Consider the following 57,671-nt stretch of genomic DNA (forward strand, 5'->3'; position numbering starts at 1 on the left):
AAGACCGCAGACCGCTTCCAGAAGACCGCGGACGACAGACGGCAGACGACTTCCAGAAGACCGCAGACCGCTTCCAGAGGACCGCGGACGACAGACGGCAGACGACTTCCAGAAGACCGCAGACCGCTTCCAGAGGACCGCGGACGACAGACGGCAGACGACTTCCAGAAGACCGCAGACCGCTTCCAGAGGACCGCGGTCCTCGGTCGGCGGTAACATCAGTACCTAAAGGATATCTCAAAATGGGCTGATAGTATTTGTCAAATAGCAAATCAAGCAGACAATTTTCGCCATCCACTGGTTTCCGAGAAAGGAAAATATCGCCATCAGCGAAAGGACCGAGCAGTTACGCGCTAAAATCAACCACAGATTACACCGATTTAGGTTTTCGATCTGTGAAATCAGCGAAATCTGTGGTTAAAAGGGGTTGGCCTCGGTAGTTACCGATAAAGTCAGCATTTGGAAATCCCGATGAGACGGCTATTTTTCTTTGTTGATGTCCTTCATGAAACCCCAAGTGAAGGCCAGGGTCATAAGCAACAGCAAGGGAGCCAAAATCGTCAGGATGAAGTCCTCGGTAAAGATACCGAACAGGGGCTTGCCTGCTTTTAAGAAAGCCAGAGCCATGCCACCGATGCTGATTAACAGACCACCGACGCTAACCATGCCAAATCCCTTGGGTGCGGTCTTTGTGACCAGACAAAGGTAGAGTGGCAGCCCAATGATGACCAGGCCGGCTATGCCATGAAAGAGGGGAACGGCGATGGACTTAAGGGGCATATCTGCAATGCTGGTGACAGCGATGGCCAACAAGCCCAGCAGGGCGAACCAAGTATAGGCCTTCTGATATTTCGGCATGAACTGAGTGATTAAGCCCATTGAGATACCCAAAGGAATCAACGTTGCTATAGTCAATACATAGGGCGAAGCCAGGACGCCCCAGCCGCCGAAAATGAGCAGCAGGCCAGAAACCAACAAGACGACAAAGGCCATCATGTAATAGATATCGTAGAGGCCTTTTTCCTTGCTATAGCGCGTATAAAAACGCCAAGCAATGTAAGCGGCTGTCAGGCCAGTGAGTAGTAGGATGATCTTGTCAAAAATGGTCATGATGTGTTCTCCTCCTCCTGGAGTGAATGAAAAGAAACTGAAGCTACTTGTATGTCAACCGAACACTACCCTATGATATTACAAGACTTCGTCTCAGTAGACTATGATACAGATCATAAATGGTTGTCCAAAAACGTTTCCATACAATGTGTCATGCATCATGCGTTATGCATCTTGCCAGGTTGTAATCAGCTTTTGCGTGCTGGGCAGCAGGATGATGATGAGCATGATTGTGCTCATCATGGGTCCAGGCAGGAACATGGAAAAACGGTTCGCCGTCTGCATATGATGGATTGCCATTGGATAGCCGGCGATCATCGATAACGACGCAGCAAAGATACCGAGTGGCACCGCCCAGGATTTTCGTTTGACTACAGCGAAGCTAAATATCGCCCAGGCTGCTGCGCTCCACCAATTCAGTTGTTGTGCTATGACAAAGTAGCCATTCCAGAAACCTTCCGTAGTCTGGTATCTGGAAATGGGGGCCACACCGTTGATGAAGGTCAGCACATAAGCTAATCCGGCCACAAACAAAAGGGCAATGATTTTTCTGTTGACGCCGCCAACGAGAAGCATCCCAAGCCATAGTATCGCGGCCAAAAAGAAGACGATGCCTGTGACAGGCGTCAAACCGCCATCAGCAGCGGGAATCATCGGAAAGAATCCAGCCAGCAGTAGAACGGTACCTGCTACCACTCCCCAAAACCATGCCCACGGCTGTTTTTTCAGGAAGCCATACAGCACAGATACGCAAAGCGCGCCGGCGGATACTCCCAGCCAACCGAGCAAGGCATACACAAATCGCACCGTATTGCCCTCATCCGGCCGCCCAACCGCAACATGACTGTCTATTACCGGATTGTAGGTCAGGGCGAGGAGATAGAATGTCAGCAGCCCGGCCACGATGCCGATGATCGCCAGAATGGCTCCAAGTACATTGTTGTTTTTCATGATGCTCTCCTCGAAACCTGCTCGCGGCGAATGAAAACGACGAACGAATCCTACGCATCCGCTTCAGTAAGCAGGTGTTTTTTGAAATAGGGTGTCAAGGTGAAGACCAGCACGCCGATAGCAAGAAGCGAGCCGTAAAGATAATCAAGCGTACTCGTGCGAATGAATTGTGTAGGGGCGTCTATTGCCAGAATGGCTATGGCTCCGATTACTGCCAACCACCAGCCAGCGCGCCTGCCGACCGCCAGCAATGGAATCGAAGCGAAGAGCAGGATCGTAGCGACCCAATTGACTTCTCCGACCCAATTGAACAGCCACCATGAAAAATCTTCGTACAGCGGGTGTCCGGGGCGGGTCCACATTTGACGCTGAGCACCGATGCCGATGGTGAAAGCGTGGGTAGACAACATGCCGATGAGGGTCAATGCGGCGAATCGCGTCCATTTCTGTATCTTCTCTCCCTTACGCAGGAAAATGAAACTCCAGTAACCTGTCAACCCGATGGCAGAGATGATCAGCGGCAGCGGGAACCCGGGCACGAAGCTGATATAGGGCAGAAACATGAACATACCGCCGATTGAGGGCAAGGCGAAAAGAGCCATTGCCAGAGGATAGGTCCATTCTTCTCCTCTTTTTATCGCAGGGGAGATAACGATCAAAGCAATGCCGGCCACAAAAATGAGTGCTCGCCAGATCGGGTAAAAGAAGTCGAATAGTTGTAGTCCGCTGGAAAAAGTTGGATGTGTTTTAACATGCTCAATCAAATGTATGAGTACTCTTTCCAGAGAAGTCTGCACGATAAACGGGATGACCGAAATCATGAGCAGCCCAATCACGATGGCAATGATGGCCATAATCATACGGTTTTTTTGCGGGGTTTCTCTCATTTTGCACCTCCTGGATAGCAGGAAAATTGAGACAGGATCAATACAAGGCAGTGATATTGTCAGTCTATCGCTAAACTCTCTAAAATGCTTTGCTTTAAGGCAAATTGAGTACCAAAATTCTTAGTGACCGTCAACAAATTATCTCACGTTTGTGTCATTGCGACGCTACGCATTGTCTGCTAGCTCACGCACCGCCTGCTAGCTCTCACCTCTCGGTGGCCTTACCTAGCTAGCTCACGCACCGTCTGCTGACGTCTCGCACCGCTTGCTAGCGTCACGGTACGCCTGCTAGCTCTCGCATCGGCTGCTGCCGTGGCGTGCTAGGCCGCACCGCCTGCTGGCGTCGCAGTGACAGGCCCTCTGATGCTGTCGGCGAATTCGCTACCTGGTCTCAATACGATGTCTTGCCTGCAAGTCCAGCGCTGTTCGTCACCTGCCCCTGCTACCTGCCGCCATAGCACACCTGGCGGTTTGAGGCGAAGCTTCGCAAAATCCCTTGTCCAAAAGCGAATCGGAGAGTATACTGACGAAGCCAAAGGATGGTCCATGATGTCTCTATCACAACTACTTCGCCACAACCCAGTTTTTTCACATCTGAGCGAGGGCCGCAGATTGATCCTTTTTACAATGAAACCGGGAGAGATATTTTGGGGAATGGCATTCTTCCAGGTGCAGACGCCGATGCCGGTTGCCTTGATTGCCAAACGGAAAAGTGAAATTCACCTGTGGTCACAGGAGAGCCTGATGCCGATCTTGTTCCAGAATGGGCGTGTATCCTGGGAGTTGGCTCGTTTGATGATCGAACGGATGAAACGAGCCAGCGACATGGTCGAGGAACTGGCCTTTCAGCCCGTCGCAGGCCGTCTGGCGGGTCTCATTCTCAGCCATTACGGCGAGGCCATTGGGGACTACACAAAACGAGATATGAGTCTCGACGAAATGGCTGCTCGCATCGGTTCGACACGCGAGATGGTCTGCAGGTTGCTGTACCGTTTTTCAGATGAAGGCGTGGTGCGGATCAACCGCACAGAGTTCATGATTTCCGACCGGGAGAAACTGGAAGGATTTGCCAGTAAAGTTAAAGGCTGATTGGGTCACAGTGAGAAGACCGGCGACACGGTGGCGTTTGATGATCGCCTCGGCGGCTGCCTGCAAAGGAGCCAAGAATGGCCACGACTTTTTTCGCGAGATGAGAACAATGGATGAGACCAAATTCTCAGAATTACTAAAACAAGCAGAACGTGAATACAGTCCTAGAAAACGACTTACAGCATTGATGATTGAGGGCATATTCTTCTTGGGCATTTTGCCAGTTGCCCTTGTCTATTTGTCTTTGCTGCTTGACTCGCGATTTGGTTTGCCACGGTTGGAATATGGAGTCATCAATGTGGCAATAGGTTGGTTCTTTATGGTAGTTGGATTTCTATTTGCGTGTTGGGCAATCTATGTTCAATTCACAACAGGTAAAGGAACTCCAGTCCCTGTAATGGCTACTCAGAAATTGATCATTCAGAAACCTTATAATTATTGTCGCAACCCAATGGCATTAGGGACAATCGTACTCTATTTGGGAATTGCTTTTCTCATTGGTTCAATTTCAGCGGTGGGTTTAGTTCTAATAGGAGCGATTCTTCTTCTCTCATATATCAAGGTTCTGGAAGAAAGAGAAATGGAGTTGCGGTTTGGGGAAGCTTATCAAGAATATCGAAAACGAACCTCTTTTATCATTCCGCGTTTGTGGCGAAGAAGATAAACAAGAGAGTTCAAAAAATACTGCGATAGAAATCAAAAGGTGTACTCTAACTGCGATTTCTATCGCAGAAATCATGCAATGAAGCTGAAAGCGGGCTGACCCCAGTTGATCGTGAAAGCGCCTGTACAGTTTCACCTTCTAAGAAATTGGAGGCGGGTGAGGAAATTCGGATGATACTGAAGCGCAAGACAGTCATCGCGATTTCGATGCTAATACTTTTGATTCTCCTCGCAATCGTGGTCTTCTGGAGGTGGCAACGAGCAGAGCCCAGGAAACCAGACCCCATTCCGCCAGGAGATTACACCTATTCGGTGGATTATGCAGAATACAGAATCGATCAATTGATGAAGCAGCACCATTTGCCCAGTGTGGCCGTGGCCTTGATCGACGACCAGGATACGGTCTGGCAGAAAGCATTTGGACTGGCGAACGTTGAGAAGGAGATACCAGCGACAGTCGATACGGTTTACAAACTCTGGTCCATCTCCAAAGTTTTCACCGCCATCGAAACGATGCGGCTGGTCGAAGAGGGTCTGGTTGACCTGGATGCCCCCATCACAGATACCATACCCGATTTTTCCATCCAGAGCCGCTTCCCGGATTCTGAGCCGATCACCATTCGCAGCATCCTGGCCCACCATTCCGGGCTTCCGCGCAATGAATGTCATTCGCTGATGTCCGGGCCTGCGGACTATGACGTTCTGGGGGAAATGGCCGAGTCGTTGAAAGATTGCCATATGGCGTTTCCGGTCGGCTACAGATACAAGTACATCAACATTGGGCCTGACGTGCTGGGCCATATCATTCAGGAGTTGAGGGGCGAGTACTACCCCCGCTATATGAAAGAGAATCTGTTGGCTCCCGTGGGAATGGAAAACAGCGCATTCCTGTCGACCGGCATCCCTGCAAAAAGGGATGTCGCCCTGGGCTACGAGTATTACAAAGGTGAATACTATCCTTACGAGCAAGGGGACATCACCCATCTTCCGTCGGGGAACCTGTACTCGACTCTTGAGGACATGAGCGCTTTCGCCAAATTCGTGTTTCGGGGTGGGGAAGCCAATGGAGAGCAGGTCATCGACCGGGAGACTCTCATGTTGATGTTCGAAGACCAGTTTTCGAGCCAGAGAGACCCTCAGCCCATGGGACTGGGCTGGAAGAGGGCCCCTGTTTTCGGTTCCGAACTGTTGGTCTGGCACGATGGCGGCCCTGGCGAGGGCATTGGTTCGTTGGTGGCCTTGCTTCCCGAGAGGAAACTGGGCGTCGTGTTATTTGCCAACGAGATCAGCTTCGAGGGGAGCATCTCGGTTTTCCTGGCAAACGAGATACTTGAACGGATGCTGGAAACCAAATACGGGGTTACCTCTCCTGAGGACGAAACTTCAGAGCCGGTTGACATTGACCGGTCTCTGCTTGATGATTACGAGGGTAGATATGTTGCTTTTGGGCAGGTTATGGATGTATTCTTGAGCGGAGACCGACTGAAAGGGAAGATCCAGGGGATGAAATTCGATCTGATTCCCGTGGGTCAAACTGAATTCCAGGTGAGTCATTGGTTGTTGAACCTTGGATTGGCGGACCTGCTGCAGCTCCCCATCGATCTGCGAGAACTGGAAATTGAATTCCTGGCAGGGGACGAAGCCGAGGAAGATGTGATGATCATCAATATGGGTGACATTAGTTACGAGATCTGCCCCAGGTATCCTGAATTTACAGATATTCCCGCCCTCTGGCAAGAGCTTGCCGGCGTGTATGAGCTGGTGGAGCGGCTGTCCTCAGGAAATGTCGGAAGTGAGATTATCGGGAGGGACGAGATAGTGATAGAAGATGGTGTCCTCAGGATGCCTGGCGTTATCGGCCCGCTCAAGCCCATCAGCGAGACCGAGATTATCATCCTGGGCGGGCCATTCGCCGGGGAGACCATGGTTTATGAGCCAGGCACGGGCTATATCTATCATCAATGGGTTGTCTACAAACCGATCGAAGCAGACTTGAACAGAGAATAGTCAACATGATCAATCAAAAAAGGATCAGCGAGAATCTGCGCCGAAGGTCTGCGTAATCAGCGTTCCTCTGGCTTGTCCAGGTTAAGGGAGCCATCAACAAACAGTCCGCCCGCGAGAAATCGATCCGCCACGGATGCCCCAGCACCCTGCACCTGTGGCGGGCGCGGCGGCCCCTGGCTGCGGCCTTGAAGGATTACCAAGGGAGCAGTTTTGTGGTATAAAGTTGTCCGCATTAGTGGAGGTGAAGCTGAGGCGTTGAACGAGGAATTACGGGCAGCAGTGAGTGAGGGCTGCTCGGGACCCTATTGGGTTGCCGGCTTAGGGAGGTGGAGGACTGATATGATGCATCAGGAATATGGACGGACAGGAACCGAAAAACAGGTCGGCGAATCAGCGGCGCACGCCCGATGGTCTGTAGCGGACGTCGGAGCGCGGCGGATGTTTTTGTTGCTGGTGGTGATCGCGAGCCTGGCTCTGTTGATTGGTTGCGCGGGCGGAGCGGTACCAGAGGCTCCAGCCGTACCATCGCCAACTGCCACGGCCCTCTCGCCGACCGTTACGCCTGCGCCAACGCTGAGCGAAGTTCCAGGCTCCGGGTTGGTTTCACCCCTGGCAACTCCGGTTCCGACCGTTGTGCAGGGAGATCCCGAGGTGAGAAGCGACTCTATGACAAGAGACTTGTGGGTGCCTGTGGTTGGCGATGCCATGGGGGTCGACGGCGTCGATCTGGAGATACTCAGCATTGAGCCAGCTTCCTGGCCCAATTCGTGCCTGGGATTAGGCCAGGCCGGGGAGATGTGCCTGGATGTCATCACGCCCGGGTACAGGATAATCGTGGGCGTAGATGGGCAGGAAGTGGAGGTTCGCAGCGACGAGCAGGGTACCGTGGTCCGTGTCGCGGCGGAGAAACCTGATCGGGAGCGGAAAGTTGCCATTCTGTGGAATCGTGAAGGTGGCATCGCTGGCTTCTGTGATACACTTACCATCGACCTGGGTTACGGCTATGTAGCTGAGCGCTGCAAGGGAGAACCCAAGTCGGTAACAGGCAATCTGAGTGGAGAGGAGGCGCAACAGGTCTCCAATTGGATCAGCGACCTGGCCCCCTTCGCCGATCGGGCTGGCGACAAGGCCAAGGCCGATGCCATGTTCGTGAACCTGGTGGTCAATGGTTTCGGCACGGTCGAAGCCAGTCCCGAGGTGAAACAGGCTATCCAGCAGTTTTGTGCCGATGTTTATACCAGTGCCTGGCAGTAGGGGGAATGTCAGTATGCCGGAATGCCGGAATGTCGGAATGTCAGAGTCACCGTGACACCGCAGCTCCCTGCTCTCCATGTCCTTCGCGCTCTTCGCGCTTCGTAAGCTTCGCGTACCTCTGTGCCTTCGTGGTCAAAACCATCGCCGTGTCGCCGCGTCGCCCATCGCCGCGTCTCCATGTCCCCCCATCTCCGTGTCGCCGCGTCTTCCGCATCCCCGCGTCTCCGTGTCTCCCCTCGCCGTGTCCCCCCTTGCTGCCACCTTCCGATCCTTGACGCCTGGTCCCGGTCGAGTATAATTGTGCCAGTACAATTATACAGTCGCGTCAGGTACCGGAAGGAGAGCGAGCCATCGACGAATTGGTGCAGGGTTTGCAGGAGGCCTTTCGCCTGATACTGACCCTCGACCGCGATATTCTGGAGATCGTATCCCTTTCCCTGCAGGTGTCGGGAACGGCGTTGCTCATCAGTACGCTCATCGGGATTCCCCTGGGTGCCGCTATGGGTCTGACCCAATTCATGGGCAGGCGACTGATGATTGTGTTCCTCTACACAGGGATGGGTTTTCCGCCGGTCGTGATCGGCCTGTTCGTCTATTTGATGTTGTCCCGAAGTGGCCCGCTTGGCCAGCTGAACTCACCCCTGGTTCCAGCCCTCTTTACACCGGCCGCCATGGTCAGCGCTCAAGCCGTCTTAGCGGTTCCGCTGGTGGCAGGATTTACCATGGTTGCTGTGATGGGCGTTGATCCCAAGCTCCGACAGCAACTGCAGGCGCTTGGTGCGACCCGTTTCCAATCTGCCCTTACACTGCTGTCTGAAGCCAAAGTTGGCGTGGTAGTGGCTGTGATCGCCGGCTTCGGAGCGATTATTTCAGAAGTGGGTGCGGTGATGATGGTTGGCGGAAACATCGAAAACAACACGCGCGTGCTAACTACGGCGATCGTGTTGGAGACGCGCAAGGGCGCCTTCGACGTGGCGATTGCCCTGGGCGTGATCCTTCTGGGGATGGCATTTGTCACCAATGCAGCTGTCCTTCTTCTGCAAGGCAGGACAATCGATTCATGAAAAACCTGATTTTCCAACTCAGGGATGTGGGCAAGGATTACGACGGGCTGCCGGTATTACAGGTTGGCGAGCTTGATGTGGTTGAGGGGGAGGTCCTGGCCGTTGTAGGCCCAAGTGGCGCCGGCAAGAGCACCTTGCTGCGCATGTTGAATTTCCTGGAGACGCCCAGCCGCGGCTGCATCCACTTTCGCGGCAGCGACTATGGACCCAACCGTAAAGCGCCTATCCAGGTCAGGCGTTCGATAACCACGGTGTTTCAAGACTCCATACTTCTGCGGCGAAGCGTCAAGGCCAATGTTTGCTATGGGTTGCGCCTGCGAGGGAATCGCAATGGAACCCAGATGGTTGATGCTGCCTTGACCCAGGTGGGCCTGGCCGATTATCAGACACGATCGGCCAAAACCCTGTCTGGTGGCGAGGCTCAGCGAGTTGCCCTGGCGAGGGCCATGGTCTTGCAGCCCCAGGTGATGCTGCTCGACGAGCCGACAGCCAACCTCGATCCGCACAATGTTGGCCTGATCGAAAACATTGTAAAGGATATTAATCGGGAATCGGGTACGACCATTGTGCTGGTCACGCATAATGTATTCCAGGCCAAACGGCTGGCCCATCGCGTGGTCTTCATGCTCAATGGCAATATCGTCGAGATCAACGAGACAAAGCGCTTTTTCGAAACCCCCGACGACCCGCGCACCGCGGCGTTCATCAAGGGGGAAATGGTGTTTTAGGCAGGGAGGTCTGGCAATATGTTTGCTCGCTTTCGCCTGGTAGCTGTTCTTTTGCTAATGGGTCTTCTCACGGGATGCTATCCACCGGCCGTCGTGGCGCCGGGGGACTCTGTTCAGCCCGAAACGGGTGGCAGGTTGATCCTGGCCACCACAACAAGCACCCAGGATTCCGGTCTGCTCGATGTTATTCTACCTGATTTTCGGCAACAGTATGGTGTCGAGGTGGATGTAATTGCCGTGGGCACTGGTCAGGCACTGAAGCAGGGAGAGGATGGCAACGCGGACGTGTTGTTGGTCCATGCGCGGGCCAGGGAGGATGCCTTCATGGATGCGGGACATGGCGCCCGGCGCGAGGATGTCATGTACAACGACTTCGTGATCGTCGGACCGGCGGAGGACCCGGCCGGCATCGCGGGCCTGCAAGACGCACCGGAGGCGTTCCGGCGTCTGGCGGCCAGTGCCTCGCCCTTTGTTTCCCGGGGTGACGATTCCGGGACTCATACCCGGGAAAAGGCACTATGGGCCGCGGCTGGAATCGAGCCAGCCGGCGATTGGTATCTTTCCGCCGGCCAGGGTATGGGTGCCGTCTTGACCATGGCTGATGAACTACAGGCCAATACACTTTCTGATCGAGCCACCTATCTGGCGCGGACCGAATCGGGAATCGACCTGGAGATCCTGGTCGAGGGGGATCCCCGGCTCTTCAATCCCTACGGCGTGATCACGATCAATCCGGACAAGGGCCCGCATATTCAGAATGAACTGGCGAATCAGTTCGTCGATTGGTTGATCTCAGTGCCTACCCAGGAGACGATCAGCCAGTTCGGTATGGAGGCCTTTGGCCAGCCCCTGTTCACGCCCGACTCGGAGCAGTGGAATGAGACTGAAGGGGCAAGCTAGCCAATTCTGATGGACAAGACGCCGCTCTACCAGCAGATTGCGGAGTCCCTGCGCGAGGAGATCCTGCGCGGAAGACTGAAACCTGGTGACCGGGTGCCTGCCATTCGGGAGATGGCGACGCGCTGGCATTGTACGCCTGGCACCGTGCAAAAGGCCTATGCGGAACTGGTTCGGCAGGGGATGTTGGCCAGCCGCGCGGGGCAGGGTACCCGTGTCACCGGCATGGCTCCGGCAGGCAGCCAAGATGGTGCAACACTGCGCAGGGCCCGCCTGAGTCATCGCGTCGATGGTTATCTGCTGGAGCTGATGAGCGCCGGTTATTCACCGGCCGAGGTGGAGCAGGCTCTATTTGCTGCCCTGGACCGCTGGCGCCCGGCGGCGAAGGTGGTTTCGTCGACTCCGCCAGAAATACTGCGCTTTTCGGGTAGTCATGACCCTGCTGTATCGTTGGTTGCCGGCCGTTTTGACGAGATATCTCCAGGTTATTCACTGACTGTAGATTTCGTCGGCAGCCTGGGGGGGTTGATCGCCCTTGCCCGCGGGGATGCGGATATGGCCGGGTGCCATCTATGGGACGAGCCAAGTGATAGCTACAACATTCCGTTTGTCCGCCATCTGCTGCCTGCACAAGAGGTCATCCTGCTTACCGTTGCCCAGAGAAGGCTGGGGTTAATTGTGGCCACGGGGAATCCGCTAAGCGTTGCCGGGTTGCAGGACCTGGCCGGCCGCGGTCTTCAGGTCGTTAATCGCCAGCAAGGTGCGGGTACCCGGGTCTGGTTCGACGCCAGACTCAGGCAACTTGAAATCGACTGCGGGGCTGTTATCGGTTATGGCAATGAAGCATTGACTCACTCTGAGGTTGCCAATACCATCGCAGGGGGAGAGGCAGATGTTGGCCTGGGTATCGAGACGGCGGCACTTGCATATGGGCTGGGTTTCGTTCCCCTTGCCCGGGAGCGCTATGAATTGGCGATCTCGCCGCTGGTATGGTCAGCGACCCCGGTGCAAGAGCTGGCGAAGTGGTTGGCCAGCGACGAAGCCCACGATGCCATCCTTTCGCTTGGTGGCTATGATGTCAGCCAAACCGGCATTGTGCGTCGGGTGCCGCCTGATGACCGCGGACTGCCGACGGCGGACTGCTGACCACCGACCGCCGACCGCGGACCGCCGACCGAAGACCGCGGACCGCCGTCTTCTGGAAGCTGACCGCCGACCGAAGACCGCTGACCACCGACCGAAGACCGCGGACCGCCGTCTTCTGGAAGCTGACCGCCGACCGCCGACCGCCGTCTTCTGAAAGCTGACCGCCGACCGCCGACCGCTGACCACCGACCGCCGACCGCTGACCACCGACCGAAGACCGCGGACCGCCGTCTTCTGGAAGTCGTCTGCGGTCTGTCGTCTGCCGTCTTCTGAAAGCTGACCGCCGACCACCGACCGCCGTCTTCTGAAAGCCGTCCGTCGTCCTCTTGTCAGCTTCGCTGGTTCAACTTGTCCGCGATTCTGTAGCAGTTTCGACCTTGCGACGGTAGAGCCAGTTACCCCAGAAAAGTGCTCCGATCAGGAACAGGGGTCCTGAAATGATCAGGTAGGTGGTCCAGTCGAACTTTCCCCAGGCCAGCACCAGGTAGAAGATAGCCAATCCAACAAAGAAGACACCCCCCAGCCATTCCCAGCGCCAGGCGAGGGCAAGGGCAAAAAGGACCAGTCCGGTCGGGACGAGGTGCATCAGCAGGGCAACGATCGTCTCGCCGAAGGAATAGCCCTCGGCGAAAACGTCCAGGGCGAACAGGCTTATGAAGGCAGCGAAGAGCATGGCCAGGCCCCGCGGCGCCCAATAGAGAACAGATTGCCACCGTTTGCTCAGGGGTTTCATTTCTGCGGGCCCTCCTTAATCAGCAGTTTGACCCACCCCCCGGCCCCCTCCCAAACTGGGAGGGGGAGAGGTTCAAGCTCCGCTCCCCGGCTCGGGGCATCGGTCAGCACATGTTAGCGGCCAAACTGTTTCCCGGTGTTCAAGAATCTGGCTCGTCAGGTGCGAAAGTCCTCCAGGAGTTGGGAAGCCAGCGAGAGACTAACTTGTCTGTAACGAGCTGCTTCACGGGGATCGTTGCGTCGCAAAATCTGAATGGGCATATATTTCTGTATTTCGTATAGCAAGTAGATCTGTCGGCGGATCAGCGCCGAGGGCGATTGGTCTCGCTGCTGACCGTAACCTTGCCAGAAGGCCGGCTCGCTGATCCCGCAATAGTCGAGCACGGCAAATTCGATCTCGATGTCACCCCAGAGCGCCCGGTCAAAATCCACCAGCCCGGTCACATTGCCTCGATCGTCAATCAAGATATTCTGGCGCCACACGTCCATATGCAACAGCCGGGGCGCCACAGGGTGCTGGAAGTGTTCGGCGAGTCGATCAAACAGTTTGCGCATGGAGGCAGCTTCTTCGAGCGTGTAGGCACCACAGGCGACAACATCATCGATCAGCAGATTCCACATCACCCGAAAGGCCTCAAACCAACTCTGCCGGGCGGACATTGGTTCATGAGATCCCAGATAGCCATAGTCGTGGCGTCCCAGTTGCGCATCGGCCGTCAGCCGATGTAATTGACGCAGATATTGGCCCACCTGGTGCAGCGAGCGATTCATCATCTCTCGGGATGCCGCTGCCTCGCTCAGCGGGAGCCCTGGCAGTGCCTTCATCAGCAGGTAGTCACGGTCGATAAGCGCGCGGGAAAAGTCATGGGCGACGATCTCAGCGACAGGGATTGTAGTTTTCGCGCCGATCAGGGCGTGCAGCGCCGGCTCCTGGCGCATCATCAATCGCTCGTAGAAGAGAAATCCGGCGTCGTCCGGCGGGGCAATGCGCAGCACGAAATGGCTGCCTTTGCTCTCTACCCAGAAGGATGCGTTGTGTTTGCCGGTGCGTACCGGGCTAAAACGCAACGAGTCTGAATCCACGTCCAAATGGGCAAGAACCAGGGTTTTCAACAGGGCTGGATCGGGCATAGACATAACCGGAAGCCTATTCAAGAAGGCCGCTCTTGAAGGCGCTGGTAGCTGCCACCACGGAAAGGATAAAAACGAAGAGCAGCGCCCACCGTTTTGGAAGAAAGGCCAATATCTGGCTGTACAAGCCCAGCAGGAGGAGGTAAAAGGCCGGATGAATGAGGATCAGCAGGTACCAGAACACAGATAGCACGGCCAGAGAGATGGTGGTCACAATGGCATCCTGCCGGGATTCGAGGACAGGTTTTGTCTCGACGATGCTGAGCCAATGCCAGATTGCGCTGGAGGCCACAAAGGTGATCAGCCAATAGCGCTCGGATAACGACAGGTGTTGCGATGTGAGCAGAGCCAGCATGGTGGCAACGACCAACGTTAGCTGATAGATTGCCGGCCACGCCCATCCACGACCATCCTGGATACCAGGCGGTTGTCGCTCAGGCGATACGCTGCTCTGGGTGTTTTCCTGCGGCATGGGCGAACCCCACTTGACGGCGAGCGGTTCAACGGAAACGGGCCGGTTAGGATTTGCATGGATTCTAATTGTCAATTGTTAATGGCAGAGGAAAATTGTGGCGCCGCAACGCTTCAATGAGCGTGTTCTCGACAACAGTTCGACTTCGCTCACAACAGGTTATTTGTCGGTGTTGATGCCGTGAGCGCCTACAAGGTTATACGAGAAAGAGGGTGGAATCAGAAAAAACACAACCGCAGCGCTGTCCTGCCCACTCCGGGGCACCTGACGGTGAGCGTAGCCGAAGGGTGGACGCAGATCAATCCAAGAGAGAGCAGAAAAGATCAGCGTGAATCTGCGCCGGAGGTTTGCGTAAATCAGCGTTCCTCCGCCCGGTCTTGAGGAAGGGGGGGAATGAACCGCAACGATCAACTGCGGCCTGCGGCCAGTTCAGCCATTACCTCTGCCGGTTGCAGGGCCGCGTTGTCCCGCAAAATCGGCTGCAGGTATTGACCGGTGTAGCTTCTGGGAGACTGGGCAACTTGCTCCGGGGTACCCTCGGCGACAACTTCGCCCCCTCTGTCGCCACCTTCGGGACCCAGATCGATAATCCAGTCCGCCGATTTAGTGACGTCCAGGTTGTGTTCGATGACCACCACCGTGTTGCCCTTGTCCACCAGACTGTGCAGCACGCCAAGCAATTTCTGGATGTCAGCGAAATGGAGGCCTGTGGTAGGCTCGTCGAGGATGTAAAAAGTGCTACCGGTGGCCCGCCGGCTGAGTTCTTTGCTCAACTTGACACGCTGAGCTTCGCCGCCGCTCAGGGTCGTCGCGGACTGGCCCAGTTTGATATAGCCCAACCCCACTTGCCAGAGGGTGCGAAGTTTGTTGCGGATGCTGGGGATGTTTTCGAAAAAGTGCAAAGCTTGCTCGACCGTCATGTCCAACACATCGGCGATGTTTTTTCCCTTGTAGGTGATTTCAAGCGCTTCACGATTGTAGCGGCGCCCGTGACAAATCTCGCAGGGTACGTAGACATCTGGCAGGAACTGCATTTCGATTCTGATGATACCATCGCCTCTGCAGGCCTCGCAGCGTCCCCCTTTGACATTGAAGCTGAAGCGACCGGGTTTGTAACCGCGCACCTTGCTTTCTGGCAGGCCGGCGAACAGGTCGCGGATGGGCGTGAACATGTTGGTGTAAGTTGCCGGGTTGGAGCGCGGGGTACGGCCGATAGGCGTCTGATCAATATCGACGATCTTATCGATGTGTTGCAGACCCAGAATCGCCTGATGTTTTCCAGGCTTGCTTTTTGCACGGTACATGTGCTGGGCGATTGCCTTATAGAGTATCTCGACTACCAGGCTTGATTTGCCCGAGCCGCTGACGCCGGTCACGCAGATCAGTTTGCCCAAGGGAAAGCGCACGTCGAGCCGTTTCAGGTTGTTTTCCGCGGCTCTTTTGACGATGATAAACTCGCCATTGCCCGCCCTCCGGGCATCGGGCACAGGGATCGTCAGATTGCCGTTGAGGTATTGTCCCGTCAGTGAATTGGGGCACTTCAGCAGCACGTCCAAAGGGCCAGAGCAGACGACCTCGCCGCCATGTTGTCCGGCGCCCGGACCCAGATCGATGATCCAGTTGGCTTCGCGCATGGTGTCCTCGTCGTGTTCGACGACCATGACCGTGTTGCCCAGATCACGCAGCCCCTTGAGTGTGCGCAACAGGCGTGCATTGTCCCGTTGATGCAATCCTATGCTGGGCTCGTCCAGGATATACATAACTCCCATCAGTTGGGAGCCAATCTGGGTAGCCAGGCGGATTCTCTGGGCCTCGCCACCGCTCAGGGTTGTTGCCTGGCGGTCCAGGGTCAGATAATCGAGCCCCACATCGTGGAGGAAACCAAGGCGAGCCCGCAATTCTTTAAGGATCTGGCGGGCAATCGTGTGTTCCCGCTGTGAGAAGGGGCTGCTCTGAAGGTCACTCAGGTCTCCGTTGAGGGAATCGGTGGCTTTCGACCGCTGCTCCTCCGTTTGCAGTCCGGCTATCCAGCGCAGGGCCTGAGAGACCGACATGCCCGTGACCTGCACGATGTTCTTGCCGGTGATGGTAACGGCGAGAGCCTCGGGCCGCAGGCGTTTTCCCTGGCAGGCAGGGCAGGAGCGGGCTGCCATGAATCGTTCCAGATCGGAACGCATGTAGTCGCTGGTGGTTTCCCGGTGGCGACGCTGCAGGTTTGAAATCACACCTTCGTAGACTGTCTCGTAGCTGCGCCGGTGACCGTGCTGGTTCACGTAGTTCAGCTCAATCTTGTCACCCCGTCCGCCGCCGTACAGGATAATCTCACGTTGACGCGCGCTCAGCTCACCGAAGCTTACCTGGTTGAAGGGGATGCCGTAGTGATTACAGGCGGCCTGAACCAACTGCTGATAGTAGCCATTGCTGCGTCCCTTCTGAACGCCCCAGCCGGGCGCCAAAATAGCGCCATCTTTCAGGCTACGGCTGCGATCAACTACCAGGTCAGGATCGAATTCCCTCTGGGTGCCAAGGCCGGTGCAGAGAGGGCATGCACCGTGGGGACTGTTAAAACTGAAGGTGCGGGGCTCGATCTCGGGCAGGCTGATGCCACACTTCACACAGGCGAAGTGCTCGCTGAAAAAGCGGTCGCTGGCTTTTTCCCGATCGGTCACATCGCTGACGAGCAGAATGCCCTCGCCCAGCCGCAAGGCGGTCTCTACCGAGTCGGCCAGTCGCTCTACATCAGTTCCGGCACCTTGGCCGATGTCGGATTCGGGTCGCACAACCAGACGATCGACGACGACCTCGATAGTGTGCATTTTGTAGCGATCGAGCTCGATATCCTCGTCCACTTCCCGTACCTCGCCGTTGACGCGCACGCGCACGAAACCGGCCTTACGTATTTCTTCAAAGACCCCTTTGTGTTCTCCCTTGCGGGCATCAACCAGCGGAGCGAGAATCAGCAGGCGGCTTCCTTCGGGCATCTGGAGAATGGAATCGACGATCTGCTCGACCGTCTGCTGGCTGATGGGTTCAGCGCAGTTTGGACAGTGAGGCAGGCCAACGCGGGCGTAGAGCAGGCGGAGATAATCGTAGATCTCAGTGACAGTTCCCACGGTGGAACGGGGATTACGACTGGAGCCCTTCTGGTCGATAGAAATGGCCGGGCTCAGTCCTTCGATCTGGTCGACATCGGGCTTTTCCATCAGGCCGAGGAACTGGCGCGCGTAGGCCGACAGAGACTCGACATAACGGCGCTGCCCTTCGGCATAGATGGTGTCGAAGGCCAGGCTGGATTTGCCGGAGCCGGACAGGCCGGTGATGACGACCAGTTGATCGCGGGGGATCTCGAGATCGATGTTTTTCAGGTTGTGCTCGCGAGCACCGCGGATTGTGAGAGTCTCTTGGGCCATAGTTTCGTGCAGCTACTCTTGAACGGTGTTGGTAATAGTAGCACAAATGTGCTGCTTTGGCAAGAATCAAGGGCCTGGTCGATTGGTTTGATCACGGTTTTCGATGGCCCATTTGGCAAGCCAAAACTATACTACAACCTGACGGCGGTGTCTGTTGTCCCTCTGCCAATTTCTGGATAACTGATGACAACCAACTAGTATACCATCGGCCCGTCGGGTTCACGAATCCGGGGGTGGCGGGGGGTCAGGATGTCAGAATATCAGAAGGTCGGGATGTCGAAGTATCGCTGTCTACGAATGGAACCAGGAATGCACGAATTGGGCGGGCATTCAGTTGGTGTTTCGGAACGAATCGGTTTGACCGCGAGTTGGCTTCATGTTATACTTGGGACGTGTACCGTTCAATACGAGGCAAACTTCCCTGGAAACCAGTTGACGGCAGGCGATCTGTTCCTCCGGCCGGGGCTGAGCGCGGTTATTCCGCTGGGAATACCGTTCGTCCAGGAGAGCAGGCACCTGAGGTGGTCGGTGAAGATCTTGGAGGCCGCCACGGGAATAGGCCGGCGGGACGCAAATTCGTGAATCCGCCCGGGATTCTATCCGGGCGTAAATGCCCTCTTTAATCTTCCCCTGACTTGGACATGCCAAAACCAAACTTTCGCTGGTGCCAGACCGGCCACAGCCGACGAGAGCCTTGCGTCATCCCCGCGCACATCAGCAGATGTACCGAGAGGTAGGCGGGGATCTATCGATTCGTTCCCGGCCATCGTCCAGGATTACCGGCGAGCATATCTGGTGGCGTCCGCGAATTGCCTGGCTCACACCTCTCGCTGGCCTTACCTAGCTAGCTCACGCACCGTCTGCTGACGTCTCGCACCGCTTGCTGCCTCCCGGTACGCCTGCTAGCTCACGCATCGTCTAGCTCACGCATCGTCTAGCTCACGCATCGTCTAGCTCACGCATCGTCTAGCTCACGCATCGTCTAGCTCACGCATCGTCTAGCTCACGCATCGTCTGCTGACGTGCTGACGTGCTGACGTGCTGACGTGGCGTGCTGGCCTGCGGCGGCGCGAATACACGAATGCCGCCGCCCCGCCACCATCTCATTCGTGGACGCCCCATGCCATCGCCGTCCGCACACCGCCGCGCCAACAGGGACCTGCCATCGCCGAGATCCTATTCGTGGACGGCCCGTCCCATCGCCAATTCAATCAGAACATGCCCGGGCCGGTCTCCTGACCCCTCCCCTAGCCCCTCCCCGAACCGGGGAGACGGGATGGCATCACTTTTCGGGCTTCCTCTCCCAACCTGGGAGGAGGCCGGGGGGTAGGTCAAACCTTGCCTATCCTGCCCGGGCCGGTCTTGCGCGCGTGCAGGCGCAAGCATTGATAATTGATCGTTGACCACTGACAATTGGCAATTAGCCGGCCGGCCACAGCTGGCGAGCGTGCCATTTCAACGGTTTGCGCATATAGAGCTGGCGTGAGCGGATGACACCGGTCATGATTCGGGTGGTTTCTCCGGTGAATAAGTAGCCATGATGCAGGAAAAAAGCCTGGGCTGCCCGGTTCTGGGCAAGCACCGATAATACGACTGCCTCCGTCGGTGTGGCCTGCGAAAGCCAGGCTTCCAGAATGCGCAAGGCCCAGCTTGCCAGGCCCTGCCCGCGATAGGGCAAAGATACCAGAATCAACCCCAGTCTGGCGTCCAAAGGACCCGGGTCGGCGAAACGCAGGTCCACCACCCCGATCAGAGTGTCCTCCAAAGTGATGCCCAGCATGTGCCGGGCGTCATCGCAGGCTGCTTGGGCAAGATCCCCTTCAGCCTGCCCTTTTGGTGTTGCCTGGTGCGTCATGTTCTGGAAATAGTCCTGAGCAGCTTCGTAGACCGCCTGCAAATCAGGGGCCTGTGCCTGAATCAACGGGCGCAGCGTGATGGGTGGAGGGGAGTCGGCCTGTATAACTCCTGCTTCGGTAGTCATGCGCTTCATTTGGTTCTGAGCCGGGACAAATCTTTAGGTTCCGGGTTCGTCCGACCGCAGGTCACGCTGTTAGCGTGACGTGCTGGGGTTATCCGGCTGGCAGCCGGCTCGGGACGTTAGAGGGCCTCGATTTGGGCTCGCAGGTGGTTGAGCTCGGCGCCGATCGAGGCCATTTCCTCGTTGACATCCACCAGCTTTTCCCGCTCACTGCGGACAAAGCGGGTATAGGGTTGGATGGCCTCGTTGATGAGCTGGACTGATCGGCTTAACTCCTGCTCGAACTGGGTTGTCAGGGCTTCGTGCAGTTGGGTTTGCAGATCCAGAACCTTGACGCGTAGCTCCTCGCGGGCTTTGCGGCGCCGGTTGGGAAGGATATATAATCCGACCGCGGCCAGGGTGCCGGCAGCCAGGAGACCGGTCACGTCGGCCACCAGGGTGTGCAAGGCGGCCACCAGAATGGCGCCCAGTCCCAGGGCGCTCACCTCGATAATGGCGGTCTGAGCCACTGCCAGTTGAACCGAATCGGCCAGCTTGGCTGCTTCCGTTTTTTTGTCGTAGCTGGCCACCGCGCTCTGGGCCGCCCGGCCGACGGAATCCAACAACTCCCGCCGGTTCAACTCGAAATTGCCTCCGACCTGGCCGATTACTTTCTCCTTGTGCAACTCAGCCCGCCGGTTGAGGTATTCCATCACATCCTGCCACTGGCGGTATTCCCGTTCCACCATCCAGTCGATCAGCTCGCTGACCTGATTATCGATATCCTGTACCGTGTCTGCGACTACCTCCCGCTCGAAATCCTCTCGCACCTGGGCGGCGTTGAGCAGGCTGAAGATGCGACTGAAGCGAAGGGTGTCATCGAAGAATTTGACTCCCCGATCCGACATCTGGAAGAGGGTGCTGTCGATGGCGCTCAACCGGTGGCGGAAATCACGGTGCATATCCTCCTGGTAGGCGCGAAGATTGGCTTCAACCGTATCAATGGTGTCGAAATCTTCGGCCAGCACATCCAGACGAGCCTCAGTGACCTCCGAATACTCGTCGTGCAGGTGTTGGGCGATTCCCAATGGGTTGAGCAGTTTGAGCCGCAGCCTTTCCGTTTCGTCCAGCGTATCGAGAATAAAGGTTTCCAGCGGACCGAAATGGCTGGATGTCCATAACTCCAATACCGACGGGATGTTGGCTGGCTGAAAACTATCGCCCAGGGGATCCATATTCTGTTGACCGGCTGCTTCGCTTTCCCCACCAGGTATTTCGCTCTGCGTTCCTACCTGTCCATGGCTTTCAGGATGGTCTCCAGGGGTGCTGTGCGACTGCCGGTTGGCCCATTTCGCTTCCTGAGCCATTTTGGCGGAAACCAGAAATATCTCGGGCTCGATGCCCAGAAGTTTGACTGCATTTTCGGTAACGAAGCGTTGTACCTCGATAACGTCGGCGGCATCGAGAATATCGATCTTGTTGACCACGATTACTACTTTTTTGCCCCAGGCCCGGATGCGATCCATGAAAAGGCGTTCACTCTCGGCGAAGGGCCGGTCGGCGCTGGTGACAAAGAGTACCAGGTCGGAACGGGGCACGAAGTCCTCGGCGATTTCCTGGTGACGCTGAATGACCGCATTGGTACCGGGGGTGTCCACCAGATTGATATCCTGGAGCCAGTCAATTGGGCTGGTAATGATTTCCGCGTCGGCCTCAACCAGCGTGCGGGTCACCTGATCGCCATGGCGCAGGATGTGCACGCGGGTGGTCGTTGGTGTGGCCCCTTCTTTCAGGAGTTCCTGGCCGAGAAGCGCGTTGATAAAGGCCGATTTGCCTGCATTGAATTCACCGACAACCACAAGCAGAAAGAGTTCGTCCAACTGGCGCCGGGCCTGGTTGAGCCGCGCCGTATCCTCCCTGGCAGCATCCAGGCGCGCCAGGTTAACACCGAGACGCTGCAAAAGGTCCTGTTCGGTGTTGACGAGATTCTTTTCCAGGTTGCTGAGCAAGCGTCGAAGCACGGGGGGGCGACTCCCAATAAGACAGGTCTTTTTGCAGGCAGAATAACCGTCACGGCGTGACTATACCACAGGTGGAAATGGGCGGCAAAGAATCCTGGGAATTGGGAGTCCAGCTGTACCTGGCAGTGAGGCAGGTCGAGGGTTTGACCCACCCCCTGGCCCCGTCTTGAACTGGGAGGGGGAGAGGTTCAAGCTGCCCTCTCCGGGGCGGTTTCCAGGGCAGGCCTTTCGACTACCAGCCGCTGGCGGCGAAGATTCGATTTAGCAGGGTCTCGCGTTCACTCTCGGCGGCCCAGCGGGGCTGTGCGTAATCCTCGAGGATGGTGGTCAGTATCTCGGTGCTGATATGCCGTCCATCGTAGATGGTGTGGCGGGGAATCAAACCCTCCCGGGTCGGCAGACTCCACATTTGATCGAAGAAGAAGTTACCCAGGCCGTAGAGAATAAGACCACCGTCGCCGAATCCGATCGCCTGTGGTACATGGGACTGCACCCCGGTAACGATATCTGCGCCTGCGCTGCTCAACTGTTGGAAACCCGCGAGCTGGGACTGGATCGGCAGCGAGTCGTAGCTCTCTTCCCACTGCATATCGAGCAAAACCAGGTCGGCGCCCAGATCTTCCCGGGCTTCCCGGATAGCGATAGCCATCTGGTCGAAATCGTAGGGTGCAGAGCCGGGCCAATCAGGTTCCGCCCAGGCCAACTGCGGGCCGAACGAATTGGCGCCCAGGAAAACCAGGCGGTTGCCGTTGTGCTCCATGACGAGGGGTTCCAATGATTGCGCCAGGTTTACACCGCCGCCAAAGGTGGGTATGCCCTCATCGGAAAAAAAGGCCATCGATTGCTCGGAAGCTTGCCTTCCAAAGTCGTTCAGGTGGTTGCCAGTCAGACCGATCAAATCGACCCCTATGGCCCGCAAAGCCTCGATGTAGCCCGGTTTCGAGCATAAGGTCACGTTGCCCTCGGCCGCGTTAACCTGACAACCTTCGAAAAAGGGGACTTCGTTGCTGATGTGTGTGAGATCAGCCGCAGCCAGTTCCGGACCCACTTCCTCAGCCGGGTACTGGTATCCCTGTGCCTCCATTCGGGCAGCGGTGACGCGGGACATGGCTGTGACACCGGTCATGATTAGCGAGGTCAATTTGGCGGGATCGCGGTTGCTTGCAGAGCCGTTGGCCTTCAAATAGGTCCTCAGGCTGCCGGCGAGTTGCTCGGCATCCGGCTGATGGGCCAGATAAAATCGAAGGACCAGTGGATAGGTGTCGAGGTTGAAGCGGTTATTCGTCGGATCTTCACCGTTGATTGCCAGGGCGTTGACCTGCGGAAGTAGTTGGTCAAACGGAAGGACTCCCAATCGGCTGTCGTTTTCCTCCAACAAGGCAGCCAGGGCCTCGGCACTGTGTACGACCTCGATTTCAGCCGGTGGCCCCCAGAGTTGAAAAAGACCTGCGGCCGCGTCGGGCGTGACTACGAGGGCTTGCTCACCCTCTTTGGGGCCGCCCAGCCAGAGGCCCAGGAGTTGGGCGGGATCTGCCTCCACGTCGAGGCTGGCGAAACGTTTGACCGGAACATAGATTCGTTCGGCCACCGGATTGTCGACTGGCTCCGTGGTCAGCCAGAGATCCGCCTCGCTTGCGTCGGCGATGAGAGAGCTTTTTGGCTGGGCATCCAGCCAATTCTGAATGGCTATTTCCAGCTCCGGTGGGGTGGGGTTGAGCAATGCCATTTGCAGCGGCTGAGCGAGGCCCAACCTGGAGGTCAGAGATGGTTTTTTCGCCTGATCAACAGGTTGGGGTTTCGCTTCAACGGGGGACGGGTCGTCCGTCTGAGCCTGGTTCCCGTTGATCTGCTCATTCGCTGCTATGTCGGACCCATCCGCCGGGGATGGGGATGCGGCTGAGGTAGGTTCACCGGCACTCTGGGCTGGTTTGATATCCTGCCATGCCCAAAGCAGAAGAAAGATGCCCAGTACCAGCAGCAGGGCACTGATGAGCCCGAGGGTGCTTTCGTTGGTTTTTTTGAGTTGGTCCATGGAGCGTTTCCAGTCGATATCAGCCGCCTGCCGGAATCAGGCCAAAGCGAAAATCCTGACAGGACCCAATGTTGCGGTTGAAGGGAATCATTCTTGATTATAGCCGTTTTTCGGCTTATCGCAAAATACGCGCTGTTTGCCAGCATGGTCGATCTGTGGTAAACTTTTTTTGCTCTCGCCCCCATAGCTCAGTGGATAGAGCACCGGCCTCCGGAGCCGGGTGCGCTGGTTCGAGTCCAGCTGGGGGTACCAAAGGCGGTTTTCTGGGCATTCGAAAGCCGCCTTTCGTCTTCAAGACGACCGCCCGGTCGTTATAGTTCGCTCGAAATGTATAACAGGTCACGTACTAATTGTGTACGAGGCTGTATGATGGTTACGACTGCCCATCTCGATCAACAATGCGCGAATCCGTTGGATCATCTGGTTCCCCGCGGACCGATGTCGGTTTTTTCCAACGGAGCATGTGATCTGGTGAAGCAGAAAAAGAACCTCACGTTTATCCCGAACCGAGCAAGATGCTCAGGATTCTCGATGGAACTGTCCTGTTCTGGTTGTCGCGGGCAACCACAGCGAAAGCAGAGCTGAATGGCTGTGCTTTGATTGCATGGGACGTGGCTATCAGTTCTGCCAACCGGCCGATTGAGGTCGGGAAACGGGCATGAGAAAAAACATGTCGTTTTTTTCACTGGTCGATATTCTGCGGGATCGGGCCGAGAAACAGCCCGAGCGATTGGCCTATACCTTTCTCGTGGATGGCGAGACCGGGGATGGCCAGGTCTTCACTTACGCCGAACTGGACCAGCGAGCGCGTGCGATTGGAAGCTATCTGCAGCACCAATACGCCAGGGGTAGTCGGGTGCTCCTGTTGTATCCCCCTGGCCTGGAGTATGTTGCTGCCTTTTTTGGTTGCCTTTATGCCGGCCTGATCGCCGTGCCTGCCTACCCGCCGCGGCCAAGGCGTGCAATGCCTCGCATCCAGACTATTGTGGCTGACTGTCAGCCTGCGGTGGCGCTGACTACGTCTCGCATTCTGTCCAATATCCAGGAACGGTTGAGTGGCATGCCTGACATGGCCGCCTTGGATTGGTTGGACAGCGGTATCCTGGATCCCGACCTGGCGGATCATTGGAAGCATCCTCAGACCAGCGGAGAAGACCTGGCTTATCTGCAATACACCTCGGGCTCGACCTCAGACCCGAAAGGTGTCATGGTCAGCCACGCCAATCTGGATTATACGATCAGCGATTTGATCCAGGGCTGGGAAAAAAGGGAGGAGAGCGTGATGGTCACGTGGCTGCCTCCTTTCCACGATTTGGGCCTGATCTACGGTATCCTGCAGCCGATTTATGGCGGGTTTCCCTGCATTATGATGGCGCCTGTTTCTTTCATCCAACGTCCATTCCGCTGGCTTGAGGCGATTTCACACTATCGGGGTACCCACAGCGCTGCGCCGAACTTCGCCTTCGAGCTTTGCCTGAGCAAAGTCAAGCCTGAGCAACGTGCGACTCTTGACCTCAGCAGTTGGCTCATCGCTCTCAATGGCGCAGAGCCAATCCGCAGGGATACCATGGAGAGGTTTGCCGAGACCTATGCTTCCACCGGATTCAAGTGGTCTGCTTTCACCCCAGCCTACGGATTGGCGGAGGCCACGCTTCAGGTTACGGGAGTGTTGGCCGATAGTTCCGTAGTCGATGTGACCCTGGAAACTGCTACCCTGGAAAAACATTGTGTAGTGGAGGCGAGTCGCGGGCAGAAAGATACCCGGGTTCTGGTCGGGTATGATGCGTCGATCATGGAAACCAGGTGGCGAATAGTCGACCCCGAGGCTCTGACAGAATGCGGTCCCGACCAAGTTGGCGAAATCTGGATAGCGGGGCCAGGGGTAGCCAGGGGCTACTGGAATCGACCGGAGGCAACAATTGAGACCTTCAGCGCCCATCTGGCGGATACGGGTGAAGGGCCTTTTCTGCGCACAGGTGATCTGGGATTTGTGAAGGACGGCCATCTGTTCGTAACCGGTCGCATCAAGGACCTGATCATCGTTCGGGGGCGCAACCACTATCCCCAGGATATCGAGTTGACAGCCGAGCAGAGCCATTCGGCCTTGCGCCTGGGATGTGGTGCAGCCTTTGCCGTCGAAGTGAACGGCGAGGAGCGGGCGGCCATTGTCTATGAACTGCGACGTGAGCAGCGCCGTGCCGATATCCAGGAAGTCACCGACGCGATAGTTCAAGCTGTGGCTTTTGAGCATGAATTGCAGCTCCACGCGGTGGCACTCATGCTGCCGGGCCAGGTACCCAAAACCTCCAGCGGCAAGATACAGCGTCATGCCTGTCGTCGCAAGTTTCTGGCAGGTGAGTTTGAACTTCTGGGGCAATGGGCGCAACCGGTGGAGGAAGGGATATCTTCATCTCCAGATATCGGGAACAACTCTGAGGTGCGGTTTGCTATAGATGGAAATGGTACCTATGACGAGGTTCAGGACTGGTTAATAGCCCGCGTAGCTGAACGGGTTCAAGTGTCCCCGCAGCGTATCGACGTGCAGCGACCATTGGATCGTTATGGGCTGGACTCTCTTGGCGCCGTTGCCATCACGGGCGAACTGGCGGCATGGCTGGGACGGGATCTTTCGCCGACGCTGTTCTACGATTATCCCACCGTGCAGTCGATCACCCGGCATCTCGCCTGTGATGCTCCGGGCTCCGTCGTGGACGCTGATGAAACAGACGGCAACTCAATGGCTGCGGGACAGGGAGCCTACACTGAGATTGCGACAGGCGTGTCTTTTCCACCGGCGGTTTCGGTCGGTGCGCCGGCGATTGGGAGAGAACCGCCGCAGAAGAGGTGGACTTCCTTGATGCCGCTGCGGGAAAAAGGCTCCAGGATACCGTTATTTGTAGTACCACCTGGTGCCAGTACTGTTTTGAGTTTTGGCCAACTGGTAAATCACCTGGACGGGGACCAACCTGTGTATGGTTTCCAGCCATTGGGAATGGATGGCCAGTATCCGCCTCACTTCCGGGTTGAGGAAATGGCAGCCCATTACATCAGGGAAATGATGACCGTTCAATCAACGGGTCCTTATCTGCTTGCCGGACGCTGTTTTGGCGGCCTGGTTGCCTTCGAGATGGCTCAACAATTGCAGGCCCAGGGAGAGGAAGTAGCAATGCTTGCCATTCTCGATACGCTGCAACCTCCCAAGCCTGCCTGGCTTCGCAATGGTTCATCCGGTGATCTGGAGGTCGGATCCGGCCGATTTCACCGGTTGTTTCGCCGATGGGGCCAGCGTCTTTATCTGTTTCTGAAGCGGGTAACGATCACGGAAGCTTTTTCCCTGTACCTGGTGAGAAGCCAGGACCCTGAACTGAAATCGCCGACGGCGCTCGGCCGAGATGGTTGGAACATCCGAAATACGACAAGGGCGCACTACGAAGCCAATGAACTTTACCTGCCCAGCCTGTACGATGGCCGCCTGACCCTTTTTTCCAATTCAGGCCATACAGGCAGTCACCAACTCAATTGGGCGGCTCTGACAGGGAAAGCTGTGGATATCCACATCGTGCCCGGTAACCATTTTACGATGTTCGACGAACCCCACGTGCAGGTTCTGGCAGAGGCGCTAACCTGCAGTATCAAGGACGCGTTGTCATCGGGCGCGTCGCAAGACGATGGAGCGACGTTCTTATCCACTCTTGACGAGGGAGGGAGCAGCCCTTCGCCAGCAGTGGATGCAGCCACGATTCATGTGACCGGGGTGGAACGCATTTGCGAAGTGCCCCGCAACGAGTTGGAACGCCAGATCTGCGAAGCCACGGAAACGGTATTTGGACTACATTCCAGAAGCGTCAACGATAGTATACTGGACCTTCAGCCCAAACCATTTGCAGTGGCGTATCTTCTGGCCGAGCTGGGGCGGCGCACCGGCAAGCCAATTTCGATGGCGTCATTGGTCCAGGCCCCAACGCCGGCTCAACTGGCCGATTCGGCACGCGAGAACCACACTTCTGAGTGCTGCCGGTCGCTGGTAGGCATTCAACCCGACGGACCGAGGCCTCCCTTCTTTCTCGTGCCAGATATCGACCGGACTGTTGTCAGTCTGCTTGAGTTAGGCCGACTGATCGGTCGTCAGCAACCATGCTATGGCCTTCAACCCCTTGGTCTGGAAAGGGGCCAGCGTCCTCACACCACGGTGGAGGAAATGGCAGCGTTCTACGTTCAGGAAATGCGCAGGATCCATCCATCTGGCCCCTATTCTCTTGGAGGAATTGGCTTTGGTGGCGTCGTGGCCTTCGAGATGGCTCAGCAGCTAAGCGAATCAAGGGATGATGTGGCGTTTCTGGCGGTGCTTGATACCATGATTCCTCCCAACGCTACCTTTCAGCTGTGGTATCCCCCAACCTCGCCAGGCATGCAAGAAACAGCGCCCGGTTGGTTTGTTCAACGGCTGATCGGCCGGCTTGTCTACCGGTGGCAGATTCGGCAGTATCGCCATAGGATTCCGCGTCGGGCGCTTTCCAAAATGGCGTGGCAGCAGCGTATCAACTACCGCTTCAGCCCGACGACACGCCGAATCCAGACAATGCTGACCGCCCATTTCGTGGCGCGGCTTCGCTATCAGCCCAAGGTCTATCCAGGCCCGATTGCGCTGTTTTCAAATTCGTTGCATCCCGGTGCTCACCAGATCAAGTGGGCAATGTTGACTGATGTCGGCATGGAGATCGAGGTGATCCCGGGCAACCATAGTACGATCTTCCAGCAGCCCAATGTCAGCGAGCTTGCCAGAAGACTTGAGATGCATCTTGTTGGAATTGCTCCTGTTGCTTGCGAATAGGAGGAGGTTTGTCATGCTCAGCGACTTTCGAATGCTAGTAACCACTCCAACGCGGCAGCTGGACCCGTCGTTAGCCATTGCAGCATCCCGAGCTGGCGGGCTGGGCATCCTTGATCTGGAATACATCACCGATGTGGATGCTGCTCGTCGGGCTATGGCTCGCCTGGAACGCTATGCCAAAGGGCCGTATGGTATCAAATCCGGCTATCATCAAGAGGACCTGCTTTCAGCAATCACCGGTGGAGAGTATTCTCAACTGGCGCTGGTTATCTTATCGATTCAGGGCGTTGTAGACCACCGGGCCTTGCAGTGTCAGATCGAGGCCATCCAGGCCAGTGGCCGGCAGGTGTTCCTGGAGATCAGCAATGGTTCTCTTGCCAGTCTCGGTGAATCTCTGGCCGTCGATGGGCTGGTCGCCAAAGGGCAGGAAGCGGGCGGCTATGTAGGCGAAGAAACGACCTTTGTTCTGCTTCAACACTGCCTTTCTCACACTTCCCTGGCCGTATATGCCCACGGTGGGATCGGCCTGCACACAGCCGCTGCCTGTTATGCTGCCGGCGCTGCCGGCATCGTTCTGGATGCTCAGCTGGCCCTGGCGAGGGAATCGGCGTTGCCGCAACCGGTCAAGGCTGCCATCGCGGAAATGGATGGCAGTGAGACGGTCAGTCTGGGCGGCAATTTGGGCCAGGCTTGCCGTGTTTTCAGCCGGCCGCATATGGAAGTTGCCTGCCAATTGGCCGACGAAGCCACGACCCTCGACGGCAAATCTCTCGAGGATCGAAAGAGCTGGCTTCTTTCCCTCGAGCACTGCATTGGATGGGGTTCGCTGACGGAAGCTGCCTGGCCGCTGGGACAGGATGCGGCATTTGCCTCACCATTGGCCCAGAGGTACGGTACCGTCGGCGGTATCCTGGAAGCCTTTCGGCATAGCGTGCAACAACACGTTGAGGCAGCTACGGCGACACGTCCGCTGGACGCCGGCTCGTCCCTGGCTCAGTCGCACCGTACGCGCTATCCCATCGTTCAGGGACCGATGACGCGTGTCAGCGATATTGCCCAATTTGCCCTCGATGTTGCCGAGGCTGGAGGCCTGCCTTTTCTGGCCCTTGCCCTGATGCGCAAAGAGCAGGCTCTGCCGGTCCTGGAGGAGACCAAGGGTCTGCTGGGCGACCACCCATGGGGTGTGGGGATTCTGGGATTCGTGCCTGCCGGGATCCGCGCGGAGCAGTTGGAAGCGATTGGGACGGTTGGTCCGGATTTCGCCATCATCGCGGGTGGCCGGCCCGATCAAGCCAGGGCCCTGGAGCAGGAGGGCACATCGACCTATCTGCACGTTCCCTCGCCGGGACTGTTGAGTCTCTTCCTTGCCGAGGGTGCGAAGCGTTTTATCTTCGAGGGCCGCGAATGTGGAGGCCACGTCGGGCCCAGGTCCAGTTTTGTGCTTTGGAACTTGATGATCGATGTGCTGGTGCAGCACCTGGAGGATTCCGGGTCCGAGCCTGCGGAGTATCATGTGCTTTTCGCCGGCGGTGTGCACGACTCGCTGTCGTCACTCATGGTTTCAAGTCTGGCTGCCACGTTGGCCGAACGGGGCGTTCGTTTGGGCGTCTTGATGGGCACCGCGTACCTGTTTACTGAGGAGGCGGTGAGCTCGGGCGCCATCAAGGCCCGCTACCAACGGGAGGCGATCGAGAGCCGCAATACGGTGGTGGTTGAGACCGGAATCGGCCACGTAACACGTTGCCTGCCAACTCCCTTTGTCGATGCCTTCACCGAAAAAAAGCGCAGCCTGGTTCGGGAGGGAGCTGACAGCGGCCGCGTTCGGGATGAGTTGGAGTACCTGAACGTCGGACGTTTGCGGATGGCAAGCAAGGGGATCAACCGCAACCCGGTTTACGGTGAGAAACCGGAGGCCCATAAGTACGTCGAGCTCGACGAGAAGGAACAGCACGAGCAGGGCATGTACATGATCGGCCAGGTCGCCGGCCTGCGGGATCAGGTATGCACGATCGAAGAACTACACCGGGAGGTGTCGGTCAACGGTTCCCAGCGCCTGGAGAGCCTGGCTGCGGGCCACGTTCAACCGGTTGCAGCCGGCGTAGAGCGCCAGCCCGCCCGAATTGCCATCGTGGGTATTTCGACCGTGTTGCCGGGTGCCGAGAACCTGCAGGTTTACTGGGAAAACATCCTTGACAAGGTCGATGCGATCAGCGAGATTCCTGCGGAGCGCTTTGACTGGAAACGTTATTACGACCCGGACAAGAGCGCCAGGGACAAGATCTATTCCCGCTGGGGTGGGTTCATCGACGATGTGCCGTTGAACCCCCTGGACTACGGCATGCCGCCTAATTCGATTCCTTCCATCGAGCCGATGCAGTTACTGATGTTGGAGGTGGTGCGAGGGGCACTGGAGGACGCAGGTTACCTGGATCGGCCTTTCTCGCGTGAGCGTACATCGGTGGTGATGGCCGTAGGAGGTGGCTTGGGCGACCTGGGTTTCAACTATGGTGTGCGTTCATACCTGCCTCATCTCCTTTCGGCCGACTCTCAGGAAGTTATCGATCGGCTGGACGACATCCTGCCAGAGTGGACCGAAGACTCATTTCCAGGAATCCTGTTGAATGTGCTGGCTGGCCGGATATCCAACCGTTTCGACCTGAACGGCCCCAATCTTGTTGTCGACGCCGCCTGTGGCTCTTCGCTGGCGGCCCTGGATGTCGCCCTCAAGGATCTGGAAACACACCGGACCGATGTGGCGATCGTGGGAGGGGCCGATACGGTGCAGAGTCCCTTCGGCTTCCTGGCTTTTAGCAAGACCCAGGCGCTTTCCCCTCGGGGTCGCTGCCGTCCATTTGATGTTGACGCCGATGGGATTGTCATCAGCGAGGGGTTGGCAGCGGTCGTTCTGAAGCGGCTGGACGACGCCGAACGAGATGGTGATCGCATTTACGCGGTGATTCAGGGTGTTGGTTCTTCCAGCGATGGCCGGGACCGCAGCCTGACCGCTCCCCGCCCTTTGGGGCAACTGTTGGCTTTGCAGCGAGCCTACCAGCACGCCGGATTCGAGCCTGCGACCGTCGGCTTGATCGAGGCCCATGGTACGGGCACCAGGCTAGGCGACGAGGTGGAAGCGCAAGCCCTGGCCACGCTGTTCAATGAGACGGATCTGGATCGCCCGACCTGTGGCGTCGGGTCGGTCAAGTCGATGATTGGCCATACGAAGAGCACCGCCGGCCTGGCAGGTATGATCAAGGTGGCGCTGGGACTGTACCACAAGGTACTGCCCCCCACGTTGGCGGATGCGCCCAACCCGACCATTGGAAGTAACGGCAGCCCAGTCTATGTCAATAGCATGGCACGGCCCTGGCTGACGCCCGATAGCGATGTTCCGCGCAGGGCCGGTGTTAGCGCCTTCGGTTTCGGCGGGACCAATTTCCATGCGGCCCTGGAGGAATACAGGGACGATTTCTTGCCCCGCAGGGCCAGCCGCGATAGCTGGCCGGCGGAGAGCTTGCTGTTTCGCGCCGCCGACAGCGACGGCCTGGTTGCCCAGGTCTCCGCGCTGGACGATTGGCTGGCAGATGGCAATGAACCGCCGCTGCGGAATCTGGCCTACACCCTATATCGAAAGGCACGTGATTTTGGGCAGAATAGCGCGCTGGAGGTGCCGTTGACTCTGGCCATCGTCGCCAGTTCTCTCGGGGATCTGCGCCAGAAGCTTCAAGGTGCCAGAAGAGAACTGGAGGCTGGCAGTGAGCTGATTGACAACCCGCAGGGTATCTACTTTGCCAGGAAGCCTCTGGGCATCTCTGGCAAGGTGGCGTTTCTGTATCCCGGCCAGGGGTCGCAGTACCCAAACATGCTGGCGGACCTGGTCATGCAGTTTCCGCAGCTGGGCGAGCCGTTCGAAATCGCCAACGGTGTGCTGGCCGATCATCTGCCCAAACCCCTCAGCGAGTTCGTCTTTCCCGTGCCGGCCCACGATGACGAGACAGCCAAGGCGCAGCATTCGGCATTGACCGATACACGTGTTGCTCAACCTGCGTTGGGTGCTGCAGGACTGGCGATGAGCCAGTTTGTGGAAGAGGCAGGTTTGGTCCCGGACTTCGTGGCGGGGCACAGCTATGGAGAGATTGTGGCCCTATGCCGAGCTGGTGTTATCGACGGTGAGGCGCTCTACGCCATTTCTTCCGCCCGCGGGCGATTCATGGCCGAGGCGACAGGTCCGGATGCCGGCACGATGGCGGCTGTATTGGCGGATCAATTGGTTGTCGAAGAGGTTCTGGGGGATCACTCAGGGGTGGTTGTTGCCAACCTGAACTCTCCAAAGCAGACGGTGATCTCCGGTGCTACCGCCGCCGTCAACCAGGCTGTGGCGTCGTTCGGCGAACGAGGGATTCGTGCCAAGACCATTCCTGTAGCCTGTGCGTTCCATTCGCCTCTGGTGGAACCAGCTCAAATCCGGTTGGCCCAGTTTCTGGATACGATCGAATTCAGATCGCCGGAGTTGGGGGTATATTCCAACACGCTTGGCCGTGCTTATCCCGAGGAAGCCAGCGAGATTCGGGAGGTGCTTTCCAAACAGTTGGCTCATCCGGTGCGGTTCCAGGAGGAAATCGAGGCCCTCTACCGGGCTGGTGTCCGCATTTTCGTGGAGACCGGACCTCGCGGCGTTCTGACCGGATTGGTACACCAGACATTGGCCGACCAAGCGCATCTCGCCGTAGCGATGGACTCGGGAGGTCCAGGTTTGCTGGCCATGCAGCGGGCTTTTTCTCAATTGATCGCCATCGGCAGCGACATTGATCTTGGCGTGCTATACGATGGCCGGGAGTTAAGTGCCATCGATCTGGATCGTCCCTACGAGGATCCGGCACAAGAGGCTTTCGGACCTACAACCTGGTTGATCAACGGTGGACGGGCACGCCGATGGCTGGACGCAAAGGATGGCCTGCCTGAGCCGATACTGCAGCCAGTGGATGTTTCATTGGCTGGGGCGCAGATGGACACCCTGCCCGAACCTGTTCCAACGGCCACACAGCCGCTGGCGGCTGGTTTGCAGGGAGATGAGGCAACCCAGGTAATGCTTCAAACGCAGCAGCTGATGAGCCGTTTTCTGGAAACGCAAGCCAACGTGATGCGGGCCTACCTGGGCGACGATACACTGACCGGCTCGATAATTCAGGTTCCAGAGACCCCGGATGTTGTTGAGGGCCAGGCTGACTACCCGGCAGCTGCTGCCCAGGCGGAGCGTCCGTTTGATCCGGCAAGAGGGGCGGTGTGTAACAACGGAATTGGAACAGCAAAGCCAACCGGGCAGGCGAGCGATGTTCCGCCGGCCATAGGGCGTTTTCTGGTGGATGCCGTGGACGCACCTCTTATTGATTCGACAGCCGGCCTGGCGCCAGGTCGGGTCATTCTGATCACGGCTGACAGATATGGGGTGGCAGACGTTGTGGCCGGCATGTTGCGCGATCAGGGTTACACCGCGGTGATTCTCGCCGATGAAGCGGCGGGCTCGACCAACGGTCATGGGAAACGGGCAGCCAACGCCTACTACCTGGCAGGGCGAGCGGATGCGGAAGGGATACGGACGCTTCTGGAGATGATTCGCCAGGATCATGGTGCCATCGGCAGCTTGCTTCACCTGGCTGCCCTAAGACCGGGGAAGTCCTTTGAATCGATGGACCTGGACGAATGGCAACAGGCGATCGAGGATGATTTGGTGACTCTTTTTCATTGTGTCAAGGAGCTGCACGAGGAGCTCGCCGACGCTGCCCGGGCTGGCGGCGCCTGTCTTTTGGCCGCCACACAGATGGGTGGTGCCTTCGCAACCACAGGTGGCAAGAATGGCTTTGATTTATCCCATGCTGGCATGGCGGGCCTGCTGAAGACGGCCGCTCACGAACTGCCGTTGGTGCGTGCTAAAGTAGTTGATTTCAGCAGCCAAACGCCGGTGTCGGAACTGGTGCGGTCGATCCTGGCAGAGATCGGCGCGGACGATGGCCTTACAGAAGTGGGGTACGTTGATGGCGTACGCACGACGCTTGGGCTTCGCGCCGCCTCTGTGGGTCAAGGTGAAGCGCCCACCTTCGTGGTCGATGAAGACTTCGTGATACTGGTGACCGGTGGCGCTCGTGGAATCACCGCCAGTGTTGTGCAGGAACTGGCCGAGTGCTATCGTCCGACCGTGATTCTGCTTGGGCGTTCGGACGCGCCGCCCGATCAGGAGTCTTTGGAGACTGCTGAACTGACCTCGGCCCGGGAGATCAAGAGAGCTCTGTTGGGCAGTATGAATGGCGATGGACAGAGGGCTTCTCTGGCTGAAGTAGAAGCTGCCTACCGGAGACTTGAAAAAGAGCGGGCGATGCGCCGAAATCTGGCCAGGCTGGAAAAAACGGGTGCTACGGTCGAGTATCACTCGGTGGATGTGTGCAATGAGGCCGACCTGGCGGCTCTTATCGACGATGTTTATGACCGTTTCGGACGGCTCGACGGCGTGATTCATGGCGCAGGTATCGTGGAGGATAAGCTGATCAAGGACAAGAGGGTCGACTCGCTGCGACGGGTGGTCAGCACCAAAGTTGATTGTGCTTTTGTGCTCAGCAGGAAGCTGCGACCTGAAACCCTCAAGTTCCTGGTCTTCTTTTCATCGGTGAGTGGTCGTTTCGGCAATCGTGGTCAGGGCGACTATGCGGCGGCCAACGAAGTTCTCAACAAGCTGGCTCTTCACCTGGATCGTGAGTGGCCCGGTCGCGTGGTTTCCATCAATTGGGGCCCCTGGGACGCAGGCATGGTCTCTGATGAGCTACGAAGGCAGTTTCTCCAGCGGGGCGTGAGCCTTGTGCCTGTCGATGTTGGGTGCCGACGTTTTATTGAAGAGCTGAACGGCGGATGCAAGGGAGACGCGGAAGTTTTGATCTGTGGTGAGGACAATCAGGTGATGGCTCGTGTGGGTGCGAACCTGTGACAATGGTGCAGGTTAGAGTTCCCAATCGGGCGGGCCAGGGTATTTCATTATGGCAAAGAAAAAAAACAAGGACCTAGCTAAAAAACCTGACGGCAGCCAGGGTGTGGCGATTATCGGCATGTCCTGCATGTTTCCGGGCGCCAGGGATCTGGACACCTACTGGCAGAACATCCTGGGCAAGGTCGATTCGGTGACCGATCCACCGCCCGAGGCGTGGGATTCAGAGGTTTTTTATGATCCAGAATCCACGGCCAACGACCGGGTTTATTGCAGGAAAGGTGGCTTCCTCGGCCCGCTGGCGCAGTTCAACCCGCTGAACTACGGGATAATGCCCATTGGTCTTGATGGTGGCGAGCCCGATCAGTGGCTGCTTCTCAAGCTGGCCTACGATGCGCTGGGGGATGCCAGTTACCTGGAACGCCTTGAGGCCAATTCCGGGGAGCGACGCCGCACTGCCGTGATTCTGGGCAAAGGAACCTATCTCAACCGCGGCAATCTCAACATGGTTCAGCACAGCCTGGTGGTCGACCAGACGCTGCAGGTGTTACAGGCTCTTCATCCTGAGTATGGACAGGAAGAGCTGGACCTGGTGCGCGAGGCATTGAAGGAACGGCTGCCTGCGTTTGACGCTGCCACCGCGCCGGGGCTGGTGCCCAACATCGCTGCCGGACGCATTGCCAACCGGCTCGATCTGATGGGGCCATCCTACACGGTGGATGCTGCCTGCGCTTCCTCGTTGATCGCGGTCGAGATCGCGATGCGTGACTTGCTGACCGACCACTGCGATCTTGCGTTGGTGGGAGGCGCCCAGGTCACGACCCCTATTCCAATCCTGACCCTTTTCTCCCAACTGGGTGCCCTTTCCCGGCAAGAAGAGATCCGGCCTTTCGACCAGAAGGCCGACGGGACGATTCTCTCGGAGGGAATCGGGATGCTGGTGTTGAAACGGGAGGAAGATGCGGTGCGGGACGATGATCGCATCTATGCGGTCATCAAGGGTGTGGGCTCCTCCAGCGACGGTCGGGCCATGAGTGTGCTGACACCCAGGGTTGAGGGAGAGATCCTGGCCCTGCAGCAGGCCTATGAGATGGCAGGCGTGGAACCGGCAACGGTGGGCCTGGTCGAGGCTCACGGAACGGCGACGCTGGCCGGTGATGCTTCGGAGATCGACGCCCTGCAAGCTGTGTTCGGAGGCCGCCGCGCCCGGGAGCCACAAACAGCCCTGGGCACCGTAAAATCGATGATCGGCCACACGATGCCGGCTTCAGGTGTTGCAGGCATTATCAAAGCGGCGCTGGCGCTGTATAACAAGGTTTTGCCCCCAACCATCCATTGCGACGAGCCGAATTCCAGGCTTGGGTTGGAAGACTCCAATTTCTATTTGAACACGGAAACGCGTCCGTGGATCCAGGGCCGTGAAACTCCCCGGCGTGCAGGCGTGAATGCCTTTGGCTTCGGTGGCGTCAACGTCCACGTCATCCTTGAGGAGGCCACACCCCAGGGCGACACAGCCTGGCCCAATCACATGGACCACTGGGAGAGCGAGGTTGTGGTCCTGGCTGCCAAGGATCGAGACCGATTATTGGTCAGCGCAAGAGAGCTGAAGGAAACTCTGGAGGCCGTGCCCGATCTGCAAGAACCTGGCTTCAGGTTGTTGGACCTGGCGTATACGGTCAACAGGCGCCTGGGTGAACAGGTCTGTCGGTTGGCGATTGTTGCCACCTCAATCGAGGATCTTCGAGACAAACTAGGCCACGCCATCTCGCGTCTGGAGAAAGCCAAAACGCGCAAGATCAAGGATGTTCGGGGGATTTACTTCTTCGAAAAACCTTTTTATCCCGAGGGACGGGTGGCATTTCTCTTCCCGGGGGAGGGTTCTCAATACCCGAACATGCTGGCTGACCTGTGCCAGCACTTCCCGGAGGTGCGCAGCGCCTTCGACCGCATCGACCATATCTTCGAGGGCCATCCCCGGGGATACACGCCCAGCGATTTCATTTTCCCCAGGCCGGGGCAGGCGGAGAGGTCCGGCAGGGCAGAGCAACTCTGGGAGATCGATGGCGCTGTCGAGGCTGTTCTTACGGCGAACGCGGCGATGCACGCGCTGTTGCTCAGGTTAGACGTTGAGCCAGACGCCCTGGTGGGCCACAGCACGGGTGAATACTCTGCCTTGCTGGCGTCGGGCATGATTCCGGTTGACGAGGATGAATTCGTAGGCCACCACTTGTTGAATCTCAATCAGATGTATGAGGTCGTGGCTCGGGACAATGAGGTGCCGCGGGCGTTCATGCTGGCCGTTGGTGCTGGTCTGGATCGGGTAGCGTCCCAGGTGGAGGAAGCTGGTGGACAGGTGTACGTTGGCATGGACAACTGCCCTCACCAATCGGTCCTGGTGGGCGAGGAATCGGCTCTTGAGGGATTGACTTCCTCGTTGGGGGCAGAGGGTCTGATCTTTGAGAGCCTTCCCTTTGATCGGGCCTATCATACGCCGCTCTTTGAGCCTTACAACCATCTCTTCCAGGATTTCTACGCCCAATTGCCCATGGAGGCTGCCAAGGTGACTACCTATTCGTGTGTCACTGCAGCACCCTTTGGCGACGACGAAGCCGATATCCGATCCCTGGCTATCGCTAACTGGATCAACCGGGTCCGTTTCCGGGAAACTATCCAGGCGATGTACGACGATGGCATTCGGATCTTTGTGGAAGTCGGGGCCCGGGGCAATCTGACGGCCTTTGTAGGAGATATCCTGCGCGGCCAATCCCATCTGGCCGTGCCGGCAAATATCCAGCAGCGTTCAGGGATTACCCAGCTCAATCACCTCATTGGTCTTCTTATTGCCCAGGGAGTCCCGGTGGATCTGACCGCTCTCTACGAACGCCGCGAACCGCGTATGTTGGAGCTTACGCCTGATTTCGCCGAAAAGGCTGGAAAACAACCCGCGGGCACCATGAAGTTGGCTTCGGGCTGGGCAGGGATGGAGGTCTCGCCTGAGGCGGCCGAAGAAATCCGTACTCGATTAGCCGGAAAATCAGTCGGGGGTGTCGTCAACCCGGACGCAGGTCCCGACCCGGTCGAACCGGTCGCAGCATCGGCGAGCAAATCACAGGAGGAAGTGAATATCAGCAATATGCAAGATAATCTACCCAACAACAATGGAGTTCAGGATTCCGTTCCACCGACCTCCGGCGTGGTACAGCCGGCTCAAGTCTACGCTGATGGGCGCGCCCTGGTGATGCAAGGCCATTTGCAGTTAATGGATCAGTTCTTGAAAACCCAGGAAGCGCTGGTTCAACAGTTCCTGACGGGCAGCGCTGCGCCGATCATGACGCAGTCGAGGCCAGTCCTTCCTTTGCAACCGGTTGCCTTGCCGCAGCTTGAAGGATTTTCGCCGCCGCCACAGCCTGTGCAGCAGCAGGATGCAGCTGCAGCAGGTCCGGAACCCGCCCAGCGTGCCGTTCCGCCGGCCCCAGCGCAGCCTTCCCCTCCCGGTGTTGCAGATCAAGCACCGGTGATTGAGGCATCCGAGGAGGTGAACGAGCCACCCGATCTGGAGGCTATCCTGCTCGATCTGGTCAGTGACAAAACGGGGTATCCGCTGGAGGTACTCTCCCTGGATGCGAACCTGGAGGCAGATCTGGGAATCGACTCCATCAAACGTGTCGAGATCCTGGGAGCATTCAACCAACAAACTGGCCTGGTGGAGGGGGATACCATGGATCAGGTCTCATCGCTGAAGACGTTAGGAGCGATTCTTGGTTTTTTTCAACAAACGGCCAGCCTGGCACCTAGTGTGAAACCGGGCTGGCCGTCCTCCCAAGATGCGATTGCCGCGACTGAACTTTTCGATCGAATGCCCTTCATCCGGGATGTGCGCCGCCATGTGCCGGGTCAGGAGCTTGATGCCCTGTGCAGGTTGGACGTCAGTGAGGATCTGTTTCTGAGGGACCACACATTGGGCCGGGAAATTGCCCGGTTGGATCCCGATCTTCTGGCCTTGCCAATCGTGCCACTCACTGTGACGATGGAAATCCTGGCGGAGGCAGCGGCTTGCCTGGCTCCTGGTGAGGTCCTGGTGGAGATGCGCGACCTGAGGGCCTACCGCTGGATTCTCCTGGAAGAGGGCCCGACTACGTTGCGGGTGACGGCCAAACGGCGAAGCGACTCCGGTGGCAGTGAATTCGACGTGGTCGTATGCATTCTCCCAGACGGGATTGCAACTGAAGAGGGTATGGACTCCCTGGCGCCAGCGGCTGAAGGCACCATGATCTTCGCAATGGCCTATCCCGAACCGCCGGATGTTTCCGCCCTTTCTCTGCAAGAGGAACGGGCGTCGCTCTGGCAGCCTGACAACCTGTATCGCGATGGCATGTTCCACGGACCGTTGTTCCGTGCGGTGAAGTCGATCGACCGGGTGGGCAGCGATGGACTGGTGGCCACCATGGAGGCCCTTCCCACCAATCAGTTCATCGGCTCAGACAGAGGTCCGGTCTTCCTCGCTGAGCCGATCATCCTGGACGCCGCGGGCCAGTTGATTGGATTGTGGACCCTGGAAACCCTGGAACGGGGATTCACCGTCTTTCCCTATCAACTGAAGGCCCTGCATTTCTTTGGGCCTGCGCTGCCGCCTGGTGAGCAAGTGACCTGCCAGGTGCGCGGCACCTTTCTGGATAACCTGCAGATGACGTCTGATATCGATATCATCGATGCAGAGGGCAACTTGCGAATGCGGCTCAATGGATGGGACGACAAACGATTTGATATTCCGCGCCAATTCTATCGCTTCATCCTGAATCCGGGCGAGGTGCGTCTCAGCGAACCATGGTCTGCTCCACTCAACGGCCACGCCGGGGGTGAGGAGTTTGAATCGAGACGGGTCGCCGGTTTTTCCCAGGACTTTTTGAAAGCTCATTACCACTTCTGGGAAAAAGTCCTGGCCCATCTGGTGTTGGCCCGGTCAGAGCGGCAAGTATGGCGAGAGATGGGATCGGACAAACGAAGAATCGAGTGGCTGTTGGGCCGGGTGGCAGCCAAAGAAGCTTTTGCCATATTCGTGTATAAGTTGTATAATATTAGTCTCAACATTGCGGACATCGAGATCTCGACGGATGAGCGGGGACGTCCATATGTGGAAGGCCAGTGGCTTTCGCAGATTGACCGGCCAATCTCGTTGTCCATTTCTCATGCTGGCGACGTCGCTGCGGCCGTGGTTGGTCATGTATCGCCGGAGGGACGCATGCCGGGCATTGGAATCGACCTGGAGCCGGTCCAACGCCTGGAGACCTCTTTCGCCGGTGTGGCATTCACCGAACAGGAGCGGTCATTGTTGCAGGAGCTGGTTGAGTCGGATGACGAGACCTGGTCGCTGCGACTCTGGTGTGCAAAAGAAGCGGTTGGGAAAGCCCTGGGGGTTGGACTGGCGAATGGACCTCACAGCGTGGCCATCGATCGAGTCGACCCCGACAGCGGTTTCGTTTACATGAACCTGGCAGGCGGGCTGGAGGAGGAATTTTCAGATCTGTCCGGTGAGAATATGGCCGCCTACACGACGCAGGAGAATGGCTTCGTAGTTGCCAGTGTTCTGGGCTGATCAATGGCCGATTGTCAATTGTCAATGGTCAATTCTGGAAAGTATGGAAGCAAAGGAATGAGCAATAGAACGGATATGATTTCAAGAGAGAATGTTTGGGACGCGACAATGCGTCTGCTGGCGCAGTTGGCCGAGGATTGGGACTATGGCGAAGAGATCACAGGGGAGACATATCTCTTCTCGGATCTGGGGTTTCAGTCGCTGGATGCTGTGGTGTTGGGCAACACCTTGCAGGAGAAGTTTGGTCGTGCGATCCCCTTTGCCGACCTGTTGGCCGAGATCGGCCAGCGGGAGGTGAACGACGTCACTGTTGCAGAGTGGGTCGATTTTTCCTTCGAACACCTGCAGGCGTCCACGCCTCAGGAGGCATGATGGCCCAAAAAACGCTACTGATAGGCCTGGACGGCGCCACGTTTACACTGTTGGACCCATTCATGGCGGGGGGGGTGATGCCCTTCCTGAAGTCTTTTGCAGAGCGGGGTGTGCGAGCGGAGCTGCGCAGTGTTGTGCCTCCTCTCACGCCACCTGCCTGGACATCGGTGCTGACTGGGCGGTCGCCCGGATATCATGGCATCTTTGATTTTTTCCAGGCGGACACACCTGGCAGCATTTCGATCCGGCTGGCTACTTCGGGTGATATCCGGGTTGACCATGTCGCCAAGATGATCAACCAGCATGGTTTGCGGGCCAATATCATCAACTTTCCCGTCCATTTTCCACCTGCGCCGATCGACGGGGTGGTGATTGCCGGGTGGATGCCCTGGCGTCAACTGCGCCTGGGATGCCATCCCCCCGATCTGTACGACCGGTTGAAGGCTTTGCCAGGTTTCAATCCGCGGGAACTTGCGATGGACATGGGCCTTGAGGCCCGGGCCACCGAGGGGTGTGCTGAGGAGGAATATGTCGACTGGGCGGCGCTGCACGCCCGTCGCGAGGAGCGCTGGCTGGAGGTACTCAAGTACCTGGATGAAAACGACTCTTCCGAATTCACAGCGATTCTCCTGGATGGTCCGGACAAGGTCCAGCATCTGTGTTGGCGTTTCCTTGACCCGGTGTTGTGGCCTGTGAACCCGACTCCTGAGGAAGAGCGAATCCGGGAGGCCAGCATCGATTACTATCGCCAGCTGGATAGCATCCTTGAGGAGTTGGTTGAAAGTGCCGGTTCAGAGGCAACTATCGTGATGGTTTCCGACCATGGTTTCGGTGCCTCCACAGAGGTATTCCATGTCAATACCTGGCTGGAGCAGGCCGGATACCTGGTGTGGTCGAAGGATGTAACCAGCGAACTCAATGAGCAAGACACGCTGGGGATGGGACATATCTCGCGCCACAGCCGGTGGTTGGATTGGGACCGCACCAAAGCCTATGTTGCCACGCCGACAAGCAATGGCATTCACATTGTTCGGGCTGAGCAACATGATGGTCGGGGTGTCCCAGCAGCTGACTATCCCCGTTTCCGCGCTGAGCTGCTCGATGCCCTGCTGAGCTACGTTGATGAAAAGGACGGGAACCCCGTGGTGACCGCCGCAGCTACCCGGGAGGACGCTTTTGCCGGTCCGGCGGGTGAATTGGCGCCCGACCTGACCCTTAGCCTGCGTGATGGCGGTTTGGTGTCGATCCTGCCATCCGATACACCCCTGAAGCCCCGGCCTCGGCCGGTCGGTACCCATCGACCCCTGGGTGTGTTCCTGGCTGCAGGGCCGGGAATCCGGCGAAATGTCATGATCGAGGAGCTATCGGTTATGGATGTGGCGCCGATTGTGCTGCACAGCCTGGGAATAGCTGTCCCGGAGTCGCTGGAAGGTCATGTTCCCGGGTCGGCGTATGAGACCGACTATCTGGCAAAGAGGCCAGTCGAGCTTGTTCCCCCCGGGAATGGCATTGAAGGTGAACGGGTCGATACTTCCCAGCAGATTGTTTACGATGAAGAAGCCGAAGCCGTGTTGATGGCCAGGCTGAGGGAACTGGGATACATTGAATAGGTGATCGAGGAGGCAATGAACTATGGGTAATATGGCTGTTAATGGCGTTGATCTGCATTATTGGACCGTGGGTGAGGGTCCCGACATCGTGATGATGCATGGTTTGGGAGGCAACCTGGCTATCTGGCACATGCATGTGGTGCCGCATCTTCGGGACAAGTTCAGGTTGACAAGCTTTGACTTCCGCGGGCATGGCAAGAGTAGTATGCCTGCCAGCGGCTACTCGACTGGCGGTATGGTCAAGGACCTTCTGGGGCTGATGGATGCTTTGGGCATCGAAAAAGCCCACCTGGCGGGTCATAGCATGGGAGCCGATGTCGCACTGCACTTTGCCATGTTGCATCCCGATCGTGCTGAACGGCTGGTAGTAGTGGAGGCTGGATTGCCTGCCCTGGTAGCGGCGCGCAAGGACGAAAGCTGGATCGGTTGGTCCTACTGGGCAGAGATGATCGAGAAGTATACCGGAGAGAAGGTGCCACCCGAGCACCGCACCGATTACCGCTATCTGCTCCATCAGAGCTTGAAGGTACCGATCCTGTTTGGACCGTCGCGAGGTCAATCCCGCAGGCGACAGGATAAATTCGTCGCCCTGCTGGATACGACCACCATGGTGGATGACTACGAGGTGGTTGGAGAGCTTACTCTGGAAAACATCGCTACTGTGCCCCATCCAAAACTGCTGATGTACGAGCAGGGTTCGCCCTACATCGGGACCTATCATGAGATCTGCGAGGTTGCGATAAACTACGAATCGGTGCTTCTTCCACCAACCAAGTATCGGCACTTTTTCCCTCTGGAAAAACCGGAAGTCCTGGCAGCTCACATCGTCGAATTCTGCCAACCGGAACGGGAAGTGGTCAATGGTCGTCAGTTGGAAGCCATTGTATGATTGACAGGGTGCTGATCACCGGCGCCGGCACCGGGCTGGGGTTGGAAACGGCGCTCACGCTGGCCGAACGTGGTTTCGACGTCTACGCGAGTGTTCTGAATGAAGAGCAACGGGCTCGGGTCAGCCAGGAGAGCGCCCAGCGGGGTCTTTCTGTCCACACGCCGGTCCTGGATGTAACCGACGAAACGACGATTCAACCGGTAGTCGACTCTATAGCAGAAGGTGGATCCTTGCTGGGCGTTGTGAACAACGCAGGCATCAGCCTGCGGGGCTACTTCGAGGATTGTGATGACGATGAGATCAGAAGGGTCATCGATGTCAATCTGTTTGGCGCGATGGCCGTAACCCGGGCGGTTCTTCCCGCCATGCGAGAGGCTGGCCGAGGCCGGTTTATTTACATCAGTTCCATTGGTGCCCGCATTTCGTCCATGGGAAGAACAGCCTACTGTGCCAGCAAGTTCGCGCTTGAGGGTTACGCCGAATCGCTGATGCAGGAAGTGGGTCCTTTGGGTTTGCACATCAGCATTGTAGAGCCGGCGATCATCAATACGGAGCGCTGGACGGTGCATCGGGGTATTGCCCGGCGGGCCCAGGATCCTTCCAGCCCGTATCATGCCTGGTTTCAGCGGCAGGAAGAGTTGGCCGATCAACTGGTTCGCACATCGCCAACCAAAGCAACTGACGTTGCAGAAGCCATCTTCAAAGCATTGACCGAGCGTCGCCCGCGCTTGCGCTACGTGGTCGGCCGGCGGGCCCGGCTTGTTCTGATGTCGCGTCGCTATTTGCCTGGTGAGATGTTCGAGCGGCTCTATTTCGGAGAGGCAGTCCGGCGCGTTACTGATCCGCGTGGATCCTGACCGCCAGCGTTGCAAAGGGACGATGACTCGGAATGGTTTTTCAGAGTGGTGTTTCGGAGGGGGCATGACATGATATCAAGGATACGGGCATTGGCCACGCTTGGAGTGGATCGATCGCTCAAGCTGAACAGGGCCAAGGGTTTGGGCGCGGAAACGATCCGAGGATATTACACGACCCAGGTCCTGATCGCTCTGATCAACGTAGGCCTGATGGCGGAGCTAGGCTCGGGCAGGGGGGTTCAGGTGGTCACCTTCGCTAAGCGAGAAGGGCTGGACGAGGGCGTTCTGCAAAATCTGTTCGATTATCTCTATGAACTCAGATTTCTGGACCAAAGCAAGGAAGGCTATGCGCTGACAGAAAAGGGTATGTTGGCCCACGAGATGTTGACCGGAGTCATCTTGTCGGTTTACGCCTACAAGGAAATCTTTTCCAATCTGGAAGCGCTCTTGCGAGGGGAGATGATCTATGGCGTCGACATAAACCGAAGATCGGAATTTGTCGCGGTTGGAAGTGGTCATTCCGCCGAACTTCTGGCGATCCCGATTTTAAGCAATTTGTTGCTCGAGAAAGGCTGGACCCGTATTCTGGATATGGCCTGCGGCGATGCCCGGTTCTTGAGCAGCGTGTGCATGAGCAATCCGAATTTCCTTGGATTTGGAGTGGATATCGCGCCAGAGGCCATTGAGGCAGGCAATCGGGACTTGATGCGAGAGGGATTGAGTGATCGAGTACACCTGTCGGTTGGCGACATGTTTGCAATGGACACATCTTTTCAGGATATTCCGGAGATCGATGTGTGCACCTGCGTCTACGCATTGCATGAGTTCCTTGATGACGGAAATGGTCGCCTGGTCGAACTGCTTCAGGGGTATTTGAGGCGTTTCCCAGGGGTGCCGATGGTCGTGTGTGAAGTGATTCATCACTCTCCTGCAGAGCTACGGCGCAAACCTGGTGGTCTGATGGAAATTCAGCTGATGCATCATCTTTCCAACCAGCGCCTGGCAACGCGAGAAGAATGGCGCGAGATTTTTGGAAAGGTCGGCTTCAACTCGGTTTCCGAGATCTATTTGGATTATGCTCGCACCGCTGTGTTTACCGCAGTATAGAGGTCAGATGGTGATGTCAATCCAGTGGCCGATCAGTCGGCTGGCTAGCGCTGTCAATGGAAGGGTTGCGGGCTCAAGGAGATACGCCGGTGGCGAATAGCGTCCTGGTAACGGGTACATCAACCGGGTTCGGGCAGGAGATTGCCTTGACTCTGGCTGAACGAGGATTCACAGTCTATGCAACGATGCGAAATCTGGCCCGGCGGGATGCTCTGGATGCCTCTGCCCAACAGCGCAACATCAAGTTGCGAGTGCTTCAACTTGATGTGACCGACTCTTCCAGCATCGAACGGGCCGTCGAAACCGTTGTCGAGGAAAGTGGCGGTATTTTCGGCGTGGTCAACAATGCCGGCATCATGCTGCGGGGTTACTTCGAGGACCTTAGCGACGCTGAGATTCGCGAGCTGTTTGACACGAACTTCTACGGCACGCTGGCTGTAACGCGGGCGGTGTTGCCTCACATGCGCAAGGCCGGGACAGGCAGAATTGTGATTATCACGTCGGTTGCCGGAAAGATAGGCTCACCCTCCGGCAGTGCTTACAGTGCGAGCCGCTTCGCTCAGGAGGGTTTTGGTGAGTCCCTTCGCCAGGAGGTGGAACCGTTAGGTATAACGGTCAGTCTTATTGAGCCAGGCATTACCAAGACTGACAGCTGGACGGTGGACAAAGGGGCCGGCAAAAACACGAGCGATCCCGATAGCCCTTACTACGCCTGGTTCAAAAACGCAGAAGCACTGTTTGACCGGCAAATGAACGACTCGTCGAACACGGTTCAGGATGTGGCTGCCGCCGTGTACAAAGCACTGAGCGATCCACAACCCCGGTGGCGCTACATGGTCGGGCGATGGGCGAGGCTTGTCGTAAATCTACGCCGGATCATACCGGAAGAGTTGTTTGCACAGGTCTATTTTGGCGAGGTGATGCGACGGGTCACCGGTGCGGACAATGAGTAACTCACGTCAAAGGATGGAGACACCTGCATGATCGATCAAGCGAACGCCCGAATCAAATCACTGGCAAAGGACGCCGAAGGCCAACTATCAAGTGGAGCTTCTCCTGCGCGCCGGCTAAGCTTCGCCAAGATGGGATCTCAGGGTTTTGGAGACCGTTATAATACGTGGGCCTGGTCGATGATCTGGTGGCGGGGATGCCTGTTCGTGGGCACCAATCGAGCAATATTATGTGCCGAGCGCGCTGCGACTGCCAACGGCTTGCCAATGCTATCGAAGTTTCCCTTTGCCAAGTATCCCCCCGACGATCCAGATGCGGGATGTCCTCCTGATTCAACAGATCTGCCCCTGCGGGCTGAAATCTGGCGCTGGACTCCTGAGATCGATCAATGGGACAGAGTCTACCAGGCACCGGAGGATGTGCCCATTCCCGGTCATCCGGGAAAGTTCGTTGGCCGGGATATCGGATATCGGGGGATGACGTCTTTTGTAGAGCCGGATGGCACGGAGGCTCTCTATGTTTCTGGCGTGACGGCTCAACTCATGTACGCAAATCTGGTGCCGCCCCGGTTGTTGCGGACCACGGATGGCAACACCTTTGAGGCGATTCCGCAACCTGAGGGCTACGTCCAGGGCGAGGTCGCGCCTGGAGAATTTCGGGGCATGTCCACCTTTCGCAATATCCTGTCTTTCGACGGGCGAATGTTTATCGTGGCCGGCGGTATCCATGGGGATGGCGTACTGTTGGAAGGAGACAATCCTGCTGCTGGCACTGAATGTTTTCGACAGGTATCTCCTGTTGGCCACAGTGTTTTCGAAACTGTCGTTTTCAATGGTCACATTTACGCTGGCACACGAGATCCGATCAATGGCTATGCGGTTCTCAAGATGGATGCTGCCGGGTCGCCGCCTTACAAGTGGACAACTGTAGTTTCCAATGGTGCCTTTTTGCCCATCTACAGCCTGAGCGTCATCAGCATGTTCGTGTTCAGGAACAGGCTCTACGTGGGTACCGACAGGCCAGGAGAGATCATTCGTATCAATCCCGACGATAGCTGGGAGCTGGTGGTTGGATCGCCTCGGGAAACGCCGGACGGTTGGAAATATCCGATAAGTGGTCTTGATTTTGGTTTCTGCAACTGGCTAAATGGACATATCTGGCGAATGGAGGAATACCAGGGCAAGCTGTACATCGGCACCATGAAGTTGAGCACCCATCTGCGCACCCTGCCGGATGCGGAGCCGGTGTTGAAACCCAACTACGGCTTTGATCTCTATGAGACTACTGACGGCCGGCAATTTGCGCCGTTGACCACCAGTGGATTCGGCGATAAGTTTTCTTTTGGTATCCGTTCATTTGCCAGCGGTCCGGCTGGCCTTTTTGTGGGCACGGCCAACAGTTGGTATGGTCTTCAGGTCTGGCGGGCGCAAGATTCAGGCAGAAACGGCACCGAAATGGTCGGCGAGGGATCAGATGGCCTGGAAATGCCAGCCCCTTATGGCCTTGAATTGGATAGCGTCGATGGAAGGGTGGTGCTTTCGTGGCAATCGACCGGGTCCATTGGCGGTTTCCGAATCTGGCGGGCAGAGGTGAACGACATTTGGCCTCTGGTGAAGAAGAGCCGGTTTCTGACGTTTGCCCGCTGGGCGATTCGTTCCGTTCGCAAAATAAAGCCTGAACTCTACTTTCCTCCCTTGCCGAAACAGATTTGGGTCCCCGATTTTTACGAGGAAATCGGAACTACGGACCAGCAGATATTCGTCGATAGAGCGGTGGAGGGGGACAGGCGCTATCTCTACTATGTGGTGGCGGAAAACGAGAAGAGCCAGCTATCTGCGCCATCCAACCTGGTGGCAGCGCCGCTAATGACGCCACCAGTAACCTTCGAGAATCTTTTTGGGTTTCTTGAAAACCGCACAAGCGCGCTTAGTTCAAGCGATGGCAGCAGCCTGGATGACAGTCGTCAACAGCTTGAAGCGGCCCAGGAAAGGCTTAGCTCTGGCGACACCGCGGGTGCCAGCGCAATCCTGGATCGACTGGCATTCCAGGGGGACGCGGATGCAAGGATTCTTTTGTCATCGCATTCACAGGATGAGCTACTCTTCCGATTAGGGCGTCTGAGACAACGGATTGATCTATTCGAGGCGGGTTATCTGCCCATGGAAGCCATCATTCGGTGAAACGATGGAACCTGTTGAAGGAGAAAAAAAAAGATATGACGATCAAGTCAAGAAATTTCCCGAAATCGGCAATGATACTTGTCGTGTTGGGCATTACTATTTTCGCCGTTGGGATGTTTGGCGCTACAGAAGTGGCAGCTTACCCCGACGAGGGCTTCGGTGACGATGCATGGAGCCAGATGAACGAACAGGGCTTCGGCGATCGCCAGAACAGTTGGGCCTGGGGCATGACTTGGTTCGACGGGCAGCTATATGTTGGGACTAATCGCGCCCATTTCTGTACCGATGTGGCTGCGATTCACAACGTATTTCCCAACTGGATAGATTATCCCCCATCCGATCCTGACATTGAGTGTACGCCTCTGCCGGAAGATCTGCCGTTACAGGCAGAAATCTGGCGCTGGTCCCCCGACCTGACCTGGGAGCGCGTGTTCCAGTCTCCTAACGATGTGCCAATTCCGCAGCGCCCTGGTAGTTTCGTCGCTCGGGATGTGGGTTTCCGCGGGTTGAGCGTCTTCGAGGAGGCGGATGGGACAGAGGCGCTTTATGTCACGGGCGTCGCACCTTCCTATATCTGGCGGGATGTGCCAACGGCCCGCATCCTGCGCTCCACCGATGGCGTTAATTTCGAACAGGTACCTGCCGATCCAGGAACCAATTTGGGTGATTATCCGTTTGCCAGCATGCGCAACCCATTTTCCCACGAGGGGCGATACTACATTCAGGGAGGGGCCATCCAGGGCAGTGGTGTCCTGCTGGAGGCTGAAGACCCGGCCGGCGGCAACGACAACTTCCGCGTCGTGAGCGTACCGGGTCAGGTGGTCAGTTCAGCGACCGCCTTCAACGGGTATATCTATATGGGATTGCGCGACTCGGCTTTCGGATATTCTGTTGTGAAGGCCGAAGCGGGAGGGGATCTACCCTACGAGTGGACTACCATCGTTCCGGAGGGAGCGTTTTTGCCCACACAGACCAATGTCGAGACCTTGAGTATGGAGGTCTTTGGTGGAAAGCTCTATATCGGAACCAATGGCTTGAGAATCGCCGCGTTGGGCCTGATGGGCCCTGCAGAGGTGATCCGCATCAACCCCGACGATACCTGGGATGTGGTTGCCGGCAATCCTCGTCTGACCGACGAAGGCTGGAAGTATCCCATCAGCGGATTCGATGCTGGCTTCGGCAACTTCTTCAATGGCCACATGTGGCGCCTGGAGGAATACGGTGACAATCTGTTTCTGGGCACCTTTGACAGCAGCACCACCTTTAAGGAGATTCCCAGCAATGAGGTAGTGCTGGCCGATCGCATGGGCTTTGATCTTTTCAGGACGCCCAACGGAATCGATTGGAGTCCGATCACGCTGACCGGTTTCGACGATCGCTTCAACTTCGGCGTTCGAAGTCTCCATGGCACTCCCAACGGGCTCTTCCTGGGCACAGCCAACTATTACTATGGACTGGAGATCTATCGCGCCTACGACGATCATGATTTTTTGTTCTTGCCGGTTATTTCCAACGGCGAAGCAGCCGCCGTGGCCCAAGAGCCTCGGCAACCGGTGGCCGACCCAACGCCTCTCGAGGCACCTGAGATGGTTCAGACAGAGGTCTTTTCGGACCATGTGGTGGTCACCTGGGAACCGGTGGAAGATGCTGTCAAGTATCATATCTCCCGAAACGAGATCATTCCGATCAGCCTGACCCTGTCCTCCGACGTCGGCATCGTGGTCGATGCCTCAAAATGGACGATCCCCGAATTAGTGGGGACCTCGACTGGAGTCACTTTCACTGACGACAGTGCAAGCTCGAATGAGCGCTACGTATACTTCGTGCGTGCGGTCGATGGGGATGGCGTGGGTTCGTTGCAGTCGTTAGCAGCCCCGGCACGCTCCCTGGCATTGCCGGCCACCTTTGGCCACCTCGATGGGATGATCGCGGATGCCCAAGAGCGGGACTATCTTTCAGACGAGGGTATCATTCGATTCGACCAAACCCAGGTGTCGGCGGAAACACACTATGCGGCCGGTGAGTACCAGGATGCCGTCGACGAACTCCAGTCGCTCCGCGATGATTTGAGCCTGGATGAACAGGATCTGATCATCTCCTGGAAGGCAATCGAGGTCGCTCACTTCCTGGGAAGACTTATCCTTCGAATTGATCTCGTGGACGCTGGCGTCCTGGATCCTTCTACACTGAACTAATGGCCAGATTTCTCTTGACGTTGTGGCCACTTGCAGGCCACTTGTATCCCAACCTGGCTATCGCCACTGCCCTGCGGGATCGTGGGCATGAAGTTGCCCTCTATACGGGCGCGCGGGCCGGTTCAACTGTGGAAGGGGAAGGCTTTCGCCATTTTCCCTTCCAACGAATCGACGAAGCCCGGGTCGAACAGCTGGTCTTATCGCCGCAAGGCATCCTTTCCCGACCGAAGGCGGGAGAACACAAAAAGATGTATCGGGAATGGGTCCTGGACACGATTCCTGATCAACTGGCCGACCTGGACGAGGTGATGAAGGAGTGGACGCCTGACGCCATCGTCTGTGATCCAACGATGTGGGCGCCCTTCCTGGTTCTCCATGAGGAGCGGCAGTTACCAGTCGCCATCTTTTCCCTGGTGGCTGCATGTTTGCTGTCGGGAAGGGAAGGCCCGGTGCTTGGCTATCCACAGCCCCGGCCCCGCAATGGCTTCGAGCGAGTGCGCTTTGAGGCGTTGAAGGTCTTCATAGACTTTTACCTGGGTGATGTTCGGCGCTCGGCAAACGAGCTAAGAGGAAGGCACGATCTGCCACCGATCAGGATGTCGGTCACCGATTATGCCGGGCAGATGCCGTTGTATCTTGTGCCCAGTAGCCCCGAGTTTGACTACGAGCGGAGCGATCTGCCGCCTTCTGTGCACTATGTCGGTCCCTGTCTGTGGAGTAAATCGGGCAGTACATCGGCTCCGCAGTGGCTGGCTACCCTGCCGGACGATCGGGCGGTATACATAACTGAAGGCACCGTCAACCTTGAGCCGAAGATCTTGAAGTCGGCGGCGATCGGCCTGGCCGACCTGCCTGTCCAGGTGATCATGACCACCGGAAGGCACCGCGACATAGAGATGCTGGATTTGGGCCCCAGGCCGCTGGCATCGAACCTTCACGTGGAACAGTTCGTACCGATGGACGACCTGCTGCCTCGGGTGGATGTCGTCGTGACCACAGGTGGCCCGAGCACCGTATTGGCTACCTTGCTTCAGGGGTTGCCCCTGGTGATTGTGCCCTCTGACTGGGATCATCCTGAAACCGCCTGGCGGGTTGCGGATGCCGGCGCTGGGATATGGCTGAAACCGGAGCAGTGCACGCCTGAACGGTTGCGGACAGCGGTGTTGCGTTTACTGGAAGAACCATCATTTCGGGAAAACGCCCGCCGGCTGGGCCATACGTTGGAAACACGGGGCGGCCCGGTTCGTGTTGTCGAGTTACTTGAAGAGATGATCCAACAGCCTTAACCTGGACAAGCCAGAGGAATGCTGATTTCGCAGACCTGAATGAACCGCAGACCTGTGCTGAGCGTAGCCGAAGTATGACGCTGATGAACGCAGATAATCGCAGATCAATCAAAAAAAAGATCAACGACCTCTGCGCCGAAGGTCTGTGGTACATTCTTGTTAGGTTTGTGGCTAATTATCTTGCCCAGTGTGCAGGAATCTGACTCGTAAGGCCCAAAAAAGAGAATGGCACGATACCTACTGGCAGTGTGGCCCTATTCCGGTCACGTCCATCCAAATATTACTCTGGCCAATGCACTTCGGGATCGCGGGCATGACGTAGCCTTTTATACTGGCGCACTCGTCGATTCCCAGGTGACTGGGCAGGGTTTCAGGCGATTTCCTTTTCGCCGGACTGCTGATCGCATTGCGGGCATTGTGGGCCTTGCCCAGAGTCGTCCGCTGGAGAACTGGGATGTGCCTGAGCTTTACGAACGTTTGTCGGTTCACTATACGGCGGTGTTCGACCAGGGGGCTCTTGCGCAGGCGGAGCTGGTCAAGGCAATGTACCGGGACTGGTTTGCTGGAAGCATGCCTCATCAGGTCAGCGATCTTGGCGAAATCCTTGCGGATTGGCAGCCTGACGTGGTGGTTTGTGATCCCTTCATGTGGGGACCCACGCTCATCCTGCGTGAAATCCAGTCAACGCCGGTGGTTGTGTTCTCCTACTTCGCCGGTTGCTTGTTGCCGGGCCCTGACGTGCCACCATTCGGATTTGGCCTGCCAAGCCCGCGAAACTGGTGGTCGCGTCTGTTGACGCTCTCTCTGTATGGTGTGCGCGATCTGACAACCCGGGAGATAGCCCGGGAAGTGGACCGGATCAGGGCTGACAATGGCCTGTCACCACTGTCAACTCGGGTCATGGCCTATACTGGCCAAGTGCCTCTTTACCTTGTGGCAAGCGCGGTCGAGTTCGATTTCAACCGCCGCGATCTGCCTGCTTCGGTACACTACGTCGGGCCCTTTCTGTGGGACAAACCTGGCAAGCAGTTGCCTCCGTCATGGCTGCAGCAGATGGGCGACGAGGCCGCGACCGGTGGCGATCCAATCGTCTATGTGTCGGAGGGTTCTGCCCACACGCGTGAGCCGGTCTTGCTTCGAGCGGCGATGCGAGGACTTGCCGAGCGGCCAATGCAGGTTGTGATGACGACCGGGCGTCATCGTGAGCCCGAGGATCTAGGATTGGGCCCCGTTGCAGCAAACATCCGAGTGGAACAATGGGTTCCCCACAGCGATCTGTTTCCTGAAACCAGTGCAGTTGTGACCAATGGAGGAAGCGGCACCGTTTTGTCCGCCTTGCTGGCCGGTGTGCCGTTGGTGGTCGTGCCGATGCAGTGGGATCATCTGGAAAACGCACAGCGCGTCGTGGAAGCAGGTGCGGGCCTGCGGATATCGCCCGGGAAATGCACCCCCGAACGTTTACAGGCGGCCGTTGAGCGGGTGCTCAACGAGCCATCCTTTCGCCTTCGAGCCCAGGAGATGGGATCGACATTCAAGCAGTATGGAGGCCCCGATTACGCCGTTGATCTGCTGGAGAAGTTGCGGGTGTCTTCGGAAACACGAGCATATTATCCAATGAACAATGGAATCGAGTTTACCGGTGAACGTGTGGTGCCAGGCAAGACTCCAACCTATCTGGTGTGGGCGCATACATCGCGATACCAGTGGATCAAGGAGCAGGCCAAAGGGCGGGCAGTCCTCGATGCTGGTTGTGGAGAAGGATATGGCGCTGCCTACCTGGCGCAGGTGGCTGATCGTGTGGTTGGGGTTGATCTCTCCCTCGATGCCGTCGAGCATGCCAGGACGTTTTACGGCTCGCCCTCACTAAGCTTTTCGGTGATGGACTGCAGCCAGCTGAGCTTTCCCTCCGAGAGCTTCGACATGGTTTCTTCGTTTGAGGTAATCGAACATCTAACGGATGTCGACCAGTTCCTGGCCGGAGTGCACAGGGTGTTGAAGCCGGGTGGAGTTTTTTTCGTCTCAACCCCCAATGGTGGACTCAACATCAATGCCGGCAAGAACCCATTCCATGAGACCGAGTATACCCTGGCGGAGTACAGGGAACTGCTTTCCGCTTTTTTCCCCGATGTTCAGATCTATGGCCAGGTTTGTACACATCGGCTGAGAGAGAGCCTGTTCATGTATTCGACCAACCTGTATATGCGCTCGAAGGTTTACGAGGGATTGGTCAACAGTCTGGCCCCACTATACTTCAAGGGTCAGGAGCGAGAGGTGACGTACGATCCTAACTGGGTTGACCAGTCCGATTCGGGAACCTTCGATTTCAGCCTGGACTCGGTTGGGAAGGCGACCTATTTCGTGGCCGTCTGTCGCAAGGCGCCGGATTAATCGTCAATGGTCAGTTATTGATGGCAGAGGGCAAGAGAATAAGCTGATGACAAACGATTACTGGAATGGTCGAAGGGTATTGGTAACCGGTGCGCCCGGCTTCATTGGCTCCCACGTGACTGATTTGCTGGTGGAGAGTGGGGCGAGGGTTACCGTCGCCGTCCTGCCTGAGCAGGTTGGAGAGGATATGGCAAATCTGCATCAGGTCGAGGATAGGATCGACATGGTGGCAGCGGAACTGAGTTTGCTCGACGACTGCCGGCGTGCGTGCCGGGGCCAGGATGTGGTTTTCAGTCTTGCCCATCTTGATGGCAGTGTGGCGTTTAAGCGGGACAAGCCTGCGCTGGTCTTCCGCCAGAACATGCTCATCACCCTGAATCTGCTTGAGGCGGCCCACGAGGCAGGTGTGGATCGCTTTCTCGTCATGAGCTCCGCGGAAGTGTATTCGCCCGAGGTGTCCGCGCCGATGGAGGAGGCCGATGGTTTTCGGGGAAGGCCCTCCCGGACCTCGGACGGCTACAGTTGGTCGAAACGGATGTCCGAGTTTGCAGCTGAACTCTATAGCCGGGAACATGGTCTCAAGGTTGCCATAGCAAGGCCCAGCAACGTCTATGGCCCCCGTGATGGTTTCGAACTGCATCGCGGCCGGGTGATCCCCATGTTCATTCGCAAAGTTCACGAGAGCAATGACTCGTTGGTGATCTGGGGTTCAGGTGAGCAGAGCCGATCCTTTCTCTATGTGGGAGACCTGGCTCGCGGTTTGCTTGATCTGGTAGAAAAGTATCCGGTGAGCGATCCTGTGAATTTCAGTGGAGAACGGGAGATTAGCATTGCCGAGCTGGCGCAGCTCATTGTACGCCTGTCGGGTTGTGATGTGGATATCGTGTATGATTTGGATAAGCCGGCCGGCCCGCCTAACCGGATTCTGAGCAGGGAAAAAGCCATTGAATTGCTCGGTTTTCGTGAAACCGTATCCCTGGAATCTGGCCTGCAGCGCACCATAGAGTACTACTGCAAAGATGGCCTGGCAAGCACCGACCGGCAGGCATCATTGCAGCCTATGGCTTCCATTCAGGAGAAGAAATGACAACCAGACCACCAAACGTTCTGCTTATCACCGTCGATACATTACGCGCCGATCACCTGGGCTCCTACGGCTACCAGCGGCCCACGAGTCCAGAAATGGACGCGATTGCGGCCGACGGTACTCTCTTCGAGCAGTTTTTTTGCTCCGCCATTCCGACCCAACCGTCATACACGACCTTGTACACCGGTCAACATCCGATCACCCATGGGGTCGTTGGGCAGGGTGGAGATGCTGTTCTCAGCTCGACTACCCCGGTGTTGCCCGAGCTTTTTCTCAAAGCCGGCTATACCACCAGCGCGTTTGATACGCTGATGCGCGATCGTATCTGGTTCGGGCGGGGCTATGAGTATTACATCGATCCCAGTCTGCGGCGTGTGTTGCGTTTGGGGGTGACCTGCGACGAGTTGAATCAACGAGCCATTCCCTGGATGCAAGCCCATGCGGAAGAGCCTTTTTTCATGTTCATGCACTATTGGGATCCGCATGCCCCCTATGTGCCGCCCGAACGCTATCGCAACCTCTTCTATTCGGGCAATCCTGTCGATCCCGATAACAGCGCGCTTGATAGCTGGTGGGAACATCCCCTGGGGATCCTGGCACGGGAAACCTGGCTGCGGACGGCCGACGGGCCGGTAACCGACCCGGAGTTCGTGGTTTCCCTGTACGACCAGGAGATTCGCCACATCGATGACGGGATAGGTGCCCTGGTGGATGCATTAGATAGCTCAGGCCTGGCGGAAAATACGCTTGTCATGATACTGGGTGACCATGGCGAAAGCATGACCGAGCACGGCATTTTCTTCGAACACCATGGCCTTTACGATTGTGTGTTGCGGGTGCCCGTTATCGTCCGATGGCCTGGCAAAATTCCTGCCGGAACCCGCCTGCAAGGCATGTACCAGATGCACGACATTGCTCCCACGTTGCTGGACGCCGTTGGGCTTCCAGTGGCCAGAAACATGGATGGCATCAGCTTCTGGGATGAGCTCACTGGACAGGCTTTGGATACTGGCCGCGAAGAGGTGTTCAGCCTTGAGAGCACCATGCAGGCAAAATGGTGCCTGCGGACCTCAGAGCATAAGCTCATCGTCTCGCGCGAACCCGACTCTTATGGGAACCCGGAGAAAGAACTCTATGACCTGGTCGCAGACCCGCAGGAATTGAACAACATCTATCAGGAACGGCCCGACGTGGCCACTGTTCTGGAAGACCGGCTTGAGGGCTGGATCAAGGAACGGCTGGATGAGATGGGCGAGACCGAAGATCCTGTCAGCAAACAGGGAGTCAGTCTGAAGGGCTTGTGGGGTTAAGTAAGATAGAAAGAAAAGGGAGATTATGCAGAAACAGCTAGAAAGAACGCGCGAGGATGAATTACAGGCGCTTGCCATGGATTACCTGGAAGCCTTCGAGGCCCGGGATCTGGAACGTTGCGTGGCCTTCTACGACGATTCGGCGACGGTTGTCTTTCACGTCGGGCGTTACGAGGGCAAGGAGGCGATCACCACCTGGCATCAGGACCGTTTCGGTGCAGACTTGCAGCTCCTTAGCATGGATGGCACGAGTGCATTGGGAGACACGGTCACCATTGATGCCACCGCGACCTCCAAGCGTCTGAAAGCCTGGAGAATCCCAAGCCTCGCTGCCAAGGTGGAATTCACTTTCGATGGCGACCTGATTACATATGCGAAGTTTGGGCTACGCGTTTAGATGTGGCCCACTGAGCAGCAATCTTAAGAGGAAATACACAATGTCAAACACATCGAACGACTACATTTCCTTGCGGATCGGATTATTCGTGTCGGCGGCG

General features: G+C 57.1%; 35 protein-coding genes and 1 tRNA gene (1 of these 36 running past the window's edge). 26 read left to right on the forward strand and 10 right to left on the reverse strand.

Going from position 1 to position 57,671, the window contains the following annotated elements:
* Nucleotides 1–480: 480 nt before the first annotated feature.
* The 3 genes from U9R25_16880 to U9R25_16890 form a co-directional block, all read right to left on the reverse strand.
* Nucleotides 481–1,110, reverse strand: a complete 630-nt coding sequence (locus U9R25_16880; GenBank protein ID MEA3337573.1) for a hypothetical protein — start codon at nt 1,108–1,110, stop codon at nt 481–483.
* Nucleotides 1,111–1,275: 165 nt separating this feature from the next.
* On the reverse strand, nt 1,276–2,061 hold the full coding sequence (locus tag U9R25_16885; GenBank protein MEA3337574.1) for a hypothetical protein: 786 nt from the start codon (nt 2,059–2,061) through the stop codon (nt 1,276–1,278).
* A 50-nt stretch (nt 2,062–2,111) separates the two neighbouring features.
* Nucleotides 2,112–2,948: a hypothetical protein gene (locus tag U9R25_16890; GenBank protein MEA3337575.1), complete on the reverse strand. Its 837-nt coding sequence runs from the start codon at nt 2,946–2,948 to the stop codon at nt 2,112–2,114.
* 744 nt (nt 2,949–3,692) lie between these two features.
* On the opposite strand from U9R25_16890, the gene U9R25_16895 reads away from it, so the two are divergent.
* The 8 genes from U9R25_16895 (at nt 3,693) to U9R25_16930 (ending at nt 11,796) form a co-directional block, all read left to right on the forward strand.
* On the forward strand, nt 3,693–4,037 hold the full coding sequence (locus U9R25_16895) for a helix-turn-helix domain-containing protein (GenBank protein ID MEA3337576.1): 345 nt from the start codon (nt 3,693–3,695) through the stop codon (nt 4,035–4,037).
* A gap of 109 nt (nt 4,038–4,146) precedes the next feature.
* Nucleotides 4,147–4,701: an isoprenylcysteine carboxylmethyltransferase family protein gene (locus U9R25_16900; protein ID MEA3337577.1), complete on the forward strand. Its 555-nt coding sequence runs from the start codon at nt 4,147–4,149 to the stop codon at nt 4,699–4,701.
* A gap of 170 nt (nt 4,702–4,871) precedes the next feature.
* Entirely contained in the window at nt 4,872–6,707 is a 1,836-nt protein-coding gene (locus U9R25_16905; GenBank protein MEA3337578.1) for a serine hydrolase domain-containing protein, read from the forward strand.
* Nucleotides 6,708–7,046: 339 nt separating this feature from the next.
* Nucleotides 7,047–7,961 (forward strand): hypothetical protein, encoded by a 915-nt coding sequence (locus U9R25_16910; protein MEA3337579.1) that lies wholly within the window; start codon nt 7,047–7,049, stop codon nt 7,959–7,961.
* A 362-nt stretch (nt 7,962–8,323) separates the two neighbouring features.
* Nucleotides 8,324–9,025 carry an ABC transporter permease gene (locus tag U9R25_16915; GenBank protein MEA3337580.1) on the forward strand — a complete coding sequence of 234 codons (702 nt, stop codon included), beginning with the start codon at nt 8,324–8,326 and terminating at the stop codon, nt 9,023–9,025.
* Complete coding sequence (locus U9R25_16920) at nt 9,022–9,753, forward strand: phosphate ABC transporter ATP-binding protein (protein MEA3337581.1); 732 nt, start codon at nt 9,022–9,024, stop codon at nt 9,751–9,753. The genes U9R25_16915 and U9R25_16920 overlap by 4 nt, the downstream gene beginning before the upstream one ends.
* A gap of 18 nt (nt 9,754–9,771) precedes the next feature.
* Nucleotides 9,772–10,653, forward strand: a complete 882-nt coding sequence (locus tag U9R25_16925; GenBank protein MEA3337582.1) for a substrate-binding domain-containing protein — start codon at nt 9,772–9,774, stop codon at nt 10,651–10,653.
* A gap of 9 nt (nt 10,654–10,662) precedes the next feature.
* Nucleotides 10,663–11,796 (forward strand): substrate-binding domain-containing protein, encoded by a 1,134-nt coding sequence (locus U9R25_16930; protein ID MEA3337583.1) that lies wholly within the window; start codon nt 10,663–10,665, stop codon nt 11,794–11,796.
* A gap of 343 nt (nt 11,797–12,139) precedes the next feature.
* Here the strand turns inward: U9R25_16930 and U9R25_16935 are convergent, their stop codons facing one another.
* The 7 genes from U9R25_16935 to U9R25_16965 all read right to left on the reverse strand — a co-directional run bounded on the left by U9R25_16935 (nt 12,140) and on the right by U9R25_16965 (nt 23,551).
* Nucleotides 12,140–12,529, reverse strand: coding sequence for a hypothetical protein (locus tag U9R25_16935; protein MEA3337584.1), 390 nt, complete (start codon nt 12,527–12,529; stop codon nt 12,140–12,142).
* 155 nt (nt 12,530–12,684) lie between these two features.
* Entirely contained in the window at nt 12,685–13,659 is a 975-nt protein-coding gene (locus U9R25_16940) for an aminoglycoside phosphotransferase family protein (GenBank protein MEA3337585.1), read from the reverse strand.
* A gap of 16 nt (nt 13,660–13,675) precedes the next feature.
* Entirely contained in the window at nt 13,676–14,131 is a 456-nt protein-coding gene (locus tag U9R25_16945; GenBank protein ID MEA3337586.1) for a hypothetical protein, read from the reverse strand.
* A 407-nt stretch (nt 14,132–14,538) separates the two neighbouring features.
* Nucleotides 14,539–17,541: an excinuclease ABC subunit UvrA gene (gene uvrA / locus U9R25_16950; GenBank protein MEA3337587.1), complete on the reverse strand. Its 3,003-nt coding sequence runs from the start codon at nt 17,539–17,541 to the stop codon at nt 14,539–14,541.
* A gap of 1,420 nt (nt 17,542–18,961) precedes the next feature.
* Nucleotides 18,962–19,531, reverse strand: a complete 570-nt coding sequence (locus U9R25_16955; protein ID MEA3337588.1) for a GNAT family N-acetyltransferase — start codon at nt 19,529–19,531, stop codon at nt 18,962–18,964.
* Between the two features lie 107 nt (nt 19,532–19,638).
* The gene (locus U9R25_16960) at nt 19,639–21,519 is read right to left on the reverse strand and encodes a dynamin family protein (GenBank protein ID MEA3337589.1); all 1,881 of its coding nucleotides are present in this window, start codon (nt 21,517–21,519) and stop codon (nt 19,639–19,641) included.
* A gap of 232 nt (nt 21,520–21,751) precedes the next feature.
* Nucleotides 21,752–23,551, reverse strand: a complete 1,800-nt coding sequence (locus tag U9R25_16965; protein MEA3337590.1) for a CapA family protein — start codon at nt 23,549–23,551, stop codon at nt 21,752–21,754.
* 177 nt (nt 23,552–23,728) lie between these two features.
* On the opposite strand from U9R25_16965, the gene U9R25_16970 reads away from it, so the two are divergent.
* The 18 genes from U9R25_16970 to U9R25_17055 all read left to right on the forward strand — a co-directional run.
* Nucleotides 23,729–23,803: transfer RNA gene (locus U9R25_16970), tRNA-Arg, on the forward strand.
* A gap of 418 nt (nt 23,804–24,221) precedes the next feature.
* Nucleotides 24,222–28,382, forward strand: a complete 4,161-nt coding sequence (locus U9R25_16975) for an AMP-binding protein (protein MEA3337591.1) — start codon at nt 24,222–24,224, stop codon at nt 28,380–28,382.
* Nucleotides 28,383–28,395: 13 nt separating this feature from the next.
* Nucleotides 28,396–35,352, forward strand: coding sequence for an SDR family NAD(P)-dependent oxidoreductase (locus U9R25_16980; GenBank protein ID MEA3337592.1), 6,957 nt, complete (start codon nt 28,396–28,398; stop codon nt 35,350–35,352).
* A gap of 49 nt (nt 35,353–35,401) precedes the next feature.
* On the forward strand, nt 35,402–40,942 hold the full coding sequence (locus U9R25_16985) for a beta-ketoacyl synthase N-terminal-like domain-containing protein (protein ID MEA3337593.1): 5,541 nt from the start codon (nt 35,402–35,404) through the stop codon (nt 40,940–40,942).
* Between the two features lie 57 nt (nt 40,943–40,999).
* Nucleotides 41,000–41,314 (forward strand): acyl carrier protein, encoded by a 315-nt coding sequence (locus tag U9R25_16990; GenBank protein MEA3337594.1) that lies wholly within the window; start codon nt 41,000–41,002, stop codon nt 41,312–41,314.
* Nucleotides 41,311–42,924, forward strand: coding sequence for an alkaline phosphatase family protein (locus U9R25_16995; protein ID MEA3337595.1), 1,614 nt, complete (start codon nt 41,311–41,313; stop codon nt 42,922–42,924). The genes U9R25_16990 and U9R25_16995 overlap by 4 nt, the downstream gene beginning before the upstream one ends.
* Before the next feature lie 22 nt (nt 42,925–42,946).
* The gene (locus U9R25_17000) at nt 42,947–43,813 is read left to right on the forward strand and encodes an alpha/beta hydrolase (protein ID MEA3337596.1); all 867 of its coding nucleotides are present in this window, start codon (nt 42,947–42,949) and stop codon (nt 43,811–43,813) included.
* The gene (locus U9R25_17005; GenBank protein ID MEA3337597.1) at nt 43,810–44,670 is read left to right on the forward strand and encodes an SDR family oxidoreductase; all 861 of its coding nucleotides are present in this window, start codon (nt 43,810–43,812) and stop codon (nt 44,668–44,670) included. Before U9R25_17000 ends, U9R25_17005 begins: the two co-directional genes overlap by 4 nt.
* Nucleotides 44,671–44,739: 69 nt before the next feature.
* Nucleotides 44,740–45,777: a class I SAM-dependent methyltransferase gene (locus tag U9R25_17010; GenBank protein MEA3337598.1), complete on the forward strand. Its 1,038-nt coding sequence runs from the start codon at nt 44,740–44,742 to the stop codon at nt 45,775–45,777.
* Between the two features lie 89 nt (nt 45,778–45,866).
* Entirely contained in the window at nt 45,867–46,730 is an 864-nt protein-coding gene (locus U9R25_17015) for an SDR family oxidoreductase (protein ID MEA3337599.1), read from the forward strand.
* A 27-nt stretch (nt 46,731–46,757) separates the two neighbouring features.
* Nucleotides 46,758–48,908 (forward strand): hypothetical protein, encoded by a 2,151-nt coding sequence (locus U9R25_17020; GenBank protein MEA3337600.1) that lies wholly within the window; start codon nt 46,758–46,760, stop codon nt 48,906–48,908.
* A gap of 35 nt (nt 48,909–48,943) precedes the next feature.
* Complete coding sequence (locus U9R25_17025; protein MEA3337601.1) at nt 48,944–51,103, forward strand: fibronectin type III domain-containing protein; 2,160 nt, start codon at nt 48,944–48,946, stop codon at nt 51,101–51,103.
* A gap of 41 nt (nt 51,104–51,144) precedes the next feature.
* Nucleotides 51,145–52,389 carry a glycosyltransferase gene (locus U9R25_17030; protein MEA3337602.1) on the forward strand — a complete coding sequence of 415 codons (1,245 nt, stop codon included), beginning with the start codon at nt 51,145–51,147 and terminating at the stop codon, nt 52,387–52,389.
* Between the two features lie 225 nt (nt 52,390–52,614).
* Nucleotides 52,615–54,777, forward strand: a complete 2,163-nt coding sequence (locus U9R25_17035) for a methyltransferase domain-containing protein (protein MEA3337603.1) — start codon at nt 52,615–52,617, stop codon at nt 54,775–54,777.
* A 46-nt stretch (nt 54,778–54,823) separates the two neighbouring features.
* Nucleotides 54,824–55,864 carry an NAD-dependent epimerase/dehydratase family protein gene (locus U9R25_17040; protein MEA3337604.1) on the forward strand — a complete coding sequence of 347 codons (1,041 nt, stop codon included), beginning with the start codon at nt 54,824–54,826 and terminating at the stop codon, nt 55,862–55,864.
* Entirely contained in the window at nt 55,861–57,174 is a 1,314-nt protein-coding gene (locus U9R25_17045; protein ID MEA3337605.1) for a sulfatase, read from the forward strand. Before U9R25_17040 ends, U9R25_17045 begins: the two co-directional genes overlap by 4 nt.
* A 25-nt stretch (nt 57,175–57,199) precedes the next feature.
* A complete protein-coding gene (locus tag U9R25_17050) occupies nt 57,200–57,571 on the forward strand; it encodes a nuclear transport factor 2 family protein (GenBank protein ID MEA3337606.1) in 372 nt (123 codons plus the stop codon).
* A 40-nt stretch (nt 57,572–57,611) separates the two neighbouring features.
* Nucleotides 57,612–57,671 carry the beginning of a hypothetical protein gene (locus tag U9R25_17055; GenBank protein ID MEA3337607.1) on the forward strand. 1,173 nt of this gene lie beyond the right edge of the window, so 60 of the gene's 1,233 nt are visible here — the first part of the coding sequence; it begins with the start codon at nt 57,612–57,614; its stop codon lies off the right edge, out of view.

It is taken from the genome of Chloroflexota bacterium (assembly GCA_034717495.1).
In the GTDB taxonomy this organism is placed as follows: domain Bacteria; phylum Chloroflexota; class Anaerolineae; order JAAEKA01; family JAAEKA01; genus JAYELL01.

Coding starts and splice junctions, on each gene's coding strand:
- U9R25_16925 (MEA3337582.1), top strand. CDS start 9,772: ATGTTTGCTCGCTTTCGCCTGGTAGCTGTTCTTTTGCTAATGGGTCTT.
- U9R25_17040 (MEA3337604.1), top strand. CDS start 54,824: ATGACAAACGATTACTGGAATGGTCGAAGGGTATTGGTAACCGGTGCG.
- U9R25_16885 (MEA3337574.1), bottom strand. CDS start 2,061: ATGAAAAACAACAATGTACTTGGAGCCATTCTGGCGATCATCGGCATC.
- U9R25_17050 (MEA3337606.1), top strand. CDS start 57,200: ATGCAGAAACAGCTAGAAAGAACGCGCGAGGATGAATTACAGGCGCTT.
- U9R25_16940 (MEA3337585.1), bottom strand. CDS start 13,659: ATGCCCGATCCAGCCCTGTTGAAAACCCTGGTTCTTGCCCATTTGGAC.
- U9R25_17010 (MEA3337598.1), top strand. CDS start 44,740: ATGATATCAAGGATACGGGCATTGGCCACGCTTGGAGTGGATCGATCG.
- U9R25_17025 (MEA3337601.1), top strand. CDS start 48,944: ATGACGATCAAGTCAAGAAATTTCCCGAAATCGGCAATGATACTTGTC.
- U9R25_17035 (MEA3337603.1), top strand. CDS start 52,615: ATGGCACGATACCTACTGGCAGTGTGGCCCTATTCCGGTCACGTCCAT.
- U9R25_16945 (MEA3337586.1), bottom strand. CDS start 14,131: ATGCCGCAGGAAAACACCCAGAGCAGCGTATCGCCTGAGCGACAACCG.
- U9R25_16920 (MEA3337581.1), top strand. CDS start 9,022: ATGAAAAACCTGATTTTCCAACTCAGGGATGTGGGCAAGGATTACGAC.
- U9R25_16910 (MEA3337579.1), top strand. CDS start 7,047: ATGATGCATCAGGAATATGGACGGACAGGAACCGAAAAACAGGTCGGC.
- U9R25_16935 (MEA3337584.1), bottom strand. CDS start 12,529: ATGAAACCCCTGAGCAAACGGTGGCAATCTGTTCTCTATTGGGCGCCG.
- U9R25_16890 (MEA3337575.1), bottom strand. CDS start 2,948: ATGAGAGAAACCCCGCAAAAAAACCGTATGATTATGGCCATCATTGCC.
- uvrA (MEA3337587.1), bottom strand. CDS start 17,541: ATGGCCCAAGAGACTCTCACAATCCGCGGTGCTCGCGAGCACAACCTG.
- U9R25_16905 (MEA3337578.1), top strand. CDS start 4,872: ATGATACTGAAGCGCAAGACAGTCATCGCGATTTCGATGCTAATACTT.
- U9R25_16895 (MEA3337576.1), top strand. CDS start 3,693: ATGCCGATCTTGTTCCAGAATGGGCGTGTATCCTGGGAGTTGGCTCGT.
- U9R25_17000 (MEA3337596.1), top strand. CDS start 42,947: ATGGGTAATATGGCTGTTAATGGCGTTGATCTGCATTATTGGACCGTG.
- U9R25_16985 (MEA3337593.1), top strand. CDS start 35,402: ATGGCAAAGAAAAAAAACAAGGACCTAGCTAAAAAACCTGACGGCAGC.
- U9R25_16990 (MEA3337594.1), top strand. CDS start 41,000: ATGAGCAATAGAACGGATATGATTTCAAGAGAGAATGTTTGGGACGCG.
- U9R25_17005 (MEA3337597.1), top strand. CDS start 43,810: ATGATTGACAGGGTGCTGATCACCGGCGCCGGCACCGGGCTGGGGTTG.
- U9R25_16880 (MEA3337573.1), bottom strand. CDS start 1,110: ATGACCATTTTTGACAAGATCATCCTACTACTCACTGGCCTGACAGCC.
- U9R25_16975 (MEA3337591.1), top strand. CDS start 24,222: ATGTCGTTTTTTTCACTGGTCGATATTCTGCGGGATCGGGCCGAGAAA.
- U9R25_16995 (MEA3337595.1), top strand. CDS start 41,311: ATGATGGCCCAAAAAACGCTACTGATAGGCCTGGACGGCGCCACGTTT.
- U9R25_16965 (MEA3337590.1), bottom strand. CDS start 23,551: ATGGACCAACTCAAAAAAACCAACGAAAGCACCCTCGGGCTCATCAGT.
- U9R25_16900 (MEA3337577.1), top strand. CDS start 4,147: ATGGATGAGACCAAATTCTCAGAATTACTAAAACAAGCAGAACGTGAA.
- U9R25_16980 (MEA3337592.1), top strand. CDS start 28,396: ATGCTCAGCGACTTTCGAATGCTAGTAACCACTCCAACGCGGCAGCTG.
- U9R25_17045 (MEA3337605.1), top strand. CDS start 55,861: ATGACAACCAGACCACCAAACGTTCTGCTTATCACCGTCGATACATTA.
- U9R25_17020 (MEA3337600.1), top strand. CDS start 46,758: ATGATCGATCAAGCGAACGCCCGAATCAAATCACTGGCAAAGGACGCC.
- U9R25_16930 (MEA3337583.1), top strand. CDS start 10,663: ATGGACAAGACGCCGCTCTACCAGCAGATTGCGGAGTCCCTGCGCGAG.
- U9R25_16955 (MEA3337588.1), bottom strand. CDS start 19,531: ATGAAGCGCATGACTACCGAAGCAGGAGTTATACAGGCCGACTCCCCT.